The organism is Christiangramia forsetii KT0803, from assembly GCF_000060345.1.
GTDB lineage: Bacteria > Bacteroidota > Bacteroidia > Flavobacteriales > Flavobacteriaceae > Christiangramia > Christiangramia forsetii.
The window spans coordinates 57,672-115,342 of sequence record NC_008571.1 but is presented as its reverse complement, the minus strand read 5'-3'; the positions used below and the strand labels follow the sequence as shown (position 1 = coordinate 115,342).

Sequence of the window (57,671 nt, the reverse complement as noted above, 5' to 3'; positions counted from 1 at the left end):
AGTATACTCAGCTACAAACCTATCTTCATTTTTGAGAAGATCGTAGGCGATATAGTTGGAAGGCCATAATTTGTAATTGCGGTAAATCGCGCGGTCTATTAAGATGGCAACTTCCTTTAGCTGATCATTTATAGATAAATCTTTTTTCCTTATCCCGGCAACATCTTCTTCCGTAATTACTTTACCTGCATTGATCTGAATACGGCCTTTTTGCCCCATAGCCCCCTGCATAATGCTATTGAAATCCTCATTGGCAGACTTCTTATATTCTTCCTGCATCCGTTTTGCAAGCACTTCAGGCATTTTCAGCATATCTGTAGGATCAAATTCGTAGGACATGGCAACCGGAACTATTTTGAGCTTAACAAAATAATCAAGTATATCCAACTCGCCCTTACCCATTCCTACCATCTTAAGCACCCCCTGTTGCGTAAAATCATTTCCATCCTTGGTTCTTCCTTCACGCTGCGCCATCCATACGGAACGTCCTTCTTCAAAAAGCAGATGTTTTATATATTCTGAAAGTTTCAGGGAACTTTTGAGCATTTCCCTGGGACTCTGATTACGCAAAACAAGAAAATTACGATTCAGTTTTGATAAAGCCATTAAGAAAGGCTTCTGAACAAGGTTATCACCAATAGCTGAAGCCGTCATTACCAGGTCATGATCGTGTAAGTTATAATTGATAAGACAGGTATCCAGAATAATATCACGATGGTTAGATACATAAAAATAAGATTCTGAAGTATCTAGTTTATCAAATCCGTCGTCAGTTAAACCTTCACTGGTTTTTTCCAAAACCCTTTCAACACTAAGGTAAATCACCTTGCTTTGAAAATCTGAAATGGAATGACATTCTTTCAATATAGCCCTTATATCCTCAGAGCTAAGCTCCGGAAAGGTAAACTGAAGCATTGCCTTTACCATAGGATGTTTCATAAATTCCTGTAAAGCAGGATTCACTTCTTCATCCTTATAAAATCTTATATCGTCAAAGTTTTGCACCTATTTCTAAAATTATTTCAGCAAATGAACAAAATTTCTGTTTAACAGCTTTAAATTCCAAAAACTTCCTTCGAGTTTTTTGTAGTCACCTCAGCAACTTCTTCAACAGAAATATTGTATAAGTCGGCAAGTTTTTCAACTACCTTCAAAATATAAACCGGATCGTTTCTTTTACCTCTGTAAGGTTTTGGAGCCAGATATGGAGAATCTGTTTCAAGAACGATCTCTTCTAAGGAGATTTGATTCATAAATTTATCTATCCCTCCATTTTTAAAAGTGACTACACCACCAATTCCAAGTTTCATATTGTATGAAAGCGCCTTTAAAGCCTGTTCATGAGTTCCGGTAAAACAATGGAAGATCCCAAATAGCTTGTCATCTTTTTCAGATTCCAGAACTTCAAAAATCTCATCAAAAGCTTCACGACAATGTATTACAATTGGCAAACCCCTGTCTTTCGCAAACTGGATCTGTTTTCTAAAAGCCTGTTTCTGAATTTCCAGGGTAGACTTATCCCAATAAAGGTCTATCCCAATTTCTCCTACCGCATAGAATTTCCGCTTATTAAGTTCTTCTGCCACATGCTTCAACTCCTCTTCAAAATTTTCTTTGACATGTGTTGGATGAAGCCCCATCATTAAAAAAACATTTTCAGGAAATGCCTTTTCAAGATCGTACATACTTTGAGTAGTCTCAGAATCTATCGCCGGAATAAAAAATCTTTCAACATGATTATTTATTGCTTCCTGAATTGCTTCTTTTCGGTCTTCATCAAAAGAGTCACTATATAAATGCGTGTGGGTATCTGTAATTATCATAATTGCAAAAATAACAGAAGATTGCAGAATGATAAAAATAGAAGTCGTTAAATATCAATACGAGTTACCCCGGAAAATTTCCGGTATATTTCAATGTAAATAAAATACCTGTTAGCTTATAGTCGCCGTAATATTGCCTCCACTAATGGCAGTAGCATAAACTTCTAGGTCTCGGGTACCCCCAGCAGAATTCTGAGGTCCGCGAATTGTGTCGCCATCTTCTTCGTATCTCGAAAAATGTAATTGACATTCAATGTACCCTCCATCTTCAACCCAAACCAGTGCTCCACCCTGATGTGGACATAGTGCCTCTGTCGCAACAAAATCTGATGGAGTATTGCCCGCGCCTATCCTAAAAAAAAGTACACCATTACTGGTGATCTGGTCTCCAACATTCGTTAGATTGGAAAGATTAACTGAAACAGTCTCTGCACTATTTCCGCCACCATTCCCAGGAGGAGGTGTTGTGGTTCCTCCACTATCATCTCCAGAACTACAGGCTGTTAGGGCACAGGCTCCGGAACAAGCTAATAAAACTCCTTTTACTAAAAACTCACCTCTTTTCATAATATGATATTTAATTAATTTACTTCTTGGATCCAAGTCTAAAATTCCTTGAAATCATAAACCCAAATCTAACTCCACCGTCAGACCAACTTTTAGTTGTATTCGGAATAAAATTATTTGCGGTTATATATTGTGAATTCTGGAAGTTAAGAGCGAATACATGACCTCCTGTTTCAATTTCCACACCTACGCCAAAAGGATTTGAATAATCTGTCTGGAGATCATCTGGCCTGCTTAAGCCATTTACAAAAGTATAATCTGTAATTATTGATATTCGCTTGAAAATCTTAAATCTTCCCCCAATACCAAGGGCAAAGAGATTATCTGAATCTTCAAAATCCTGTCTTTGTGCTTCCGGCCTTATTAAAAATCCAGGGTTCACCATTACAGAAACACCGGGACTAAATTTCCGGGCTATTATTGCCTGAAAAAAATGCGAAATTCTATCGCCCTCGCTATCAAACTCATTATTAGAAAACGGCTTTCGGGTTATCCAGCTACTTTGCTCAAATAAGGTTACAGAAATCGGCATATTTTCATCCTGCCATAACAATCTGTATTTAATTAAAGCGCTATAGGCTTCGTTGAATTTGCTTCGCCCTATTCCAACAGTTAAAGCATCAGTTACCCCATAATCAAAACCTAGATAAAGATCACTTGCCACATCCAGACCGTATAACGTATTTGAACCTCCAAATTCTCCGCCAATATCACCAAATCTATGTCCAACCCAGAAAGCCAGATCATGTGCCTTTTGTGTTTCATTGGTTTGAAGAAGAACCAATCTTGGGCTCTTAAATGTCGCAATAGTTCTGAATTCTTTAGCTTCTGAAATATTGTCCATTATACTATCTACATCCTGAGCGTACATTCCAGAGCAAATTATTGAAACCGCAACCAGTAAAAATCTTTTCATTCTTTTATAATTTTATATTCCAGGTTAACATTGACCATTATTACTTCGGCTATATTTTCCCATAGCAACTTTGGTATTTTGATTTTATGATCCTTGCAAAGAACATCAAATTCAGACTTCAGCATTATCGTTTCCTTATCCTTAGAAACTCTTAGCATCACCGGAATTTCACGTTCTTTAGATACTCCATGAATGTTCAAAGTTCCCCGAAGCATTAATTTCTGAACCTCTGTATCATTAAAGTCAATCATTTCCACAAAATTTCCTTTAAGACTGGCATCTGGATACTCTTCACTTTCCATATAATTCTCGTTGAAATGTTCCTGCATTAAACCCTTTTCAAATTCAAAACTTCGAACCTTAACTTTAAAAGAGACTGAACCATTCTTAGAGTTTAATACAGAAATACCAGATTTTGAAATAGCTTCTATATCTTCTACAGGTGCCGATGAAAAAAAGCTTATACCTGCATTGGTTGTTTGATAATATGAAGATTGGGCACTAATAGAGAAGGGAACTGAAATTCCAAGTATGAAGAAAAAAACTGACAGTAATGTGACGCGCATAATCATACTTACGAAAAATAAAAGGATATAGTTTTAATCTATACCCTAATAAATTTATGCAATATTATTGTAAGTATGAAATTACTTTCACCTAAGTGAAGCGAAACTTCTTTTTTATTTGGTCTGGCTTATATAATCGGCAAGATACCTCGCATCCCTCTTGATTCCACCCAGGGTCGCCGATCCTCTGGTATGTAGCCAGGGAAGACCTATAAAATAAAGACCTTCAATATTACTTACTCCCCTGTAATGTTTTGGGTAGCCATTTTTTCCTAATTCTAATCCTTCAATCCAGCTGAAATTAGGACGATAACCGGTAGCCCAGATGATATTCTTAAGGTCGGTGATCTTTCTCTTTTCGGTCACTACCAGGTCACCCTCAGCATTTTTAGTGTTTCCAACCGATTCTACATTTGTTCTTTCCAGTATCTCCTTAACAGGTGTTCCAATCACCGGTTGCCTTGATTTCGAAATCTTTTTACCCAACCAGGTATCACGACTAAAACTTAGAAAGCCAGATTTTGTAAACCACCACCACAAAGTTTTTCCCAATATTTCCTGCGGAAGCACTTTTACATCGGTTGTACCCGAAAAATAAACTCCGCGATCATCCTGAGAAACTTCATCAAGAATCTGAAAACCGCTATCTCCGGCTCCCACCACCATCGCCTTACCTTCCTGAAGTTGATTCGGATTTTTATAGAAATTACTGTGAATTTGAAAAATGTCTTTATTTATTTTTTTTGAAAACGGCGGAGTATAAGGAATATGAAATGGCCCGGTAGCAACCACCACATTTCGTGATTTTAATTCCCCTTGCGAAGTCTTCAGAATAAAATGATCATCATGATGCGTAATATTTTCAACCAGCGTATTTAGCTGAACAGAGATCTGAAACTCTTCTATATAATCCTGAAAATAGGCAGCAACTTCGGTCTTACTGGGATAATGTCCTTTTTCCGCCGGAAATTCCATTCCAGGCATATTATTAAATTCCGAAGGAGTAAATAAAGTAAGGGAATCCCATCGGTTAAGCCAGGAAGCACCGATCTCTGACTCTTTATCTACCACCAGGAAATTTTTCCCTTGTTTTTGCAGATAATGTGCCATAGCCAATCCCGCCTGTGCAGCTCCAACCACAATAAAATCCAACATTCCTTTAATTTTTTGCAAAAGTAAGCTTATTTATAGGTTTCTGAAAATAAGCCATTAGAGTTCAGTAGATAGTTTCATATTCAATATTTAATTAGATTTGTAAATGTCAGGTTGAGCGAAGTCGAAACCTAAATATACCTGACCAATAGTTCTCAACTGCATTCAAACTTATAAAAGAGTTATTTTTATGACTTTCGTAATCAGTTTTATATAATTCTAAAATTATATGCACTTAACTACTGATCTCTATAAGCCTTTTCTAGAAAATAATTTCCTTATAACTCCAGAACTGATAAAGGAATAGTATTAAAAAAGCGAAACTAACAATGAATTCCATAAAACTGGAGGCTAACAGTCCGAGAAAAGATCCAAACGCTGCTTTCCCTGCAGCCCTGGAATTACTTTTATTTAAAATTTCCCCAATAAAAGCTCCTATAAAAGGACAAACAAGAATCGCAAATGGAAAAGGAACAAAAATTCCAACCACAAGACCAATTGTGGCACCTATCATTCCTTTCCTGCTTCCCCCAAACTTTTTAGTTCCCAAAGCAGGGATTATAAGATTCAGAATATAGAAAAGTATTGCCACTGCTAGTGTAATCCCTAAGAATAAATAGTTGATACCAATACCGGGGATAAGATAAAAGATCAATAAACCAATCCAGCTAAGAGGTACTCCCGGAAGCACGGGCAGAAAACTCCCCAGCACCCCCAAAATCATAAATAAACCAGCCACTATTAATAAGATTATTTCCATTTTCTTAAATATGCTTATGATCCTTAAAGCTTAGCGTCACCCTGAATTTATTTCAGGGTCTCTCTTATTTAAATAACATATAATTCAGGAGAGATGCTGAAACAAGTTCAGCAGGACGATATAACAATATTCGAATCCAAATTAAAAAATATCACCACGAAGATAAACAACTTAATTTCAATTTTTAACTAAAATATTAGTTTAAACTAAAAACTTAGTTTATATTAGCAGAAACAAATTCATTCATCAATGAAACAATTAACCAAAGCCGAGGAAGAGATCATGCAAATTCTTTGGGATTTAAAGGAAGCGAATGTAGCCAGCATCATTGAGGAGATGTCAGAACCTAAACCGGCATATAACACTGCATCTACTATTGTCAGGATCCTGGAAAATAAAGAATTCGTAGGTCATAGACAGGAAGGCAGGGGTTATATATACTTTCCGCTGGTGCAGAAAGAAACTTACAGCAACCAGAGCATGACCCAGTTGATGGATAATTATTTCAACGGTTCATTTAAAAGTATGGTGTCGTTTTTTATGAAGAAGAACGATATGAGTAGTCAGGACCTGGAAAGTATTTTAAAGGAAATAAATAAAGAAGAGAAAAAATGATACTAGAATATACTATACAGGTAATAGTATTCCAGTTGGTTTTTTTACTGGTATATGATATGTTTTTGAAAAACGAAACCTTTTTCAATTACAATAGAATTTATCTTTTGCTAACCCCGGTCCTGGCATTGGTTTTACCTCTTTTAAGACTAGAATTTCTTGTAGAGGTAGTACCGGCGAATGCCCGGATTAATTTACCGGAGGTTTTTATAGGAACCAGAGAATCTGCGATAGAAATTTTGCCCACCGTGGTAGTTTCAGAAGAAAGTACATTTTCTATCAACTGGTGGCTCGCAACTTATATTTTAGGAGTTTGTGCCAGTTTATTCCTGTTTTTTAAAAAATATTACAGACTCAATAAATTATTCAGTTTAAATAAAATAGCTGAAGAAAGGAATTTTAAGATCATTGAAATCCCAAATTCTAACCTTGCTTATACTTTTTTTAATACCATATTTTTAGGAGATCAGCTCTCTAACGAAGAAAAGGATCAAATTTTATCACATGAAATGGTACATGTAAAACAAAAGCACAGCTTAGATCTTGTATTCTTTGAATTGCTGAAAATTATCTTCTGGTTTAATCCGTTAGTTTATATCTATCAAACCAGGATTGCAGGCGTACACGAATTCATTGCCGATAAAGAAGTTGTAAAAACAACTGCCAAAAAAACCTATTACGAGCAACTGCTAAACACCGCTTTTAGCACTCAAAACATTTCATTTATCAATCAATTTTTTAATCATTCATTAATCAAAAAACGAATATTTATGTTACAGAAAAACAAATCATCCAGACTTTCAAAATTCAAATTTTTAATCATTATACCTTTAATGATGCTCATGCTGACTTATGTTGCTTGTTCCGAAGACAATTCAGCAGATCTAGACTCAGAAATGCCGGAAACAACTACTTCAGAAATCATTGCTAAACTAAAAGTTCATCTGGAAAACAAAGAAAGTCTGTCACAAGAGGAAAAAGAGCAATTTTTGCAATTATTAGAAAAGAGAGAAGAACTATTAGATAAAGAAGCACAAGCAAATGGAAAAATAGTTGAAAGTTTCCCACGAGACGGCCTTGCTAAAGTACCTTTTGCTGTTGTAGACCAGGTTCCTGTGTTCCCCGGTTGTGAAAATTTAGGTTCAAATGAGGTCCAAAAGAAATGTATGAGCGATAAAATCTCACAGTTCGTAAGTAAAAACTTCGATACCTCTTTAGGAAAAAAATTAGGTTTAACCGGGTTGAATCGTGTAATTGTACAATTTAGAATAGATGAAACCGGAGCTATTGCAGATATCAAGGCAAGGGCAGCACATCCTGAACTTGAAGACGAAGCTAAAAAAGTGATCTCAAATATACCTCAGATGCAACCGGGAGAACAAAAAGGCAGAGCCGTTAGTGTAATGTACTCTTTACCTATTGCTTTTAAAGTTGCAGAATAATCTTAAAATTTTAATCATGAAAATACTTTTTAATTATTACACAATTACTTTAATATTCACACTAATTTCCGTCGGGGGATTGAGTCAGGAAACAGATGCTATTCCCTTTGCGGTGGTAGACCAGGTTCCAGCCTATCCCGGGTGCGAACAACTGGATGGTAATGAATTAAAAGATTGCACGGTTCAGAAGATTACCGATCACGTAAATACGAATTTCAACACGTCTTTAGGCAAGGAATTCAATATTGAAGGAGTTAGCCGAATCGTTGTTCAGTTTAAAATTGATAATAGCGGGAATATCACTGATGTACGTTCGCGCTCTCTGGCTGACGTAGCAGAGGTTAGAGAAGTTTTGCAAAATGAAGCAACCCGGGTGGTAAATAGTCTTCCTAAAATGCAACCAGGTCAAAAAGATGGTAATGATGTTGCAATTATGTATTCTTTGCCTATCGCGTTTGCGGTACCTGAAGAGGAAGATAAAAAAGGTTAGAATTCATAAAGATTATCTGTGCAAATTAGATTGACAATACTTTTAATTTTAGGCTGTTCGCTGTCATTTTATTCCCAGGAGGAAGATATAAAGACAGCGGATAGCCTTTATTCTTTTGGAAAGCAGAATGAAGCTATCGAATTACTTCAGAAAACTGAGCCGAAGACTGAAAGGATACATTTAAAATTAGCAAAATTTCAGCAGGAAAATGGGCAAAATGAAGAAGCCCTGAGACATTATCAAAGTGTGCTGAATCAAAATCCGGAACGGGTACTTACTGCTATAGATTATGGCGAACTACTCCTGAAGACCGGAAATCTGGATCTGGCAGATAGCCTTTTTAGTGATCTAAGTGAAAAATATCCTGAAAACGCAGGTTTTCATTATAGATTAGGTTTGGTGAAGGAGAAAAAAAAAGACACTACAGCAATAAAATACTTTTTTAAAACAATAAGTAAAGATTTTACACATCAGGGAGCTTTATATAAGGCAGCAAAGCATCATTTAAAAAATGGTAAACCTTATAACGCTATTTCCTGGTGTAATTCCGGTCTAGAAGTGCGTCCAAATAATGTATCTTTATTGTCCATTTTAGGACAGGCATATTCTGCTTCGTTGCAATTCGAGAAAGCAATTCCTCCCTATGAAAAACTATTAAAACTCGGCGAAAGTTCAGAATTTATCCTGGAAAAACTCGCAAAAGCATATCGTGTAACCTCACAACTTGAAAAAGCTATTAAAACCTATAAAATGTTGTTGGATATTAACGATATGAACATTGCGGTACATTCCAATCTTGGTGCTCTTTACCTTAAAACCAACGAGGTTGAAAAAGCACAACAGCATTTTACCATGGCTTTACTTATAAAAAAACAACCTGTAGACCGGGAATATCTTAATATCGGGCTGACTTTTAAAAGACAGGAAGATTTTAAAAGCGCTTTTAATAATTTTAATGCGGCACTGGAAGAAAATCCTGAAAACGAACGGGCGCTATTAGAGCGTGCTATAGCCGCCGATGCTTATTTTGAAGATCAGGAAGCGGTGCTGAACTTATATGAAGCATATATCGAGAAGTATGGGAAATCTGGCAGAAATGATATGATCTCTGTAGCAAAATATCGTATTAGTGAACTTAAGAGTGAGATACATCAGGCTAAATAGTTCGATTTTACCTGAAAACTATAAATTTGAGAGTTAAGCCTTGGATTGCAACATTTTTGTATATCCGTTTTTCCTTCTATGGTTATTTCGTCACCCTGAATTTATTTCAGGGTCTCTAGTTTCTGTTATAATTACTAACGTACCGAGATTCTCAACCAAGTTCAGAATGACGACATTTATCAGTTTAGGACGCTTTACGGATATGCAATAAATATTTTAATTCTTGCAATTTTTACTAACCTGCTATATTTCACTATTTTTGGAATCCGAAAGCGGATTGCCAATGAAAAAAGTTTTACTTTTTGTAGTTACCCTAATGCTAACTTCCTGCAATTTTGAAACTAAAAAAATCTCTTCTGAAGATGTTTTAGAACAGGAGTCCCGTTCTCTTAACTGGAAAGAAGTAGATGAATATCCCGCTTTCGAAAACTGCCAGAATGAAACGGAACTCGCTGCAGCCAAAAATTGCTTTGAACGAACAGTCGCTACTACTATTTATTCATTTTTATCAAGTCAGCAACCAGTAGTAACTGAAAGTATTAACGACACGATCTTTATTTATCTTGAAATTACCAAGAATGGTAAACCACAGATAGATTCTGTAAAAGTAGATACTATCGTGACCAACCAATTACCCAAAATTGAACAATGGCTAAGGCAAAGTATAGATTCGCTTCCAAAAATTTACCCGGCAAGTAAACGCGGAATTCCCGTTTCTACGGTCTTCAAAATGCCGGTGGTTGTTAAAGCAGAATAAACTGAAGTACAAGGTTAGAACGACGAAGTTGGAAGTACAAGACTGCGTCGGTCGTTTCACTTCCTCGCAGTGACGTTCAAAGTGTGTCATTCCGAGCGCAGTCGAGGAATCTCTGAGTTGAACTACTCCAGTCGCTTTACTCCTTGCTTGTAACGTTTTTGGGATCCATCATTCCAAGGCGAAGCCAAAGAAATCTCATTGTCAATTGTCCATTATCAATTCTCAATTATTTTCGAAACCGTCTCCCCTTCCATTCATAGCCCTTAAAAACTGAAAGCCCTGCCACAAAAACAGTAAAAAAAGGATACACCATACTACACCATAAATAATGGCGCATCAAGTTTTCGCGATTCATAAATTTTGCCGATTTATAGATCAGGATAAAATCGGCATTAAATTTCAGGAGAAATACCAGCATCAAAAATTGATATGGAATCAGTTTTAAAAACGCTAATCCTGTAAAAACAATCAACGATAAATTCATTAAGAACACAACTACTGCCGTGAATTTCGCAAAAACACTGGAATAAGATGAAGTTTTCGCTGCCCACCGAATTCGCTGATTTAAAAGATCTTTTAAACTCTTTTGATAATTGGTAAAAACTGCTGCTTCTTTAGATTTTATATAAGAAACCTTCACTCCTTTTTTTCTTAAATTCTGTAGCAAAAACACATCATCACCACTGGCAATTGACTCGTTTTCATCAAACCCTGCCTCTTTAAAAAATGTTTCTTTCTCATAGCACATATTTGCAGCATTGCACATAAATGCTTTTTCAATTCCGAAGGAACCAACAGTAGAAGCCTGCAGACTCATAAAATCCATCTCTTCAAAATTCTGAAAATAAGGCTTCTTAATTCCTGGTTGCTGAATAAAACCTACCGGCCCGGCTATCATTTTAGGATTTGAAAGTTGAATGCTTTCATCAAAAAACTGTAACCATTTTGATTGAACTACACAATCGGCATCGGTCGTGACGATATAATCAAACCTGGAAATCTCTATAGCGGTTTTTATCGCATCCTTTTTTGGAGAATTCGTTTTTCTACTATTTTCGAGTAATTGGATATTTAATTCCTGAAAATCATTTTGAAATGATTCAGCTAAAATTTTTGAATCATCTCTGGAAGCATCATTTACCAGTATAATTTCAAATTTCCTACTGGGATAATTCAGATTGCTAAGTGATTTGAAAAGTCGCGGTAAATTTTCAGCTTCATTTCTATATGGTATGATGATAGAAAATGTGTTTTCTGAAGCCATTCCTGTTAGACGAAATTCAGGCACTTTATTCCATCCAAAAATGAATGCAACCACTAGTCCCAGATAAGCTGCGGTAATTAATGCAAAAAAGATCAGCAAAAGCATAACTTATAAGTTTGGTGCTGCCAACACAGAATTGTTTAGCTTTGTGAAAGTCCCAAATTAGGTAATTTTTGTGAGCAAATCTTCGGAAAAGTCAGTTTTGAAAAGCGAAAGAATCATTCTTGGTATTGACCCGGGAACCACTATTATGGGTTTCGGACTTATCAAAGTGGAGAACAAAAAAATGAGTTTTATCCAAATGAATGAACTTCAGCTAAGCAAATACAAAGATCATTACGTAAAGCTGAAACTGATCTTTGAAAGAACCATCGAACTTATTGACAATTACCATCCCGATGAGATTGCGATTGAAGCTCCCTTTTTTGGCAAGAACGTTCAATCCATGCTCAAGCTGGGGCGTGCGCAGGGAGTTGCCATGGCCGCCGGACTTTCCAGAGAGGTTCCCATCACGGAATACCTTCCTAAAAAGATTAAAATGGCCATTACAGGAAACGGAAATGCCAGTAAAGAACAAGTGGCGAGAATGCTACAAAGTCAGTTGAACATTGGAAAACTTCCTAAAAACCTGGATGCCACCGATGGACTTGCCGCTGCGGTTTGCCATTTCTATAATTCCGGCAAAACTGAAATTGGTAAAAGTTACACTGGCTGGGACGCATTTGTAAAGCAAAACCCAAAAAAAATTAGATAATGAACCAATTTGAAAATTTGAATATTAGCATTTTCAAATTAATCAATTTTCAAATCTTCAAATAATGTCTGGAATTTATATCCATATTCCTTTTTGCAAACAGGCCTGTCATTATTGTGATTTTCACTTTTCTACCTCCACAAAGAAGAAATCAGAATTGGTTGAAATGCTTTGCAAAGAGCTTGAGCTTAGAAAAGATGAAATAGGCCAAACTATTCAAACCGTCTATTTTGGAGGAGGAACTCCTTCCCTATTAAATTCGGAAGAATTAGACTCGATCTTCAAAACCATCTTTGAATATTATGAAGTTTCTAAAGATGCTGAAATTACACTTGAAGCGAATCCTGATGATCTTTCAGAAGAAGTCATCAAAGTGCTGGACAAATCTCCGGTAAACCGATTGAGTATTGGAGTTCAGTCATTTTTTGGAGCAGATCTCAAATTAATGAACCGCGCACATAATGCCCAGGAAGCTCTGGCATCATTGCAATTAGCGAGGCGGTATTTTGATAATATCAGCATCGATCTTATTTACGGAATTCCCGGTCAGTCTAATGAACAATGGAAAGAAAATCTAAAGATAGCACTTGAACTCGATATTCCGCATATTTCGAGCTATGCCCTTACGGTAGAGCCAAAAACGGCTTTAGAAAAGTTCATCGAAAAAGGAAAAGTAAAACCTGTTAACGATGAACAATACCGTGAGCAATTTGATATTCTGGTGAACGCCCTTACCTCAAACGGATTTGAGCACTATGAGTTTTCCAATTATGGAAAACCGGGCTATCATTCTCAAAATAATATGGCGTATTGGTTGGGTAAATCATATTTAGGAATAGGACCTTCAGCACATTCTTACGATGGCTCTTCCAGAAAGTGGAATATCAGTAATAATGCACTCTATATTAAATCTCTGGAACAGGATAAAATTCCGCAGCAAACAGAAAAACTTTCGGTAACCGATTCTTATAACGAATTTGTAATGACCAGACTCCGAACCAAATTTGGCGTTTGTGCCAGCGATATTCAGGAGAAATTTGGAGAAAAATATAGAGGTCATTTTTTAAAAGAATCCGAAAAATTTCTGAAAGACGGACTTATCAAAAAAACTGAAAACACTTTTCATATTACTTCAGAAGGCAAATTTTTAAGTGACGGGATCGCTGCAGAACTTTTTTATATAGATTGAAATTATTATAAAGAAAGCCTGATTTTAAACTGTTTATAATTATTCCTGTTTATTTTAGAAATTGTAAATTAGAAAGAATTTATTCATTTTAGGAAGTTAGAATTTAAATTCCAAAAATAATAATCGGACTTAGATCGTCTTTTAAATCCTAAGATATGAAAACTACAAAATTGCGTGAAACTGTTATAGAATATATGAATAACGCTGATGATGATTTGCTTGAGATGGTAAAAGAACTTACTGAAAAATATCAAATTAAACAGCAGGGGAAATCTAATTTGAGTGATGAACAATATAAAATTATAAGAGAAAGAAGGGAGAAATTTCAAGAGGGCAAGACCAAAGCAATTAGCAGATCTAAATTAATGCAAAATGCCAAGAATCCACATAAGAAATGAAATACAACCTGGATTTCATTGATGAAGTAAATGAAGATGTTGCTAATGCGTACAAATTTTACGAATCTAAGCGTACAGGATTGGGAGAAGAATTTTTAAAACACTTAGAGACCTATTTTGACCGCATACAATCTGAGCCGTTTCATTTTCCAGAAAAAAGAAAACCTTACCGCGAAGCATTTATAAAACGCTTTCCCTATATAATTGTCTATGAAATAGTTGAAAAAAGTATAATAATTTATGCAATATTCAACACCTGGCAAGATCCTGATAAAAACCTGGCTAAAAACATTTAAGGTTTTGTATTAATTTAATTGAAAAACTCCAAATCAAGGATCTATTTTAAGCAGTTGCAGAACTGTTAAATCTTATTTCCAACTCTATCGAAATTTTTCAATTAACAACATTACATTTGTTAACATTAATCGAATAAAATGTTAGCCAGTATAAGCCACAAAGGCCATTCATATAAAATAGATTTCTCAAAACCTCTGGATATTTCTATCAGCCTGCGTGGTGACAACAAGAATCCCATGGCCTGGTATCTACAACACCCGGAAATAGAGCCAGTGATCGATGGTGATTTTATCGAGAAAGTCAGCAAGGGATCTTCGGTGAATTTCAATAGTATTTGGTTCAATCCGCATGCACATGCTACGCATACCGAATGTGTTGGACATATAAGTTCTGAGTTAAACACCATTCAGCAACACCTGAAAACTTTCTTTTTTAAGGCAGAACTTATTTCTTTGGAACCTCAGCAAAAAGGAGACAATCTCGTTTTTACAAAAAAACAGATTTCAGAAAAACTTAAAAATATAGATACGGAAGCTTTGGTTATCAGGACACTTCCAAACTACATTGGAAAGATCTCTAAAGATCATTCACATACAAACTGGCCTTATATTGAAGAAGATGCGATGATCCTGATCAGGGAACTTGGGATCAAACATTTTCTCACAGATCAGCCTTCAGTAGATAAAGAAAAGGACGACGGAAAATTACTGGCGCATAGAGCGTTTTGGGATTATCCGAAGAACACACGGTTTGATGCGACTATTACTGAATTGATCTATGTTCCCAATAAAATTGAGGATGGGGAGTATTTTTTAAATCTTCAGCCCGCTTCGTTTGAAAATGACGCTGCACCTTGCAAGCCGGTTTTGTATAAAATAATTGACTAATGAAAATAAGCTTAAAACTGGAAGAACTAGCCATGCTGTTATTTGGCATTTGGGCGTTCAGTCTTCAGGACTTCAGCTGGTGGTGGTTCTTCGGACTATTTTTTATTCCCGATATTGGAATGTTAGGTTATTTGATGAATAATAAATGGGGTGCATTTTTCTATAATATCTTTCACCATAAAGGCCTTGCAATTCTCATTGGCTTACTTGGATATTATCTTAAATTGCAGGAACTGGAAGTTGCCGGCATCATTTTATTCGCTCACTCCAGTTTTGACCGCTTACTGGGATACGGACTGAAGTTCGAAAAAGGCTTTAAATTTACCCATCTGGGAGAAATAGGAAAATAATATGGAATTACTCTTTATAGGACTGGCCGTTGGTGCCGTTATTGCTTATTTTATTTTTACCGCTTTCAACAAAGACCGCTCAAAATTGAAAACTAGCGAGCAGTCTGTTGTTTTGATGGATAAGATTAAAAGCGTTTGTAAATTCATCAGTATAGAAGGTGACTTTTCTGAGATCTATCATTACGAGAACATGAAGGAAAAATATTTGAGCCTTGTCCTCGGAAAGAAAAAAGCGATCGTATTAGTTACTGCGAAAGCGCACATTGGTTTTGATCTTAGCAAGATTAGAATGGACAGTGATAACGAGCATAAAAAGATCATTCTTACCAATTTTCCTCAGCCAGAATTATTAACGATTGAAACAGATTTCAAATATTACGATAAACGGGAAGGATGGGCGAATCCTTTTACAACTTCAGATCTTACCGATATTAACCGGGATGCGAAAAAAGCAATTGTAGACAAAATTCCTCAAAGCGGTCTCATGGATCAGGCTCGAAAAGAAGCGCTGGACACCATTGTTTTAATGGAAAAGATCGTGGAAACCATCGGCTGGAAACTGGATTATACGGCTTTGACAATTGAAGATTCAGAGAATGAAAAAATTGAGAATCAATAACAAAAGAGATTCCTCTCCCGATTTCATCGGAATCGGAATGACAAAATAATGTCATTTCGAACGTAGTGAGAAATCTCTTCGGAGCAGAAACCTATGAACATCGACACTTTCAGAGATTATTGTCTTAATAAAAAAGGGGTAACCGAAGGGCTTCCTTTTGGGCCAGATGTTCTTGTGCTTAAAGTAATGGGCAAAATGTTCTCCCTTGTTTCCCTGGACGAGGTTCCGCTACGGGCAAATCTTAAATGTGATCCTGAAAGGGTGATTGAGCTAAGAGAAGAATTTGCAGAACATATTCTTCCGGGTTACCATATGAATAAACAACATTGGAATACATTGATTTTGGACGGCAGGCTGGATTCAAAACTGGTTTTTGAACTGATAGACCATTCTTACGAGCTGGTAGTAAACGGACTTACCATAAAACTGAAAAAAGAACTTGAAGATTTATAATGACAGAAGCTGAAGAATTTTACTCCTCACGAAAAACAAAGTATTCCGAATTAAAAAGCACTATCTCCAAAAAACTGGTTTTGTCCAGTACGTTGAGATTAGCAGCCTTTTTGGCAATTTGTGCATCCATCTATTTTTTCTTCGGAAATATTACAGTTTTGCTACCTCTGGCTATTGCATTTTTGGCTGTTTTCATATTTCTTGTTTCCAGGCATTCAGACCTGAAAAAGAAAAAAGAGAAGTTACTGGCATTGATCGATATCAATGATCAGGAATTAAAAATTATACGAACAAGAGATTTTTCAGATCTGCCAGACGGAAAGAAATTCGATCCTGAAAATCATGAGTTTTCCAGAGATATAGATCTTTTTGGCAAGAAATCCTTTTTTCAGTTTTTGAATAGAACGGCCTTAAAAGAAGGAAAAGCCAGACTAGCTAAAATACTGCTCGCCAATAAAACCCTTGATATTATTAAGAAACAGGAAGCAGTTAAAGAGCTTGCCTCAAAAGCAGATTGGAGACAGAATTATTCCGCGACCGCGACCCTTGTAAAGACCGAAACCGATTCTAAGTTTATTCTCAACTGGATTAGGAACTATAAAAGTTTTGTTCCAAAATACATGAAGTGGCTGCCAATACTATTTTCAGTGCTTTCTATTGCTGTGCTCACCATCTTCTATTTTGATATTATCGGGTTTTCCCAGGTGCTGTTATGGTTCTTCATTGGAGTCCTTATTACCGGAGTTTTTCTGAAGAAAATTAATGAACTTTCAGGAACCGTTAGTAAAGTACAGGAAACTTTTCAGCAATACCACCAGTTACTGGGATTTCTGGAGACAGAAGAGTTCAATTCAGAATTAATGCAGGAAGTGAAGAATTCTATTTCTTCAGAGTCCAAAAAAGCTTCCGATATTTTAAAGGAATTTTCAAAAGCTATCGACGCCCTGGATCAACGAAATAATTTGCTTTTTGGAATTTTCGGAAATGGATTTCTACTATGGGACCTTAGACAAAGTTACCGCCTGGAAAAATGGATCGAGCATCATCACACCGCAGTTGAACGTTGGTTTGAAGCGGTAGAAAGAACCGATGCATATAACAGTTTGGGGAATTTTGCTTTTAATCATCAGCACTATATATTCCCGGAAATTGTATCTGGAGATCAGGGCATCAAAGCTAAAAATCTGGGACATCCCCTACTCGACCCAAATAAACGTGTTGACAATCATTTTGAAATAGATGGGAAACAGTTCTTTATAATTACCGGGGCAAATATGGCCGGAAAAAGTACATTTTTAAGAACGGTGGCCCTACAGATCGTGATGTCAAATATTGGGCTTCCTGTTTGCGCTGAAAGTTGCAGCTATGCTCCTATCAAGCTTATCACGAGTATGCGTACCAGTGACTCGTTAGGTGATGATGAATCTTATTTCTTTTCAGAATTGAAACGACTGAAATTTATTGTTGATAAAATTCAGACAGAGAATTATTTTATTATCCTGGATGAAATCCTGAAAGGTACCAACAGTACAGATAAGGCAATTGGATCCCGAAAATTTGTGCAAAGACTCGTAGGCAGTCATTCCACCGGAATTATCGCCACTCATGATCTTAGTCTCTGTGAAATAAGTGAAGAATTAGAGGAGGTTAAAAATTTCTATTTTGATGCCGAAATCGTAAACGACGAACTTCATTTTGACTATCATTTAAAAGATGGAATTTGCCAGAATATGAATGCTTCTTTTTTATTAAGGAAGATGAAAATTGTGGAGGAGTGAGATTCCTCGACTGCGCTTGGAATGACAAATTAAAACTGAGAGGCACTACAAGAAGTTTACGACTGAAGCAGTCTCACCCTGAGATCGCTTCATTGCATTCACGATGACAACCGATAATCAATGTCACTGCGAGCAAAGCGAAACAATCTCTAATTAAGCCCTTATATTTACACCATGGATTCACTTACCCAAATCGTCTTAGGAGCTGCTGTTGGTGAAGCAGTACTTGGTAAAAAAGTCGGTAATAAAGCGATGCTTTATGGGGCGATTGCCGGTACAATTCCAGATCTCGACACCTTTATTGGTAATTTTTTCGATACGATCACTTCGATTGAAATCCATCGTGGATTTTCACATTCCATCATATTTGCGATCATTTTTGCTCCTCTCTTTGGATGGATTATTTCAAAGATCGAATCAAAATCTGAAGCCAATTGGAAAAACTGGTCGTGGTTGATGTTCTGGGGCTTGTTCACGCACCCATTACTTGATGCGCATACCACCTGGGGAACACAGTTATTCTGGCCTTTTGATCTTCGACTGGCCTACAAAAATATCTTTGTAATAGACCCTTTGTATACCCTTCCTTTTTTGATATTTCTCATTCTGCCAATGCGATTAAAAAGAACCGACCCTAAACGAAAAAAATACAACCGGCTCGGCCTTATAATTAGCAGTATCTATCTTTTGATAATTACTATAGGTTTAAAGATTTACACTTTTCAGAAATTTGAAAATGCTTTGGAGGCTCAGAACATCGAGTATCACAGAATAGACACAAGACCAACTCCGCTGAATACTATATTATGGACGGCAAATATAGAAACGGAAGAAGCTTTTCTTATTGGAAACTATTCAGTTTTTGATACACAACCCATCAGTTTTTATAGCGTTCCGAAAAATTACAAATTGGCCGAAGAAATTGAGGACGATCCAAACCTCCACAGATTGATACAGATAAGCGAGGGCTGGTACACTTTTTCCAAGGAAAATGGAAATCTTTATTTCAACGATCTTAGATTCGGTAAAATGGATATTGAAGATCCTGCCGCCCCATTTATCTTCAGTTATAAGTTATCAGAGGAAAACGGTGAATTAATCGCAACAGAAACTGAAAAGGAACTCACCGATGCAAAAGCCCTTCTTCCAAGACTTTGGTCTCGCATTTTAGGTAATTAATATTATTCGAAAATTCTATTTTTCATTCTGAACTAGTTTTAGAATCTATTAAGAACATAATTTATTAGCACAAATTGAAACCCTGAAATCGAAGATTCAACGAAGTCAAACAAGTTTAGGTTGACGAATATTCAATTTTAATAAAGCGAAGGATTTACAATTATTATATTTAGAAAAAATTCTCTTTATGCGATTGTTTTCGGCTTTTCTATTCATTTTTATACTTTTCTCCACTTCAGTTTTAGCTCAACAAGATTCTATACAGCTTAAAAAGGTCATTCAAAAATTTCAGGATCATCAACCCTACCAGCGCTCAGAGTATCCTCTAGGATTGTATTCTGAAAAGCACTATAAAAAGGAAGCTGAATTCGCCAAAAAACTGCTGAAAGATTTAAATGATCTTGAACCTGAAAAGCTCTCCGCATCTCAAAACATTTCTGCCGATCTTCTAAAGTATGATCTAAAAAATACGGTGAAAACCTATGAATTTAAGGCTTATTTAAATCCGTTACTTTCTGACGCAGGTTTTCATTTAAGTCTGAATTATCATATTCGTGATCTCAATAATTATGCTCAGGTAAAAGCTTATTTGAATAAATTAAATGCAATTCCAACCTATGTAGACCAGCATTTTCTTTTGCTTCGCGAAGGTTTAAAAGAAGGCATCACACAGCCCCTCATAATTTTTGAAGGTTATGAAAACACGTATGACAGTCAGATTACAGAAAATTATAAAGACAGTTATTTCTACCAACCTTTCCGAAATTTACCAGCAACCTTATCTCAAAAACAAAAAGACTCGGTTTTAACTGCTGCAGAAAAGGCGATCACTAAAAATGTAATTCCTGAATTCAGAAGGATTAAAAAGTTTTTTGAAACAGAATATTTTCCGAAGACCAGGAAAGTTTTGGGCGTTTCTGAAACACCCAATGGCAAAGAATACTATGATTATCTTTTAGAATATTATACCACGCTCGATCTAAGTGCAGATGAAGTCCACAATATAGGCCTATCTGAAGTGAAACGCATTAATAAAGAAATGAAAAAAGTAATGGCTGAAACTGGCTTTAAAGGCACATTTTCAGAATTCTTTGATTTTCTAAGAACAGATGAACAGTTCTACGCAAAAACTCCCGGGGAATTGCTCATGTTTGCTAGAGATATTGCTAAAAGAATCGATGCCAAATTACCGGCGTATTTCAACAAATTACCGCGAAAACCTTATGGTGTTGCTGAAGTTCCACCAGCTATCGCCCCAAAATATACCACGGGAAGATATATTGGCGCTTCCAATGACACGCAACCGGGATATTACTGGGTGAATACCTATGATCTCCCCAGCCGACCAAAATATGTGTTACCGTCACTTACGGCGCATGAAGCAGTTCCCGGGCATCATCTACAAATTTCCCTGAACAATGAACTGGGAGAAGAAATCCCTAAATTCAGAAGAAACTTTTACATCTCTGCTTTTGGAGAAGGCTGGGGATTATATGCAGAATTTTTAGCCGAAGAAATGGGCATCTATCGCAATCCCTATGAAATCTTCGGAAAGCTAACCTATGAACAGTGGCGTGCCTGCCGACTGGTAGTAGATACCGGAATTCACGCGAAAGGATGGACCAGGGAACAGGCGGTAGATTTTATGAAGAGAAATACCGCACTTTCTATCCATGAGATCAATACTGAAGTTGACCGATATATTTCCTGGCCGGGACAGGCAGTTTCCTATAAAATCGGGGAATTAAAGATTCGGGAATTACGAAAAAAAGCAGAAAAAGCACTAGGCGCCGATTTCGATATTAGGAAATTTCATGAAGTGATCCTGGAAGAAGGTGTGGTCACGTTGCCAATTCTGGAGGAGAGAGTGATGAAATACATTAATTCAAAAAAATAATTATTTGCAATTTTTGAATTTATAGTCTCATATATACTCCTGGTCTATCGAAAATTTTTCATAAAATTTGAAGTGAATACACCGTAAAATTTTAGGCTGTTTGAGCTTCAGAAAATTTCTTCTAATTAGTTCCATTTAATTGGCGAGTTCCTAAAATTTAGATGTAGAACAATAAATTTTGATAAATTTTAGTAAGCCTAGATTTTTTTGGTTCGTTTTTTCATCGATGGAAAAAATGAACGAGAGAAACGATTAAAACTAAATTGTTTTGCAACTTCCAATTTAAATAGAATTGATAATTAAAATCAATAAAAAAATTCAGAGACGGTCTTAAAAAATATAAAACCGGTAGGACTGGTTGTACTTTCAGTTTAATCTATCTTTGCAGGCAAACTCCCTTTTAATGACTATTGAAGAAAAATTAAGACAGCGCAGTGATGCTACTTGTGAATTATGCGGAAATAAAAACGATCTAAATGTTTTTGAAGTTCCGAATTCTCCTGAAGAAGGACATGAAAGTAGTATCCTAATTTGTGAGACCTGTAAAGAGCAGATAGAAGATCCAGAAAAGGTTCAACCAAATCACTGGCGTTGTTTAAATGACAGTATGTGGAGCACAATTCCGGCAGTTCAGGTCATGGCCTGGAGAATGCTGAACAGATTAAAAGCTGAAGGCTGGCCGCAAGACCTTCTGGATATGATGTATATGGAAGATGATGTAAAAGTATGGGCCAAAGCGGGTGTGCAGGAAGAGAAATCTGAAAATATTGTTGTGCATAAAGACAGTAATGGTGCAATTATAGAAGCTGGAGATACCGTGGTCCTAACCAAAGATCTTAATGTAAAAGGTTCCAGTTTAACAGCAAAACGTGGAACTGCCGTTAGAAGAGTTTCCCTGGTTCATGATAACGCGGAACAAATTGAAGGAAAAGTAGAAGGGCAACAGATTGTGATACTTACTAAATTTGTAAAGAAAGTATAGTTCTTAATTTATAATTGAAAATGGACAATTGATAAATCTCTGAATAGGCTTTGAAACAAGTTTAGAATGAAATAATCTTTCAATTGTCATTTCGAAGAAGTGAAACGACTGAGAAATCTAGTTTCAAAAGAGATTTCTCCCGCTGGTCGAAATGACATAAGGTAATTCAAGAATATTAACTATGGAATCACAACCAAACAACCCATTACACGGAATAAAACTGGCTACTATCGTAGAAGAACTGCAAAAGCATTACGGTTGGGATGGACTCGCCGACCGAATCAATATTAATTGTTTTAAAAGCAATCCTACCATAAAATCCAGTCTTAAATTTTTAAGGAAAACTCCATGGGCTCGGGAAAAAGTGGAAAGACTTTATTTGAAGACCGATTTTAAATAGCATACCGATTCGTTATACTTGCGATAACTTTAACAAGTCACTGCGAGGGAGTAAAATGACCGACGCAATCTATTAACTAACATTATGAGATTCCTACGGCTTCACCTCAGAATGAACTGTGCTTAAAAACAAACTTTTGGCTGATGATTTTCATCAAATACTGTTTTGTTTTTAGCAATCGCGAAAGCTTGTTTTAAGAGCTTATTGGCGATAGCTATTTTAATTACCCTTTCCGGTTTTCCTTTCTTTCTCAATCGCTCATACATTTCCGCACAGCCCTTATTGTACCTTTTAGCTGTCCAGCTACACATATATAGTAATTTCCTTATCTGGGACTTTCCCATTTTACATATATGTCCTTTTCCCTTGATGCTGGTGCCCGATTGGTATATTCTGGGACTAAATCCTACATAAGCAATCAGTTGTTTATAATGTTCGAATTTGTCAAAATCAGCGGTAATGGCAATCAACATAATAGCCGTTTTATCTCCTATCCCAGGAATGGAAGTAAGTGATCTTAGGGTTTGTTTATATTCTTCTTTACCCAGGACAAGCATTTGTCCTTCCAATTTTCCCTTCTCTTTTTCCAATTTTTTCAGGATACTTTTAAAACTTTTCCCCAGCTCTTTGCAGACAGAACCACTGTCTTCAAAAGCTCCTAACTGGTTCTTTGTTTGTTACAACTGCTTGTTCAATAATTCAATAGAACTATGAAGCTGCTTCATATCTTTGATATGCCTGGGTTCAGGTTTCCATTCTTTCATATCTTCCTCCATCTTCAAGGCATAGTTGCGGATAACCTCTGCATCTTTTTTGTCTGTTTTGGCACGGTTGAAGTTCATTTGGCTAAAACGTTTAACCTTTAAAGGGTTTACCACAAATACTTGGATATTTTTATTGAACAAAAAAGTAGCCAGGTTCAGATAATAAGGGCCAGAGGCTTCCATTACCACTCCGATGCTATTATCAATGTGTTTCAGCAACTTTTTAAAACCATTTTGATTGTTGTCGAATACTTCCTGCCCATTTTCAGAAAAGGAAACATCAAAGGTTTGTTTACTAATGTCGATTCCAATAAATTTGTTCATACTGTAACTTTTAATGAAGTGCTATTATTTTATCAATCCTAAATGCAGGCTCTTGGCCTAATGAACTGTTCAAAATTTAAGCACTGGGAGAAAGGGGCAAGCATTCAGAACGGTCTTTAAGACAAATGACAAATAATTGCCTTGCTCTTTCTCCCTTTATTATTAACCTACAAAATAATGGATTAACAATAAAATAAGTCCTATCTACAAACATAGGATGACATTTTCAAGTCATTTCGAAGAAGTAAAACGACTGAGAAATCTCATAACGGAAATTTAGCTACTAAGAGATTTATCCCCTTGGTCGAAATGACAACCAACATTACCTACAGTCTGGAAATAGAAAAGCGCGGCAATTGCCACGCTTTTTTTATGTTCAGAAGAAGAAAGTTTACATTTCTGCTTCTGCAGTCTCTTCTTTCTTAGCTTTTTTCTTTTCAGTTAAAAAGCTATAATTTTTAGAGTACATCATCATTTGCTCTTCAAAAGATGCAGGTTGAGTTACTTTAATGGCAGTAATCTCTTCCTTTTCATCCATTTCAGCAACCAATACCGGATTAATGAATCCGCTATATGGAGCCGATTTGAATTTCGCATTTCTATCCAACACCTCTTTATGAATCTTCTGGTCTACTTTTACACCGTAGTTCTCTACCAGATTTTTAGCAGCTTCGTAATCTCCTTCAGATTTGATACGCTGAGTTTCTTTAAGCAATTCACCAAAAAGCTCACGTAATTTCTGGTAATCCTTAATATCATAATAAGTCTTACCTTCTTTTTCCACTTTTTCGATCACTCCTTCGTCTTTACCTTTTTCAAAAACCCAGGCACTTACCCATTGGCGGTTTCTCATGTGAGCTTCTTCTACATCTTCTCCAGGCTCCAGTCTCACCAATTGAGTCATTAATCCGTTACGGATATAATCGTTGTAAGCAGCTTTCCCCAGTTCTTCAGAATTATCTGTAAGACCAAGTTCTTCCAGTTTTGGATCCATCAAATAATAAAGCCCTACAAGATCTGCACGACCTTCTTCCATGGTTGAAGCATAACTCTTCAAAGTTTCCTTTGTAGTCCCTACTCCTTTATTCAATTGCCCGGAAGCATGACCTACTACCTCATGAAGTGCTGTATGTAATTTATCTGCCTGATTTCCGTATTTTTCTGAAAGGGCAATTTCCTCTTCATCATGAGCAAATTCCTTTAATTTATTAGTTCCTCCGGCATTTTCATAAGCATTGATAATATTTCCTAAAGAAACCGATTTACTTCCATGTTGTTTTCTAATCCAGCTGGAATTTGGAAGATTTACTCCAATTGGAGTACTTGGTGCAGCATCTCCAGATTCCCCGGCAACGATCACTGTTTTGTAAGTAACTCCTACTACAGAATCTTTTTTATGCTCGTCCATGATTGGAGAATTATCCTCGAACCACTGAACGTTCTGTTCTACTTTGCTCATTTTCGCCGACATATCAAAATCTTTGATCTGAACAATGCTTTCATAAGATCCGGTGTAACCTTTTGGATCGTTATATACCTCAATAAACGAGTTGATATAATCTATATTCCCTTCGGTAGCTTCTACCCAGGCAACATTATACTCGTCCCAGGTTTGAAGATCCCCAGTATTGTAATAATCGATCAAAAGACCTAAAGCATTCGCCTGCTTTTCATTTTCAGCAACGCCTTTAGCTTTTTCCAGCCACTTTATGATTTCATCTATCGCGTCTCCGTAAAGTCCGCCGCTCTTATAAACCTTTTCTACCAATTTTCCATTTTCCTTCACCAACTTGGTATTGATTCCATATGCCAATGGCTTTTCCGGATTTGGAGATTTTTTATTTGCATAGAAGGCATCCACCTCGTCGGCAGTTACATCAGCTCCATACATATTAATTGCAGAACCTTTTAAAAGTCCATCAGCTTCATTAAGATTTACTTTTTTAGCATCCTTTTCGCTGAAGATCACTTCGTAAGCCTCTCCGGTAAGATCGGTATTGGTTTCTTTCAATAAAGTATCGAAATATTCTTTGCTGAATTCCGGCTTCAATTTAGCATTTGAATAATGATGGTGGATACCGTTACTAAACCATACTCTTTTTAAATAGGTTTCAAAAGTATCCCAATCATCACCAGATTTTTCTCCTTCGTAATTAGCGTAGATATTCTCTAATGCCCCACGAATTTTCAGGTTATGACGATAGTTCTGATCCCAGATAATATCACGTCCTGAAAGCCCCGCCTGGGTTAGGTAATAAACCAGTTTTTGTTCTTTCAAGCTTAAATTCTCCCACCCCGGGATTTGATAACGCAGGATCTTAAGGTCTGCAAATTCATCTGCCTGAAAATCGAAATCTTCTGAAGTCTTTTCTGTCTGAGCTTTATCTGCTGTATCCTTTTTATCCTCGTTACAGGACACAAAAGTTAGCGCTGTAGCTAATAGACACGTACTTACTATTTTGTTCATGTTGTTAAAAAATTTGAGGTGCAAAGATATAAAAACGAGGAATCAAAATTGAATATTCTGATTCCTCGTTTTGCTACATATATTTTAGCATCTTATGATAACGTTCCGTCTCTATAGTTTCGGAAAGCCAATTGGGAAGTCACTGCGAGGGAGTGTAACGACCGAAACAGTCTCAATAATACTAGATATTGCTCAGATCTATGAGATTCCTTCACTTCGTTCGGAATGACAGAAAAAATAGATGTCATTTCGATGAAGCAAAGCGACTGAGAAATCTGATTTTAGAAGTTAATCTTGCTTAGAGATTTCTCCCGTTGGTCGAAATGACAATCAACAAAAGACGTTTGTTAATTTAAGTTCATCACTATGTACCTGCGAGGGAAGTGTAACTGCCAAAGCAGTCTCAATCATACTAGATATTGCTCAGATCTATGCGATTCCTTCACTTTGTTCGGAATGACAGTTAAAATTACTTACTCATTTCCGTAAAGTGCTTGTAAAACCACGGAATGGTTTCAATGCCTTTTAGATAATTCCACACCCCAAAGTGCTCATTTGGAGAATGGATCGCATCAGTATCCAAACCAAAGCCCATTAAAATGATCTTACTATCCAGTTCTTTTTCAAAAAGGGAAACAATGGGAATACTTCCCCCGCTTCTCTGCGGAATTGGTGTTTTTCCAAAGGTTTCCTCATACGCCTTACTCGCCGCCTGGTAACCAATTGTATCTATTGGAGTTACATAAGGATAACCGCCATGATGTGGTTTCACCTCTACTCTTACAGAATCTGGCGCCAGACTTTCAAAATGCTTTTTGAATAACTCGGTGATCTCTTTATGATCCTGGTTAGGCACTAAACGCATAGAAATTTTTGCATAGGCTTTTGAAGGAAGTACCGTCTTAGCTCCTTCTCCAATATAACCTCCCCACATTCCGTTCACATCAAGGGTTGGTCTTATGGAGCCTCTTTCCAGGGTCGAATAACCTTTTTCACCATGAACGTCTTTGATATCCAGTTTTTCTTTATACTCTTCCAGGCTGAAAGGAGCTTCCGCCATTTTAGCTCTTTCTTCGTCGCTTAAATTCTCCACATTATCATAAAACCCGGGAATAGTAATATGATTATTCTCGTCTGTTAACTGAGCGATCATGTCACTTAAAATATTCAGCGGATTTGCCACTGCTCCACCATAAAGTCCTGAATGCAGATCACGGTTGGCACCGGTCACTTCAACTTCCACATAAGAAAGTCCGCGAAGTCCTGTGGTAATAGAAGGAGTATCTTTTGAAATCATTCCGGTGTCTGAAATAAGGATCACATCATTCTGAAGTTTTTCCTTATTTTCTTTAATCCACCATTCCAAATGTTCACTACCTACTTCTTCTTCCCCTTCGATCATGAATTTCACGTTACATGGAAGTTCATCATTCTGAGTCATATATTCCATGGCTTTTACATGCATATACATCTGACCCTTATCATCACAGGAACCTCTGGCGAAAATGGCTCCTTCCGGATGGATCTTTGTTTCTTTGATCACGGGTTCAAACGGTGGTGAATCCCAGAGATCTAATGGATCTGGCGGCTGAACGTCATAATGTCCATAAACCAGCACTGTTGGCAGATTCTTATCAATGATCTTTTCAGCATACACTACAGGGTGACCGGGAGTTTCTGAAACTTCAGCCAGGTCGCAACCCGCCTCCAGCAATCTTTTCTTTACTGCTTCTGCCGCCTTAAGCATATCAGATTTATTTGCAGGATTGGCTGAAATTGAAGGGATCTTTAAAAGATCTATCAATTCCTCCACAAACCTGTCTTTATTATTTTCTAAATATTCTTTTATTGAATCCATGAATTTAATTTCAAGTTTGCGTAAAGTTACTAAGATATGATTGGAAACTAAACTTCATAACTCGCGTCTTTTCATAAGTCTGCCCTAAATTTTCTCAATTTTTCTAAAAAAATTATGATTCAGGGATATTCTGATAATCAATAGCTTGAAAACATCCAATTTCAGACGTTCATCATTTCAAATAATTTTTTCAATATTTTCTTGCATCAGTATTTGAAATTTAAAAACTATAATTATATTTGCACCCGCTTAAGTAATTAAGCAGGGAATCACAACGAGTCCTAAGTGTTGTGAAACTTTAAATGCGGGCGTGGTGGAATTGGTAGACACGCTAGACTTAGGATCTAGTGCAGCAATGTGTGGAGGTTCGAGTCCTCTCGCCCGCACCAATAAAAAAGCCGACTTTAACGAGTCGGCTTTTTTATTGCAGGTATAATTTAGGTACTAAAAGATATTTCCCTTCCTATAATCAATCTGAAACCGTTTATCATGAAACATGCGCCGCTTAAACTGTTAATGATACCGTCTATCATTATTCCATTTTAATCGCTTTTAATAGTTCATATTTTTGCTTCGGCTAAATAAATTTTGTAGATATTTCTAATCTCTCACTTATGCTATGTTTTTTTGTTTCAATGGCTTACAGCCGATTGCCAAAAAAAACTTTAATTTTTAAATATCATCGATTATAACCACTGTTTTATCGATGAAAACTCATATTTTAACTTAGTTTTAAGATCTTTAGTCACTACAATACGTATATATTAACAACCCAAATCTTTTATTCATGAAAAAGAAACTCCAAGGTCGATAAGGGGATATGTCTATATCTAATAAATTCTCAATCTCTGTTTATACAATTTTCTAAATTTCTAATATGAAGAAATTTTTACCCCTCGGAATATTTTTTATTCTTCTTATAATATCCAATACGCACCTTTCTGCACAAACAAAAGGACTTATATATAAAAAAGCTGCCGGAAGTGGTCAGGCTGTTTTAGATCCTAATGTAGATGGTTATTCTTCTGAAACCAATCAGGGATTTTTTCAAAATGATGAAACTGAGAGTGAAATTCCTTACACTCCGCTCCCTTCTGTAGGAGCTTCAGAACCAGATAGTGACTTAGGACCGGGCCCGGATTGTAAATTTACAGACCTGGTAAAATCTGAAGACAACAATACCATATACACTTACATGGATGGCGAAAATCTTATGTTTCGCTTTCGTTTGGGTGGTACCGCTGAAAATTCTAAAGGATATTCTATTCTCATTGATACCGATCAAAAATTTGGCGCCTCAGATCCCAATAGTATTCCCGGAAATCCTGGTTTTGAAATTGAAGTTGTTTTACGAACTAATTTTGGAGTTGGTCTTTATGATGTAGATGGAACCGTTTCTCCTGGAGAAATTGGAGATGCTGTTACAGATAGGCCTTATGATAATTTTGCTCAAAAAAGTATTGCGCTTTCTGAAATTTGCGGAGATGATGATTACTTCTATGATTTCTACATCCCGTTCGCTGATATTACTGCAGCTTTCCCTTCTATAACAGTAGATACTCCGCTACGAATGGTAGGAAACACGGTGATCAATCCGAAAGCTGCAACAGGGAATAACGGAATTTCCGATTTAGGAGGAATTGACGATACTACGGGAATAACCGATGGTTTATGGGAAGAGCTAATCAATGTTTTTCCTCCAACCAGTGTTACCGAAATTGGATCGGGAGCTACATTACCTCCCAGAGCCGCCTGTCCTTCAATTACAGGACCTATAGCTGTAGGTGCCACATCAATTACCGGAACATCTTCTGAGGTGGATGGTACAACTATCGAAGTTTTTCGTGACGAGGTTTCACAAGGAACTACCTCAGTAAGTTCAGGAAGCTGGACATTATCGGGATTAATCCCGGCGGAAGGGAACGAAGTTTTTTCTGCAACAGCAAAAGTTTCTGAAGCGGTCGCTTCATCTACAGGGACTTCAGAAAAATCAGAATCATATTCAGACTGTAACGAAACAACTGTAGGGGCTACCTGTTCTTCACCTCCATTTGGATTTGGAACTGCTAACGGCGGAAAAACATTCACAGGATCTTCCCCAGCTACGGGAGATTATGATCTGAAGATTTACAATGCCGATGGAAGTCGTTTAAATGGTCTTGATGAAAATCCAAAGGGATACCCACCAGGTGACTGGAGCTGGGTATTTACCGCTAAAGGAAGTAAAATCCCTGCTGGTGTTTATTACTTCACAATAACGGAACCCGGAAAATGTGAATCTTCAAAAGCAGAATTTTGTTATGATACCACTTCAACTTCTTCAGCTCCGGTAATATCTAACACTCCAATACTTGAATCTGATACATCTATAACCGGAACAGCAACTAACGGAGCCATCGTTACTTTAATTATCAATGGGGAAGAACAGAAAGTTTTTAACGCAACTGATGGTAACTGGAACTTTGACGTGTCTGGATTGTCCCAGGGAGATGAAATTCTAATACGATCTGTAGAATCTGGAAGCTGCAAGGCCGAAACTTCCGCGACTGTGAGTTCACAATCTGCTACTCCTATAGTTACTGGTGAATACTGTCTTTCTGGAGGAATGACCGTAAATACTGTAAATGGCGTATCATCAGAGGATGCAGGTTCAGAAATAAAAATTTATTCCAGCTTAACCGAAGGTGGAATGGCAAACCTGGAAGGAACAACAACCGTAAAGTCTAATGGTTCCTGGACAGCCACAGGTTTAAATATACTAATTGGAAGATATATTTCTGCAACAGCTCAGACTTCAGGAGAAATTGTAAGTGAATTTTCAAATGAAGTTCTTGTAAGAAGCAAAACTCCTTCCCCAAATCTGAGTATTACTTCTGATCCTATTGTGGAAGGAGACGCGACCATCACCGGTGAAGCCCTTGCCAGTACGAGTGTTGAATTAACTATTCAACTATATATGGATGGGGTAGCTATTGAAGGTGCTACGGCAACAGTTAATCAGGTAGTTGGTGTAGCCTCTGTCCAGGAATGGACCATTACTGGTTTAGACACGCCTTTCAATAAATTATATGCTGGAGGAGAAGCAACAGTCACTGTAACCAGCCCTACGGTAGACTTTTGCGAGAGTGATCCTTCTAATGGAGTAACTGTTCAGTGTAAACAACCGGCCTCACAAGTATTTGGTGCGACAACGAGCACAACCGTATGCCAGAATGAAACCATTACCTTTCAGGTAAATGACACTGAAGAAAATATAGTTTACGAACTGATAGATCAAACCAATACCGGGATTGGACCGGCCCTACTTGGAACAGGGTCTTCAATTTCACTTACAACTTTTGGTTTAAAAACTTCAGTTACAGATGTCAGAATCCGCGCACAAAAAATCGGGATAGTTTGCGATAGAATTATAATCCCTTCAATACCGGTAACTGTAAACCCTTTGCCTGCTATCACACTTGGAACCAATCCTATTATAAGTGATAGTGAAACTTCGGCATTTATTAGCTACACCAATGCTATTAACAATCCTGTAAATTATGTATTAGATTTTGATTCGACAGCCAATTCAGCAGGCTTTGTGGATATTTCAACAGCTATAAGTCTCCCTACATCACCGATTGAGATTTCGGTACCAGGTTCTGCAACAGAGGGTATCTATAATGGGATTATAAGAGTATTAAATCCCACAACTGGCTGTTTTTCTGAAAATATTGCTTTTACTATCACTATAGATGCTTCGGCCCCTCCTGCAGTTAATTTTATCATTGATGCAATTAATGATATTGTAATTAGTGAAAATACATCATATACAGGCCCTACGCCGGTTCTTTCTGGAGATACGCCGGTTGGAAAGGTGACCTACACCCTTGGAGGTGAAGATGCTGGTAGTTCTAGCATTAATGCCGACAGCGGGATAGTAAGCATGGTTGCCCGGGATTTTGAAAATCCTGAAGACGATGATACTAATAACACTTATGAACTAATAGTAATAGCAACAGATACCGAAGGCAATTCAGATAGTGAAGCCTGGGCAGTTCAAATAAGTAATGAGAACGAAAACCCCCTAATTACGACTAATGCAGGTGCTCCCACCCATGAGGTAGACTATGCTGAAAATAGCACCGGTAATGTGATCGATTGGGATGCTACCGATGTCGATGGAGAAACTGAAAATGGTGGCGGACTTACCTACTCGCTAAGTGGAAGTGATGCAGCTTTATTTAATTTAGATACAGATACGGGAGAACTCACTTTTAAGGTTGCTCCTGATTTTGAAGGAAGTGGTGATAACGAATATGAAGCGATCGTCACGGTAACTGATGGAACCCTGACCGATACTCAGACCCTCACGGTGAATGTGACCGATGTCACCGAGACTGCCGACTTTACCATTAACACCATCAATAATGCCACGGTCGATGAAAACAGCAAATACACCAGTGTAACCCCTGGTTTGACAGGAGATGCTCCTATTGGAAGTGTAACCTATACCATTAGTGGAGCCGATGCTTCCCTGTTTGAAGTCAATGCCAATACTGGTGTAGTGACCTTGACCGAAAAAGATTTTGAGAACCCCGCCGATGCCAATACCGATAATGTATATGAAGTGACCCTGACTGCTACCGATGACGATGGAAATACTGATTCCGAAGCATGGACGGTTGCTGTGCAGAATATTGCAGAAACGGTAAGCTTTAGCATTGATCCCATCGAGGATGATAATGTAGTTGAGAATAGCGCCTACACCAGTGAGACCCCATCCATTACCGGAGGGCCTATTGGAACGGTGACCTACACTTTGAGTGGAGATGATGCTGCTGACTTTACCATCAATTCCAGTAATGGGGTGGTGAGTATGATCGCCCGCGATTTTGAAAACCCGGTAGATGTTAATACCGATAATAGTTATGAAGTAACTATCACCGCTACCGATTCCGATGGAAATACTGACTCTGAATCATGGAGCGTGAGTGTGACCGACGTTATTGAGACGGCTGATTTTACTATCAATTCCATCAACAATGCCACCATCGATGAAAACAACAAATACACCAGTGTAACCCCTGGTTTGGCAGGTGATGCTCCTATTGGAAGTGTAACCTATACCATTAGTGGAGCCGATGCGGCCCTATTCGAGGTCAATGAAGATACCGGTGTGGTGACCATGACCGAAAAAGATTTTGAAAACCCGGCCGATGCCAATACCGATAATGTATATGAAGTGACCCTGACTGCTACCGATGACGACGGGAATACTGATTCCGAGTCCTGGAGCGTAAGTGTGCAGAATATTGCAGAAGCAGTAAGCTTTAGCATTGATCCTATTGCCGATGCCAGTGTCGCTGAAAACACGGCCTATACCAGTGAGACCCCATCCATTACCGGTGGGCCTATTGGAACGGTGACCTACATTTTAAGTGGGGATGATGCGGCTGACTTTACCATCAATGCCAGTACCGGGGTGGTGAGCATGGTCGCCCGTGACTTTGAAAACCCCGTGGATACCGATTCTGATAATAGTTATGAAGTAACTATCACCGCTGCCGATAGTGATGGGAATACTGACTCTGAATCATGGAGTGTAACGGTTACAGATCAGACCGAAGCAGCTGATTTTACAATCAATACCATCAACAATGCTACGGTCGATGAAAACAGTAAATACACCAGTGTAACCCCTGGTTTGGCAGGAGATGCTCCTATTGGCAGTGTGACCTATACCATCAGCGGAGCCGATGCTTCCCTGTTCGAAGTCAATGCCAATACCGGAGTAGTGACCATGACCGAAAAGGATTTTGAAAACCCGGCCGATGCCAATACCGATAATGTATATGAAGTGACCCTGACTGCTACCGATGACGATGGAAATACTGATTCCGAAGCATGGACGGTTGCTGTGCAGAATGTGAGCGAAGCGGTAAGCTTTAGCATTGATCCCATCGAGGATGATAATGTAGCTGAAAATACTGCTTATACCAGTGAGACCCCATCCATTACTGGAGGACCTATTGGAACGGTGACCTACAGTCTCAGTGGAGATGATGCTGCTGAATTTACCATCAATTCCAGTAATGGGGTGGTGAGTATGATCGCCCGCGATTTTGAAAACCCGGTAGATACCGATTCCGATAATAGTTATGAAGTAACTATCACCGCTACCGATTCCGATGGAAATACTGATTCTGAAGCATGGAGCGTGAGTGTGACCGATGTCACCGAGACTGCCGACTTTACCATTAACACCATCAATAATGCAACCATCGATGAAAACAGCAAATACACCAGTGTAACCCCTGGTTTGGCAGGTGATGCTCCTATTGGCAGTGTGACCTATACCATCAGCGGAGCCGATGCTGCTCTGTTTGAAGTAGATGCTGATACCGGCGTGGTGACCATGACCGAAAAAGATTTTGAAAACCCGGCCGATGCCAATACCGATAATGTATATGAAGTGACCCTGACTGCTACCGATGACGACGGGAATACTGATTCCGAGTCCTGGAGCGTAAGTGTGCAGAATATTGCAGAAGCTGCTTCTTTTACCATCGATGCAATTGCAGACGATACAGTAGTAGAAAACACGGCGTATACCAGTGAGACCCCATCCATTACCGGTGGGCCTATTGGAAGTGTAACCTATAGCCTTAGTGGGGATGATGCGGCTGACTTTACCATCAATGCCAGTACCGGGGTGGTGAGCATGGTCGCCCGTGACTTTGAGGCTCCCGTAGATACCAATACCGATAACATCTATGAAGTAAGCATCACTGCTACTGATAGTGATGGGAATACCGATTCTGAATCATGGAGTGTAAGTGTAACTGATCAGACTGAGACAGCTGACTTTACTATCGATGCTATTGATGATGCCACAGTAAATGAGAACAGTGCCTATACCGGACCTACTCCAACACTGGCAGGAGACACTCCTATTGGAAGTGTGACCTATACCATCACCGGAGCCGATGCTGCTTTGTTTGAAGTGGATGAAAACACCGGCGTGGTGACCATGACCGAAAAAGATTTTGAGAACCCGGCAGATGCCAATACCGATAATGTATATGAAGTGACCCTGACCGCTACCGATGCTGATGGAAATACCGATTCCGAAGCATGGACGGTGAGTGTTCAAAATATTGCAGAAACGGTAAGCTTTAGTATCGATCCTATTGCAGATGCCAGTGTAGCTGAGAACAATACCTATACCAGCGAGACCCCATCCATTACCGGAGGGCCTATTGGAACGGTGACCTACAGTCTCAGTGGAGATGATGCTGCTGACTTTACCATCAATTCCAGTAAGGGGGTGGTGAGTATGATCGCCCGCGATTTTGAAAACCCCGTAGATACTGATACCGATAATAGTTATGAAGTAACCATTACTGCAACCGATTCCGATGGGAATACTGACTCTGAATCATGGAGTGTGAATGTGACCGATGTTAATGAGACAGCGGATTTTACCATTAACACCATCAATAATGCGACCATCGATGAGAACAGTAAATACACCAGTGTAACCCCTGGTTTAGCAGGTGATGCTCCTATTGGCAGTGTGACCTATACCATCAGTGGAGCCGATGCTTCCCTGTTTGAAGTCAATGCCAATACCGGTGTAGTGACCATGACCGAAAAAGATTTTGAGAACCCCGCCGATGCCAATACCGATAATGTATATGAAGTGACCCTGACCGCTACCGATGCCGACGGAAATACTGATTCCGAAGCATGGACGGTTGCTGTGCAGAATGTGAGCGAAGCGGTAAGCTTTAGCATTGATCCCATCGAGAATGATAATGTAGCTGAAAATACTGCTTATACCAGCGAGACCCCAAGCATTACCGGAGGACCTATTGGAACGGTGACCTACAGTCTCAGTGGAGATGATGCTGCTGACTTTACCATCAATTCCAGTAATGGGGTGGTGAGTATGATCGCCCGCGATTTTGAAAACCCGGTAGATGTTAATACCGATAATAGTTATGAAGTAACTATCACCGCTACCGATTCCGATGGAAATACTGACTCTGAATCATGGAGCGTGAGTGTGACCGATATCACCGAGACTGCTGATTTCACCATTAACACCATCAATAATGCGACCATCGATGAAAACAGCAAATACACCAGTGTAACCCCTGGTTTGGCAGGCGATGCTCCTATTGGCAGTGTGACCTATACCATTAGCGGAGCCGATGCGGCCCTATTCGAGGTCAATGCCAATACCGGGGTAGTGACCATGACCGAAAAAGATTTTGAGAACCCCGCCGATGCCAATACCGATAATGTATATGAAGTGACCCTGACCGCTACCGATGCTGATGGAAATACTGATTCCGAAGCATGGACGGTTGCTGTGCAGAATGTGAGCGAAGCGGTAAGCTTTAGTATCGATCCTATTGCAGATGCCAGTGTAGCTGAAAATACTGCTTATACCAGTGAGACCCCAAGCATTACCGGAGGACCTATTGGAACGGTGACCTACAGTCTCAGTGGAGATGATGCTGCTGACTTTACCATCAATTCCAGTAATGGGGTAGTGAGTATGATCGCCCGCGATTTTGAAAACCCCGTAGATACCGATTCCGATAATAATTATGAGCTAACCATCACCGCTACCGATTCCGATGGAAATACTGATTCTGAATCATGGAGCGTGAGGGTGACCGATGTCACCGAGACTGCCGACTTTACCATTAACACCATCAATAATGCGACCATCGATGAGAATAGTAAATACACCAGTGTAACCCCAAGCCTGGCAGGAGATGCCCCTATTGGCAGTGTGACCTATACCATTAGTGGAGCCGATGCTGCCCTGTTTGAGGTTAATGCAGACACCGGTGTGGTGACCCTGACCGAAAAAGATTTTGAGAACCCAGCTGATGCCAATACCGATAATAGTTATGAAGTGACCTTGACTGCTACCGATGCGGATGGAAATACTGATTCTGAATCCTGGACGGTGAGTGTAGAAAACGTTAACGAACTGACTACGATAAACGATGATACTCCTACAACAAATGAGGATACTGTGGTGGATATCGATGTGGTCGCCAATGATACCGATGTGGATGATAAATCCGCGGTAACCAGTGTGACTCAGCCAGCCAATGGTGCAGTAAGTATCAATGATAATGGCACGGTGAAATATATACCAGATGCAGATTTCAATGGGGAGGACACGTTCTCTTATACCAATTCAGAAGGCAATACCGGTACAGTGACCGTTACAGTAAATTCTATAGATGATGAAGCAATTTATACCATAGCCGATCCTAAACCGATCAATCAATATGAAAACGACGATGTACTGGCAACAGTTGCTGATGCGGATGGTGAAATTGTAAATGCTGAACTGACCGATGGTAATCTTCCGGCTGGAGTGATTCTGAATGAAAATGGAAGCCTTTCAGTTGAAAATGCTGATCTTCTGGAAGCAGGTGATTATAGTTTCGAGATCACCACTACCGACGAAAATGGCGGAATTACCAGTCAGACCATTGTGCTTAGTTTCGGAGAAGATTCTGATGCCGAAGCAATTTATACGATTGCCGATGCCAAGCCGATCAATGAATATGAAAACGACGGAGTACTGGCAACAGTTGCTGATGCTGATGGTGAAATTGTAAATGCAGAACTGACCGATGGCAATCTTCCTCCAGGTGTTATTTTAAACGCTGATGGAAGTCTTTCAGTTCAAAATGCTGAGCTATTGGAAGCGGGTGATTATAGTTTTGAGATCACTACCACCGATGAAAATGGCGGAATTACCAGTCAGACCATTGTGCTTAGTTTCGGAGAAGATTCTGATTCCGAAGCGATCTATACCATCACCGATGCTAAACCGATCAATCAATATGAAAACGACGATGTACTGGCAACAGTTGCTGATGCGGATGGTGAAATTGTAAATGCGGAACTGACCGATGGCAATCTTCCGGTTGGAACATCTTTAAATGCTGATGGAAGTATTGAAGTGAGTAATGCTGATCTTCTGGAAGCCGGTGATTATAGTTTTGAGATCACCACTACCGACGAAAATGGCGGAATTACCAGTCAGACCATTGTGCTTAGTTTCGGAGAAGATTCTGATACCCAAGCGATCTATACCATAGCTGATGCCAGGCCGATCAATGAATATAATAATGAGGATATACTGGCAACAGTTGCTGATGCGGATGGTGAAATTGTAAATGCTGAATTGACCGACGGTAATCTTCCTCCAGGAGTTATTTTGAACGCTGATGGAAGTCTTACAGTTGAAAATATTGATCTATTGAAAGCCGGTGATTATAGTTTTGAGATCACTACCACCGACGAAAATGGTGGAATTACCAGTCAGACGATCGTATTGAGTTTTGGAGCAGATTCTGATGCCGAAGCAATTTATACGATTGCCGATGCGCGTCCGATCAATGAATATAATAATGAGGATATACTGGCAACAGTTGCTGATGCGGATGGTGCTATTGTAAATGCTGAACTGACCGATGGTAATCTTCCGGCTGGAGTGATTCTGAATGAAAATGGAAGCCTTTCAGTTGAAAATGCTGATCTTCTGGAAGCCGGTGATTATAGTTTCGAGATCACCACTACCGACGAAAATGGTGGGATTACAAGTCAGACGATAATCTTAAGTTTTGGAGCGGATTCTGATTCCGAAGCGATCTATACTATAGCCGATGCCAAGCCGATCAATCAATATGAAAACGACAATGTACTGGCAACAGTTGCTGATGCGGATGGTGAAATTGTAAATGCTGAACTGACCGATGGCAATCTTCCTCCAGGTGTTATTTTAAACGCTGATGGAAGTCTTTCAGTTCAAAATGCTGAGCTATTGGAAGCAGGTGATTATAGTTTTGTTATCACTACCACCGATGAGAATGGCGGAATTACCGGTCAGACCATCGTATTGAGTTTTGGAGAAGATTCTGATGCCGAAGCGATCTATACCATAGCCGATGCGCTTCCGATCAATGAATACGATAACAATGATGTACTGGCGACAGTTGCTGATGCGGATGGTGAAAGCGTAAATGCTGAACTGACCGATGGAAATCTTCCTCCAGGTGTTATTTTGAACGCTGATGGAAGTCTTTCAGTTGAAAATGCTGATCTTCTGGAAGCCGGTGATTATAGTTTTGAGATCACCACTACCGATGCCAATGGCGGAATTACCAGTCAGACGATCGTATTGAGTTTTGGAGAAGATTCTGATGCCGAAGCGATCTATACCATAGCCGATGCGCTTCCGATCAATGAATACGATAACAATGATGTACTGGCGACAGTTGCTGATGCGGATGGTGAAATTGTAAATGCAGAACTGACAGATGGCAATCTTCCTCCAGGAATTATTTTAAATGCTGATGGAAGTCTTTCAGTTGAAAATGCTAATTTATTGGAAGCGGGTGATTACAGTTTTGAGATCACCACCACCGATGAAAATGGCGGAATTACCAGTCAGACCATTGTGCTTAATTTCGGAGAAGATTCAGATGCCGAAGCGATCTATACGATTGCCGATCCTAAACCGATCAATGAATACGATAACAACGATGTGCTGGCAACAGTTGCTGATGCTGATGGTGAAATTGTAAATGCTGAAATGACCGATGGTAACCTTCCGGCAGGAGTCACCTTAAATGAAGATGGAAGTCTTTCAGTTGAAAATGCTGATCTTCTGGAAGCGGGTGATTATAGTGTTGAAATCACTACCACCGACGAAAATGGCGGAATTACCAGTCAGACCATTGTGCTTAGTTTCGGAGAAGATTCTGATACCCAAGCGATCTATACCATAGCTGATGCCAGGCCGATCAATGAATATAATAATGAGGATATACTGGCAACAGTTGCTGATGCGGATGGTGAAATTGTAAATGCTGAATTGACCGACGGTAATCTTCCTCCAGGAGTTATTTTGAACGCTGATGGAAGTCTTACAGTTGAAAATATTGATCTATTGAAAGCCGGTGATTATAGTTTTGAGATCACTACCACCGACGAAAATGGTGGAATTACCAGTCAGACGATCGTATTGAGTTTTGGAGCAGATTCTGATGCCGAAGCAATTTATACGATTGCCGATGCGCGTCCGATCAATGAATATAATAATGAGGATATACTGGCAACAGTTGCTGATGCGGATGGTGCTATTGTAAATGCTGAACTGACCGATGGTAATCTTCCGGCTGGAGTGATTCTGAATGAAAATGGAAGCCTTTCAGTTGAAAATGCTGATCTTCTGGAAGCCGGTGATTATAGTTTCGAGATCACCACTACCGACGAAAATGGTGGGATTACAAGTCAGACGATAATCTTAAGTTTTGGAGCGGATTCTGATTCCGAAGCGATCTATACTATAGCCGATGCCAAGCCGATCAATCAATATGAAAACGACAATGTACTGGCAACAGTTGCTGATGCGGATGGTGAAATTGTAAATGCTGAACTGACCGATGGCAATCTTCCTCCAGGTGTTATTTTAAACGCTGATGGAAGTCTTTCAGTTCAAAATGCTGAGCTATTGGAAGCAGGTGATTATAGTTTTGTTATCACTACCACCGATGAGAATGGCGGAATTACCGGTCAGACCATCGTATTGAGTTTTGGAGAAGATTCTGATGCCGAAGCGATCTATACCATAGCCGATGCGCTTCCGATCAATGAATACGATAACAATGATGTACTGGCGACAGTTGCTGATGCGGATGGTGAAAGCGTAAATGCTGAACTGACCGATGGAAATCTTCCTCCAGGTGTTATTTTGAACGCTGATGGAAGTCTTTCAGTTGAAAATGCTGATCTTCTGGAAGCCGGTGATTATAGTTTTGAGATCACCACTACCGATGCCAATGGCGGAATTACCAGTCAGACGATCGTATTGAGTTTTGGAGAAGATTCTGATGCCGAAGCGATCTATACCATAGCCGATGCGCTTCCGATCAATGAATACGATAACAATGATGTACTGGCGACAGTTGCTGATGCGGATGGTGAAATTGTAAATGCTGAACTGACCGATGGAAATCTTCCGGTTGGAACATCTTTAAATGCTGATGGAAGTCTTTCCGTTAAAAATGCTAATCTTCTGGAAGCTGACGATTATAGTTTCGAGATCACCACAACCGATGAAAATGGCGGAATTACCAGTCAGACCATTGTGCTTAGTTTCGGACAAGATTCTGATGCCGAAGCAATTTATACCATAGCCGATCCTAAACCGATCAATAAATATGAAAACGACGATGTACTGGCAACAGTTGCTGATGCCGATGGTGAAATTGTAAATGCGGAACTGACCGGCGGAAATCTTCCGGCTGGAACAATCTTAAATGCTGATGGAAACATTGAAGTAAGCAATGCTGATCTTTTAGAAGCGGGTGATTATAGTGTTGAGATCACTACGACCGACGAAAATGGTGGAATTACCAGTCAGACGATCGTGCTTAGTTTCGGAGAAGATTCAGATTCCGAAGCAATCTATACCGTAGTCGATGCTAAGCCGATCAATCAATATGAAAACGACGATGTACTGGCAACAGTTGCTGATGCTGATGGTGAAATTGTAAATGCTGAACTGACCGATGGTAACCTTCCGGCAGGAGTCACCTTAAATGAAGATGGAAGTCTTACAGTTGAAAATGCTGAGCTATTGGAAGCGGGTGATTATAGTTTTGAGATCACTACCACCGATGAAAATGGCGGAATTACAAGTCAGACGATCGTATTGAGTTTTGGAGCAGATTCTGATCTTGATAATGACGGATTATTTAATGAAGAGGAAATTGCTCTGGGAACAGATCCTGGAAATCCAGATTCTGACAATGATGGCTTAACCGATGGAGAAGAAGTTCTGGGTATTGATGATGATTCCACAGATATAATACCAGAAGGAGTCAGCGATCCGCTTAATATTTGCGATCCGCTCCAAACTTCTGCTACCTGCGATCTCGATAACGACGGATTAACGAACGAAGAAGAGGCTTCAGCGGGAACCGATCCTGAGGATGCAGATACAGATAATGACGGTTTAAATGATGGTGAAGAAGTAAATGGAGTAGATGATCCCTCAACAGAAACAATTGCAACGGGAGTGAGTGATCCATTGAATATTTGTGATCCAAATCCGATTTCAACAGACTGTCTTGAAGATGGACCGGGAGTCGTTCAAAAGTTATCTCCTAATGGAGATGGAATTAATGACTTCTTTACCATTGAAGGTCTGGAATTATATGAAGAGAATACCCTGGAAATTTTCAATAGATGGGGTGTACTTATCTATAAAGCCAAAGAATATGGCGAAAATGGAAATCTTTTTGGTGGAATTTCAGAAGGAAGGTTAACTGTAAGAAAAGGTGAAGAATTACCTGCAGGAACTTATTTCTATGTATTGAGATATAAAGACGGAGAATGGAAATCTAAATCGGGTTACTTATACCTCACACGTTAAAAAACTGACATGAAAAAATATACATTTTTATTACTAATTTTCATAAGCCTGGGTGGTTATGCCCAACAGGATGCACAGTATACCCAGTATATGTATAATACATCACTGTTTAACCCAGCCTATGTTGGATCGGAGGATTTTCTGAAAATATCGGGCGTATACAGGTCGCAATGGGTAGGCTTGGATGGCGCCCCCGAAACCCTTTCTTTCAGTATTAATGACCGCATCGGAAAAAATGTTGGACTAGGAGGATCTGTTATTTCAGATAAAATTGGACCTAGCAGCGAAACTATCATTAATGCCGATTTTTCTTATACACTAGATTTTGAAAATACTGCTCTTGCTTTTGGTTTGAAAGCCAGCGCAAATTTACTGAATGTTGACTTTACCAGACTTACCGGGCCCGATGATCCCGATTTTAATCAGAATATTGATAATAGATTCACTCCAAACATAGGCGCGGGAGTCTATTATTACAGCAATAAATTCTATGTAGGTTTTTCGGTACCACAGCTGTTAGAGACAGAGCATTATAAAAACAATGAGAATTCTGATACTTTTCTGGCTAAGGAACGTTTTCATACCTATTTTATGGGTGGCTATGTTTTTGATCTGAATCCGGAACTCAAATTAAAACCTGCCTATTTACTAAAGGTAACAGATGGTGCACCTTTGCAGGTAGATATTTCAGCGAATTTATTATTTTCTGAAAAGTTCACATTGGGAGCTTCCTATCGTTTGAATTCGGCAGTAAGTGCACTGGCAGGCTTTCAAATTTTCGACTCGGTTTTTATAGGATATTCCTATGATGCCGATACCACAAGATTAAGAACCTACAATGATGGATCTCATGAGATCGTACTAAGGTTTGACATTAGAGATGCACTGAACTACACAAATTCACCAAGGTTCTTTTAAGCAAGTTAAATAATAAAATTTTAGTTCTTTATTTGCAGAACTAAAAAAACCTTTTATCTTTGCGGCAGATTTCATCATAATGAGTAACGTAAAATTATCAGAAAAACAAAAGGAACTGGTGGAGGCCTACGGAGTGATTCAGGAAAATATGGGTCTTAGCCCCGCCGCTGCCAGAGTAAATGCACTTTTAACGGTTTCTAACAAAACCGAACTTAGCTTCGATGAGATTCGTGATACCCTGGGTTTGAGTAAAAGTGCTGTGAGCAATGCTATAAACGGTCTTCTTTCCCTGGAACATATAGGCTATAAAACGAAGATGGGAGAGCGCAAGCGTTTCTTTTTTTCAAAACTTGGTCAATGGAAAACGAAATTTCGGAAAGATATCGCAGGTCTAGAAAATTATAATAAGGTCGTAAGAGAAATCCTGGAGGTACGTTCCGAAGAAAATCCTGAGTTTAATAATCGTATGAAAGAACTTACTGAGTTTATGGATTATTTCATGAAAGAGAGTATCAGAATAATTGATAACTGGGAAAAAGAATAACTTTTTTTTAATCAAATTGGTTCTTTTTATTCTGAACTAACTATTAATATTTTAACTAGGAGAAATGAAATTAAACTTAAAATGGATTTATACACTTTCCATGTTATTCGCCACTTACATGGTTGCGGCACAAGAATCCATCACTTTCAATACTATTGAGGAGACTATCAATTTTGCTATTGAAAATAATAATAACCTTGAGGCTGCACGGATAGATCAGGAAATTATTCAGGCTCAAATTGCTGAAGTAAAAGGGCAAGCTTTACCCCAAATAAATGGAAGTGCCGGCTTTACCGATAATTTTTCTCTACAGGAGCAACGACTACCTGCCGAAATTTTTGGTGGCGAGCCGGGGACTACCATTGGTGTAGCTTTTGGAAATAGATATCAATATACTGGCGGCATAAATGCCCAGCAACAATTGCTTAATTTCAAATTATTCAACTCTATTAAAAGCACCTCTGCCCTGGCAGAACTACGAGATTTGCAAACGCTGGTAACTACACAAGATCTCATTGTAAATGTCATCCAAACCTATATCCAGATTCAGGTTTTTCAAAAAGAAGTAGAACTGTTAAAACAAAACTTCGACCGCACAGATAATCTTATAGAATTATCTGAAGCAAAATACGAGGAAGGAATTATTAGAAAATTAGATCTCAACCAACTTCTAGTAAATCGCTCTAATCTAAAAACACAGATAGAAGATGCTATATTCGGAAAAAACCAGCAACTGAGACTTTTCAAGGTTTTACTTAATATACCAATGAGTAAAGAAGTTGTTCTGGAAGAAAAATTGGAAGACAGGGAACCTTACCCTTTAGGAACTGAATTATTCTTAGATGCCAATCTGGAATATCAACAATTAGATAAATCTATTGAACTTTCAATCATTGATCAGAAATTAATAAAGGCCGAATATCTACCGACGCTAAACGCCAGTTTTGGATATAATTATTTGGGCCAGGCCAATGAATTTCTGGATTTTGATCCGGCACTTTATCAGGGACAATGGAGCGGTACCTGGGGAATTTCAGCCAGTATTCCAATTTTTGACGGCTTCCAGCGACGCAATCGTTTAAAGCAAAAAGAACTGGCTACAGAACAATTGGAACTTGACCGCGAAACATTACAATTAAATATAGAAAAAGAATATGGCGATGCCCGCGAACAATTATTATTGAGTAATTCACAAATTGAGAGTCAGCAGCGAAATATGGAACTGGCCCAAGAGAATTATGACGGTATTAAAACTTCTTATAATGAAGGCGTGGCGAACTTAACTGAATTGCTGGATTCAGAATTTGCTTTGAGACAAGCACAATCCAACTACTTAAATGCCCTTCTACAGTCGAAGGTAGCCGAAGTTACTTTATTAAAATCCAGTGGAAAGCTTTCGCAATTAATTTCCAATCCAGAACAAACTAACTAAAACCTTTTTCCATAAAAAGTTATATAATGAAAACAAAAAATATCATAATCATCGTAGTTATCGCCTTAGTAGGGATTATTGGTTATACGCTTTTCAGTAATAAAAAAGAAATGAATGAAACGGCATCTGCAGTTCCAGAAGAATTTGCGATCCCGGTTCAAACAGCCACAGTAGGAGGAAAAACTATTTCCAACGGTTTAACTGCAACTGGGGAATTTAAAGGATGGGAAGAAGTAGTATTGGTCGCAGAATCACAGGGAAGTATAGAATACCTGCGTTTTGAAGAGGGAGATAAAATTAAAAAAGGCCAGACCATTGCTAAAATTGATGCCGTCTCTCTAAGTTCTCAATTAGCCAGTGCAAATTCGGCTTACTCAAAAGCGCAGAAAGATGTAGAACGTTACGAACGTCTTCTAAAAGTAGGAGCAGTATCCCAAAGCGCTTTGGAAGATATTCGTATTCAAAAAGAAAATGCCCGCGCCAATATCGCTCAAATCAATCAACAACTGAGTTTTACCGAAGTGAAATCACCTATAGACGGGGTTGTAAACAGCCTGATGGTTGAAGAAACCAGCTTTGTAATGCCCGGTAATGAAATTGCTGAAATTGTACAGGTAGATAGACTTAAAATAAAAGTGAATATTGCCGAAGACAACCTTTCAAAAATTAAAGAAGGTCAGGAAGTATCTATTAAAACGGATGTGTATCCATTGGAAACTTTTAAAGGAAAAGTGACTACTATAAGTGTAAAGGCAGATGCTTCCCGAAAATTTCAAATTATTATTGAAGTAGAGAATACTAAAGACAACCAGTTACGTGCAGGACTTTTTGCTGAAGTTAATTTTGACGCCTTAAAGACCAACGAGCAAAATGCAATGGTGATCCCAAGAGGATCTATTGTGGGAAGTCTTCAAAATCCGCAAGTGTATGTTGTTAAAGATAGCACGGTAACACTTCAGAAAATTAAAACTGGAAACGTCATTGATGGCGATGTGATCGTTCTTGAAGGATTGCAAAATGGGCAACAAATCGTAACCAAAGGCATCATTAACCTAACCGAAGGAACCAAAGTAAAAATCACCAACAACAAGTAAGATGACTATAACAGAACTATCCGTAAAAAGGCCTACCCTCGCTGTAGTTATCTTTACTATTGTTGCACTTTTAGGTATTGTTAGCTACGTAGGTCTCGGCTATGAACTACTGCCTAAAATCACCTCGCCACAAATATCGATTAGCACCATTTATCCCGGTGCATCGCCCAGCGAAGTGGAAAATTCAGTCACCACAAATATCGAAGATGCGGTAAGTGCGCTGGAAGGGGTAAAAAGCATTACCTCAACTTCTCAGGAGGGAATCTCTATTGTGAATGTGGAACTCACCTATAATGCCGATGTTGACCAGGCTTTGCAGGATGCACAAAGAAAAGTAAATAATATTGTGGGGCAGCTGCCAGATCAGGTAGATCAACCTAGTGTAGATCAATTTTCATTTGATGATCTGCCCATTATGCGTTTGGGTGTTTCTTCCCAAATGGATGCGAATGAATTTAATGACCTGGTTGAAAATGATATCAAAGAAAAGTTATCACGTATTGAAGGTGTAGCCCGGGTACAGGTGATTGGTGGAAACGAGCGTGAAATACGTGTAAATGTAGATCGTGATAAACTGAAGGGATATGGATTAAGTATTCTACAGGTAACCCAGGCCATTAGTGCAGCGAACCTTGATTTCCCAACAGGGAACATAAAAGACGATAAGCAGCAGGTAACCGTTAGACTTTCCGGTAAATTTAAAGATGTTGAAGACATTAAGGGGCTAGAGATCACTACCGGAGACGGATCCAGTGTGCGAATAGAAGATATTGCTGAAGTCTATGATACTACCAAAGAAGTAGCAACTATTTCCCGTATTGACGGTATTAGCTCTATTGGGTTGACCATTTCTAAACAAAGTGATGGAAACACCGTGCAGGTTGCAGAAGATATAAAAGCTGAAATCGCCATCATCGAAGCCGATTATACAGACAAAAATCTGCAAATCGCCGTAGCCCAGGACAGCTCAGTTTTTACGCTGGAAGCTGCCGATGCGGTGATATTTGACCTTTTGCTTGCAGTTGGATTAGTAGCCATTATCATGCTTTTCTTTTTAAGAAGCTGGAAAGATTCTATTATCGTAATGGTTTCAATTCCGGTTTCTATTGTAGCCACATTTATTGCGATGGGCCAATTGGGTTATACCCTTAACTTAATGACGCTATTAGGACTATCCCTGGTGGTGGGTATTCTGGTGGATGATAGTATTGTAGTCTTAGAACAGATTCACGCCGAAATGGAAAAAGGCAAATCCCGTATGGAAGCTGCCATGGAGAGCTGGAAGAAAATTGGACTTTCTGTAATGTCAATTACATTAGTATTAATTGCAGTATTTCTACCCATCACCTTCGTAACCGGATTAATTGCAGATTTACTGAAACAGTTTGCGGTGGTGGTAGCTTTTGCAACAGGTATATCCCTGGTGGTTTCTTTTACCCTAACCCCTTTATTATCATCTCGTTTTTCTGAAGTTATTACTCTTAGAAAAGAAAAATTATTACACAGGCCATTGATCGCTTTTGAAAATTTTCTGCAAGGAGTAAATAATTTTTATAAGAAAGCACTGCAATGGACGCTTACAAGAAAGCGTGTAACGGCCTTCTCTTTATTAGGCTTAGTGGTTGCTTCCCTCCTATTGCTTGTTTTTGGTTTTATAGGAAGTGAATTTGTTAAGAATGGTGATAATGGTGAATTTATCGTGGAGTTAGAACTTCCAAAGGAAAGCACCATAGAAGAGACTAACCTTGCAGCTTTGGCGGTAGAAGATATTCTACTACAAGATAACGTAGTTTCCTCTGTATTTTCCACCGTGGGAACTGGAACCGGAGGTGGAGGAAACTCCTCTAACCTGGCACAGATAAATGCCAAGATGATAAGTCCAGATGAACGTACTATTACTTCGGAACAATTTGCAAGAGATATAAAAATAAAACTAACCAAGAATATTCCCGGTGTAAAATTTAAAACTGCTGCCGTAGGAATGGTGGGTGGTAGTACTGCCGGACCCATACAAGTGGTACTCACCGGAAATGATATAGATATCTTAATGGAAACTGCCGACGAGGTAAAAAGAACCATAGAAAGCGTGAACAGTACGCGCGAGGTAGAACTTTCAGTAGAAGGTGGAAATCCAGAGGTCGCCATAGAAGTAAATCGCGACCAGATGGCTGCGTTGGACCTTACTATGAATACTGTAGGGAACACCATGCAGAATGCTTTTGCAGGAAATACCCAATACAAATTCCGTGATGGTGAAAATGAATATGATATCAATATAAAACTCGATCAGTTTGATCGCCAGAATATAGAAGATATTAGAAAAGTCACATTTTTAAACAGTAGCGGGCAACTAATAGAACTTCAGCAATTCGCAGATATTGAGCAATCTACAGGTCCTTCAAGATTAGAGCGTGATAATAAGCGTAGTAGTGTAAGCATAGGGGCACAAGTAGTAGGGCGACCGGTAGGAACAGTCTCTACCGAAGTTCAAACAACCATAGAAGAAATGGAAATGCCGGAAGGTGTAGAGTTTGAAATGGGTGGTGACCTGGAAAGCCAGACCGAGGCATTTGCCAGTTTAGGATTGGCCTTATTAATGTCTATCGTGCTTGTTTATTTGATCATGGTAGCATTATACGAAAGTTATGCCTATCCGCTAGTAGTAATGTTTTCAGTTCCAACGGCGATGATTGGTGCATTTTTAATCCTTGCCTTATTTCAGGAAAGCTTAGGTGTATTTACATTTTTAGGTTTGATCATGCTGGTAGGACTGGTAATTAAGAATGCAATATTAATTGTAGATGCTGCAAATCAGTTCAAAACTGAAGGAATGGAAAGCGTTGAAGCCATAGTAAATGCAGGTCTTTCGAGGTTACGCCCGATTTTAATGACCACACTCGCGATGGTAATCGCTATGATTCCTATCGCCTTCGCCTCTGGCGCAGGAGCAGAATGGAAAAACGGTCTTGCTATGGTATTGATTGGTGGTTTAACAAGTTCCCTGATTTTCACAGTAATTATCGTTCCTGTAATGTATGTGGTAATTGATATCTGGAAAGGTGAAATTAAACGAAAAACGGCTAAAGATCGAGCCAGGGAAATTTCACAATTAGAAATTCATACCACCCATTAAATGCTGCGATGAGGCATAAAGAAAATTTAAATTCAGAAGAGAAAAGGAAATTTAAAATCTTCTGTACAGTTAGTATATAAATAACTTGTTCCAGGCCTTTCAGGTTTTTTGGTTGAACATTGATAGTTTTTCCTGAAAGGTTTGAGAACATTTAAAATTAATTGATATGCTTTATTATGATCCAAGTAAAGATCAAACCCTGGAAGTACGGATTGCAGAAACCTATTCTGTATTAGATCTTGAAAGACTTTTACTCTTTATTGATGCGCTAACTTCAAAATCACACTTACAAGTGGTTTTTAAAATTCATCCTTCTCTCAAGAATCAATTTTTAACATGTCTGGATAGTTCTGTTTCTACTCCATCTTATCAATTCAATATTAATTAAGAAATTTTATTATGACTGAATTCTGGAATACTTATCGAGCAGCAATTATTTATGCATTTGTTGTCATAGGCATCGTTTTGATTCTTTTACTTATTACCAGATTATTAAATGGGTGGCTTGTAAAAAAAGCAAAAGTAAAATATCCCAATGAAGAGCCTACCACTATTAATCTTATAAAACGGGTACTTAACACCCTATGGATTATATTAGGGGTTGCTGCGTTAAGCTTTATTTTTATTTCTGAAGATAAATATGATGTGGCTACCAAAAATTTTGAACTTATCCTTTACCTGGGATTTGTACTGGTTTTTACCATTATTGGGGCAAGCATCGTTGAAACCTTGTTCTCACGGGCAATTAAAAGAACTACTGCCTCTGGTGGTGATCCCACCAGCTATAAGTTTTTACGTTACTTAAGTGTATTTGCGGTCTATTTCTTCGGAATTATCCTTGCCGCACTGGCTTTTCCCGCATTAAGAGGAATTGCACAAACTGCTATTGGAGGAGCTGGCATTCTGGCGGTAGTCATTGGAGTGGCCTCCCAGGAAGCCTTAGCCAATCTAGTAGGCGGCGTTTTTATTATTTCATTTAAGCCTTTTCGGGTAGGTGATGTAATTAAAATTACCGACACCCTCGTAGGCACCGTAACCGATATCACCCTTCGGCATACCATCATAAGGAACTATCAGAATAAAATGATTGTAATCCCAAACGCGATCATCAACAAAGAAAAAGTGACCAATTATGATCTGGAAGAGAAAAAGATCTGCCAGTGGATTGAAATTGGAATTTCTTACGACAGCGATATAGACCTGGCCAAAAAGATCATGAAAGAAGACTGTGAGGCTCATCCCAATCTTTTTGATAATCGTTCAAATCAGGATCTCCGAAACGGAGTACCGCTAGTGATCGTTCGGGTTACCAATCTCGGTGATTCTTCGGTAACCATCAGAGCCTGGGCCTGGGCCTGGGACTATGCCGCGGCTTTTGTGATGAAATGCGAATTATATGAAAGTATCAAAAAACGTTTTGATGCGGAAGGAATAGAAATTCCGTTCCCACACCGCACCCTCGTTTTTAAGAAAGATCAATTAAAACAATTTACCGATGCTGATAATAGATAATGACCCGATTGTATATGCATCTCTCATAACCCTGGGGCTTGTATTGATTTTATTCCTTATTTATCTAGGGATAAAATTACAGGCCTATTTTGAATCTAATAAACGCCTATAAACTCTATTGTATGTTAGCATTTCTATTAGCACTCATTTTTCTAATATTCGACTTTTTTAATTTTTAATATATATCCGTAAAGGAACCTAAATTGATAAAGAACGCCATTCTGAATTCGTTTCAGAATCTCAGAACACTGGTAATCCAAACAGTTACTTGAGACCCTGTCCCGATAGCTATCGGGACAGGGTGATGAAACAACTATAGGACAAAAAACGGATACGCAGATTTTTAAAGACCAAGTTCTCAATTAATTTTTCAACCCTCAATCAAAAAAATGACTAAATCAAAGTACTTATTTTTAATGTGTATCCTGCCTCTTTCACAGATACTATTTTCACAGGAACAAGATTCCGGACCTATACAGGAAGCTTCCAAACAGATAAAAGCCGAATTTCCCAGAACCCGACTTTTCAATTTTGAATACGGACAAAGCTTTTCCAGGGATTTTGATTCTGAATTATTTGATGAAGATTTTCAGGAGGGAGAAATTAAAAATCAGAAAACTTTTGATGCATCTATAAACCTTCCGTTCTATTATACCAAAAAATTGGTGCTTACCGCTTCAGCTAATTATACTTTTAATGAGTTTGAGTTTCAGGATTTAGAAAATACTTCAGAAGCGATCATTTTTGAACAACCTGGAATTGTTGGTTTTCATAATTTTTCGGGTGCGGTTAGCGGAACTTACTTTTCGCAGCTATTCGGCAAACCCGTAATCTATAATGCCAGTGTAATAGTTGATGGAAATGACCAGGGATTTGAACGTCTTAAAGGGCTCGTAGGTGCTTCTTTAATCATGAAAAGAACTGAGAGAACCACCATCACCCTTGGGGCTATTGCTTTTATAGATCCCACTACCCAAATTCCGTTTTTTCCAACCTTTACTTATAAGCATAACTTTAAAAATTCTCCATGGGAATTTGATTTTATTTTACCTCAACGTCTTTTGTTTAGAAGATATATTAATTCTAACAGCAGGCTTTCCCTGGGGAGTACTTTTGGCGGAAATGGCTTTTACGTGAATGTAGATGCTCCCAATTACGCGGAAGTTTTTGAATACAGCCAGTTACAAATCAACTCAGGGCTTATCTATGAATATAAAATTTCAGATCTTATCATAGCTACTGCAAAAGGCGGACTTACTAATTTTATAAGCAATCGCTTAACTGAAAAAGGGGAGCCAACCGGGGATTATATTTATCAAAATGATCAAAATGCTACGGGATATTTTAATATCGGTTTTTCCTTAGATCCGTTTGCCAGTAAGAAAAATAAAAAATAGCCCTTTAGTTTTTATGGGTTATTAACAATAATTACTTTTAAAATGCACTCGAAAAAACGTTCAATTTTAAAGAAAAAGAGGATCATAATCCCTCTTATTATCTTGTTATTACTCATTGGCGCGCGGCTTTATCTTCCTATCTGGGCAAAAGGCTACATCAATAAGGTATTGGCAGATATCCCGGGCTATTATGGCCAGGTAGATGATATAGATATTTCCCTTTATCGTGGTGCCTACACAATTAACGGCATGTACCTAAATAAGGTAGACGCAGAAACCCAAATTCCTTTCCTGAATTTTCCGGAAACCGATATTTCAGTAGAATGGAACGCTCTTTTTAATGGAGCTATTGTTGCTGAAATTACTATGAATAGTCCGGAGGTCATCTATGTGTTGGAAGACCAGAAAACTACATCAAACGAGGAAGCTGCCAGTGTAGATGACTGGACGAATGCTTTAAAGGATATTGTGCCATTGGAAATAAACCATTTCGAAGTTTACAATGGAAAAATAGCGCTGGTAGGCCTTATGGCAGAACCCAATATAGATCTTCAAATCAATGAGCTTAATCTTTCCGCAAAGAATTTACGAAATGTTATTGAAAGGCAACGTGTACTGCCCTCCCCTATCAACGCAACCGGCGTTTCTTTTGGGGGCGGGAACGTGAAGTTAGATGGGAATATGAATCTATTCCAGGAAATACCTGATATGGATATTTCGCTTTCTTTAGAAAAATCTGAAGCAAAAGCGCTAAACGATCTTACAAGTTATTATGCCGGGCTGGACTTTGAATCCGGAACATTTGAATTGTTCAGTGAAATCGCTATTGCCGATGGTTATCTTAAAGGTTATTTAAAACCTATGCTAACCAATACCACTATGATTGGAAAAGAGGATGGATTTTTAGAAACCCTTTGGGAAGGTTTTACCAGTTTCTTCAAATTCATTTTGAAGAATAAAGGAACCGATACTATTGCTACTGAAGTTCCTATTGAAGGAGATCTTAATAATCCTCAGGCCGGGGTATGGCCAACCATTGGCGGTATTTTCAAAAATGGCTGGTTTAAAGCTTTTAAAGGAGAAACCGATGAAAGCATCGAATATAAAGATGCTTTTCAGGATGCGAAGGAAAGCAGAAAAGGTCTTACAAAAGAGCAAAAAGAAAATTTGTCTTCAGAAGAGAAAAAAAGGCTTAGAAAAGAATTAAGGGAAGAAAGGAAAAAAGACACCACCGACGGGTTTTTTAAGCGTCTTTTCGGCGGGGATGACGACACAAAATAAACTGGAATACCGAAGTAATATTTGCGGGGAAAATCATTCCCATTATTATTAATTAAAAATTTAATAGCTATGCTCAATCTCAAAAAGATAAAGAATTACGACATCTACAGTTTTGAAATTTCAGGAGGTATTTCTGAATCAGAAATGCATGACTTTATTGAATTATTGGAAACAAAAGCTAATACTAAAAAAATAAAAATTTTAGGTATCTATAAAGATTTTCCCGGATTTGAAAATTTCAAAGCTTTCAACGAAACCCTGAAGTTAAAAGCAAAGGCATTTAACGCCATTGAAAAATATGCGATCTTAACAGATAAATCCTGGCTTGAAGCCTTGCTTCCTATAGGAAATGCGTTTACGCCCAACTTGCCTATTAAAAGCTTTAAACTTAATGAAAGAGCGGAAGCCATAGAGTGGCTGGATGATGATCTAAATAATACGGTGACAGCCAGAGAGCATCTCACTAATATGGAGATCGAGAAAATTTCAGGCACGCATATTTACAGATTTGTAATAGATGAACGTACGGACGAAGCTGGTGTTGAGGCTTTATATGAAATTTTTGAGAATGAAGAAAAAGAAGAAATTAAACTATTGGCCATTCTTAAAAATTTTAAAGCTTATAAAGACATCAATGTATTACTTTCTGGTATAAAAGCAGATTTTTCCGCCTTAAATAAGGTTACAAAATATGCTATTTTAACCGATGAGAAATGGGTTGCCAATATTGCGGAACTGGAAGGTAAAATCTTTAAAAAGATTGCTGTGAAAGCTTTTCCGTTAGACCAGGAACATCGTGCCATGGACTGGCTAAAATATTGATTAGTTGTAATACCAAAAGCGCGTTGATCTCCTGGAAAGAATGCGTTTTTATTAATTGAAAATTCAAATTTCGCATGAATAAGATATTCTCCTCATTTGTTTTAATTGGCCTCACTTTTTTATCTTCAAATTCTTTTGCCCAGGGTATTACGAAAAAAAGTGTAGACTCCATCATTAAGGAGGCTTCTGCGTTTTCGATACATAAAGACAATTATTTTATTTCGGGAATACCTTTAAATCAAGAAATTAACAAGACTACTGCAGATGCTAAATATCAGATAAGCTTTAAGCAGCTTATGACCCGAAATTCGTTACCCGGGGACACCTATCTTTTTCTAACGTATACCCAAAAGGCATTCTGGAATATTTACGAAAATTCGAGTCCGTTTCAAGAGCTTAATTTCAATCCGGCTGTTGGTTTAGGCAAACCTATATATAACCAGGAGAAACATCTCTCGGGAATTGCTTCACTTATGTTAGCTCATGAATCTAATGGGCGTGACAGTATTTTTTCCCGAAGCTGGAATAGTGTAAGGCTAAAATATTCTACGTTGTTAAGTCCCAGAACTACATTCACAGTAGAAACATGGATCCCTTTTTTATATAAAGATGGCAACCCAGATCTTTTTGATTACCTGGGCCCAGCAGAAATTAATGTAGAACAGGTTTTTATTCCGAAGAAACTTACTGCAGAGCTAATGCTAAGAAAAGGTTTGGAATGGAACTGGCAGGGAGCTTATAGAGCAAGGATTTTTTACCGACCTTTTAAAATGTCTAATCAATATTTTATGCTGGAATGGTTCAATGGATATGCAGAGAGTCTTATAAATTACAGGGAACATGTGAACATGCTCCGGATTGGATATGTCATCAAAACAAAAGAACTGGATATCTTGAAAAAGCAATAGTCTTGTTCCAGGTTCCATAATCGCTGAAATCTATATTTCTAATAAAACCAGTTTGTTTATTCAGCTCATTCTTAATTTAAAAAATCCCGGATTCAGAATCGCTAAAATCTGATAAGATCAGGTGCGTGGTAGGCTCACCATACAGTAAAAGACGATCTATAAACTGCTGAAGATGGGACTGGTCTTTCAATACCACTTTCATAAAAATATTATGAGGCCCGGTAATTCTAAATAACTCCCTGATCTCAGGAAAATCCTTTACCTGTTTATTAAATTCCTTTAGTTTCCCGCTGAACATTTTGAGCATGATCATTACTTCCAGTCCGTAACCAAGCTTACTAAAATTTAATTGCACTTTATAGGCTTTGATCACACTGGTTTCTTCCAGCCTTTGTACCCTTTCCCTCACCGATGAAGGAGAAAGCCCGATATTCTTTCCAATTTCAACAAAAGAAGCCCGGGAATTCAACTGAAGTCTGCTTATAATTTTGAGGTCAATTGCATCTGCCATAAATAAATTTTTAAAAGAACTAAAATTACATTTTTATTCGGTATAACCTCTTAAATTCCATGGAATCGATTTTATAAAATTACAACAGGCAGGTACTTTTGTAGAATGGATATGATGCTTTTATTATTGATTTTCGGAATATTCGTCGGATTTTTTATTCAGACTATTATTGGTTTCGCCGGAGCCCTGATTGCCCTACCCTTTTTGCTTATGGTAATGCCTTTACCCAGCGCCATCGCCTACCTTTCCATTTTCTACTTTATTTCAACACCCTACTACGTTTATAAAGAAAGAAATAACATAGATAAGCTGCTGTTAAAGAAACTAGCCATTTCCTCACTGGTGGGAGTGGTGGCTGGAATTATTTTACTCATCTACGCTAAACCCATCTTATTAAAAAAAGCTTTAGGAGTATTTATTATCCTTTTTGTATTAAATAGTTTAAGACCCAAAAAAGAGCTACAATTAGGTCCCAAAATGAAATATACCTTTGGTTTTTTAGGTGGTTTCTTTTCAGGAGTTTTTTCTACCGGAGGACCGCTGTATGTGATGATCGTTAAAAACGCTACTCCAGATGTACGCACTTTTAGAGCTACCATGTTCGGGGTACTGGGCTTAGTGACCTTAGTTCGAATTCCGGCACTGGCAATTGGAGGAATATTAACCCTGAACCAGCTTTACAATTCACTCTTTGTACTCCCTTTTTTCATCCTGGCTATTTTCCTCGGAAAAAAAGTTTATATGAAATTGAATGAGAATATTTTAAAGAAGGTAATCCTGGGACTGCTATGTATATCTGGAATTCTTTTAATTTTTTAAAACCTGATAATTTCTAGCAATTCTGCCCTCCTGGAGTTAATTGAGACTGGCAGAATCATCAAATTGAAACATATTATATGTAATTTTAACCCGGAACCAGGTTCAAATAAAGATGTTTCAAAAAATAACGGCACACATACAAAGGGATATCCAGCTAAATTCAAGCGAGCTGGAAGAATTTCACAGTCTGCTAGTGGAGAAAAAAGTTTCAGCTAAAGAATTTCTTATAGAACCGGGAAAAGAGGTTTTGTATGAGTATTATGTGGTAAAAGGCTGCCTAAAAGCTTATTATCTGGACAAAAAAGGAAATAAGCATATTCTCCAGTTTGCGGTGGAAGACTGGTGGATTAGTGATTTTGAAGCCTTTTTTAAGGATGAGCCTGCTTCACTGCATATTGAAGCGATTGAAGATTCCTATCTGCTGGGTATTAAAAAAGAAATTCTGGAACCACTTTATGAGCGTATTCCTAAGTTTGAAAGATTTTTCAGAATTAAAACTACCAACGCCTTTGTAGCATTGAGAAGCCGGATCTTGTCCAGCTTACAATTGGATGCCCGGGAACGTTATCTGGATTTCTGTGCTACCTATCCTTCTATAGAAAAACGTGTCCCCAATTACCATATTGCCAATTATCTGGGCATCACTCCGGAAAGCCTTAGCCGGATAAGAAAATCTCTTTAATGCTTAACAAGCTTTAACGATTCGGGTTAACCTAGATCAATT

Annotated in this window: 45 protein-coding genes and 1 tRNA gene (1 of these 46 only partly in view); 33 read left to right on the top strand and 13 right to left on the bottom strand. The window is 38.4% G+C overall.

Annotated features, from left to right (window positions below):
* From GFO_RS00420 to GFO_RS00390, 7 genes are all read right to left on the bottom strand, one after another.
* Positions 1 to 1,005, bottom strand: partial view of a 1-acyl-sn-glycerol-3-phosphate acyltransferase gene (locus GFO_RS00420; protein ID WP_011708013.1) — the 5' portion only. Its footprint begins 132 nt before the window's first position; 1,005 of the gene's 1,137 nt are visible here — the first part of the coding sequence; the start codon lies at positions 1,003 to 1,005; its stop codon lies off the left edge, out of view.
* A gap of 50 nt (positions 1,006 to 1,055) precedes the next feature.
* Complete coding sequence (locus tag GFO_RS00415) at positions 1,056 to 1,823, bottom strand: TatD family hydrolase (RefSeq protein ID WP_011708012.1); 768 nt, start codon at positions 1,821 to 1,823, stop codon at positions 1,056 to 1,058.
* 111 nt (positions 1,824 to 1,934) lie between these two features.
* A complete protein-coding gene (locus GFO_RS00410) occupies positions 1,935 to 2,390 on the bottom strand; it encodes a QcrA and Rieske domain-containing protein (RefSeq protein ID WP_011708011.1) in 456 nt (151 codons plus the stop codon).
* A gap of 19 nt (positions 2,391 to 2,409) precedes the next feature.
* The gene (locus GFO_RS00405) at positions 2,410 to 3,306 is read right to left on the bottom strand and encodes a DUF5777 family beta-barrel protein (RefSeq protein ID WP_011708010.1); all 897 of its coding nucleotides are present in this window, start codon (positions 3,304 to 3,306) and stop codon (positions 2,410 to 2,412) included.
* Positions 3,303 to 3,872 (bottom strand): YceI family protein, encoded by a 570-nt coding sequence (locus tag GFO_RS00400; RefSeq protein ID WP_158308612.1) that lies wholly within the window; start codon positions 3,870 to 3,872, stop codon positions 3,303 to 3,305. Before GFO_RS00400 ends, GFO_RS00405 begins: the two co-directional genes overlap by 4 nt.
* Before the next feature lie 114 nt (positions 3,873 to 3,986).
* Complete coding sequence (locus GFO_RS00395) at positions 3,987 to 5,027, bottom strand: flavin-containing monooxygenase (RefSeq protein ID WP_011708008.1); 1,041 nt, start codon at positions 5,025 to 5,027, stop codon at positions 3,987 to 3,989.
* Between the two features lie 259 nt (positions 5,028 to 5,286).
* Entirely contained in the window at positions 5,287 to 5,784 is a 498-nt protein-coding gene (locus GFO_RS00390; protein ID WP_011708007.1) for a DUF456 domain-containing protein, read from the bottom strand.
* 249 nt (positions 5,785 to 6,033) lie between these two features.
* Between GFO_RS00390 and GFO_RS00385 the strand changes: the two genes are divergently transcribed.
* From GFO_RS00385 to GFO_RS00365, 5 genes are all read left to right on the top strand, one after another.
* Complete coding sequence (locus GFO_RS00385; RefSeq protein WP_011708006.1) at positions 6,034 to 6,399, top strand: BlaI/MecI/CopY family transcriptional regulator; 366 nt, start codon at positions 6,034 to 6,036, stop codon at positions 6,397 to 6,399.
* Complete coding sequence (locus GFO_RS00380; RefSeq protein WP_011708005.1) at positions 6,396 to 7,841, top strand: M56 family metallopeptidase; 1,446 nt, start codon at positions 6,396 to 6,398, stop codon at positions 7,839 to 7,841. The genes GFO_RS00385 and GFO_RS00380 overlap by 4 nt, the downstream gene beginning before the upstream one ends.
* Before the next feature lie 16 nt (positions 7,842 to 7,857).
* A complete protein-coding gene (locus GFO_RS00375; protein WP_011708004.1) occupies positions 7,858 to 8,331 on the top strand; it encodes an energy transducer TonB in 474 nt (157 codons plus the stop codon).
* A gap of 30 nt (positions 8,332 to 8,361) precedes the next feature.
* A complete protein-coding gene (locus GFO_RS00370; protein ID WP_049792056.1) occupies positions 8,362 to 9,495 on the top strand; it encodes a tetratricopeptide repeat protein in 1,134 nt (377 codons plus the stop codon).
* A 283-nt stretch (positions 9,496 to 9,778) separates the two neighbouring features.
* On the top strand, positions 9,779 to 10,252 hold the full coding sequence (locus tag GFO_RS00365; protein ID WP_041249957.1) for a hypothetical protein: 474 nt from the start codon (positions 9,779 to 9,781) through the stop codon (positions 10,250 to 10,252).
* A gap of 226 nt (positions 10,253 to 10,478) precedes the next feature.
* On the opposite strand, the gene GFO_RS00360 is transcribed toward GFO_RS00365, so the two are convergent.
* Positions 10,479 to 11,621, bottom strand: coding sequence for a glycosyltransferase family 2 protein (locus GFO_RS00360; RefSeq protein ID WP_011708001.1), 1,143 nt, complete (start codon positions 11,619 to 11,621; stop codon positions 10,479 to 10,481).
* A gap of 97 nt (positions 11,622 to 11,718) precedes the next feature.
* On the opposite strand from GFO_RS00360, the gene ruvC reads away from it, so the two are divergent.
* From ruvC to GFO_RS00295, 13 genes are all read left to right on the top strand, one after another.
* The gene (ruvC, locus tag GFO_RS00355) at positions 11,719 to 12,270 is read left to right on the top strand and encodes a crossover junction endodeoxyribonuclease RuvC (protein ID WP_041249956.1); all 552 of its coding nucleotides are present in this window, start codon (positions 11,719 to 11,721) and stop codon (positions 12,268 to 12,270) included.
* 64 nt (positions 12,271 to 12,334) lie between these two features.
* Positions 12,335 to 13,459: a radical SAM family heme chaperone HemW gene (gene hemW, locus GFO_RS00350; protein ID WP_011707999.1), complete on the top strand. Its 1,125-nt coding sequence runs from the start codon at positions 12,335 to 12,337 to the stop codon at positions 13,457 to 13,459.
* 155 nt (positions 13,460 to 13,614) lie between these two features.
* The gene (locus GFO_RS00345) at positions 13,615 to 13,857 is read left to right on the top strand and encodes a hypothetical protein (protein WP_011707998.1); all 243 of its coding nucleotides are present in this window, start codon (positions 13,615 to 13,617) and stop codon (positions 13,855 to 13,857) included.
* Complete coding sequence (locus GFO_RS00340) at positions 13,854 to 14,153, top strand: type II toxin-antitoxin system RelE/ParE family toxin (protein WP_011707997.1); 300 nt, start codon at positions 13,854 to 13,856, stop codon at positions 14,151 to 14,153. The genes GFO_RS00345 and GFO_RS00340 overlap by 4 nt, the downstream gene beginning before the upstream one ends.
* Positions 14,154 to 14,291: 138 nt before the next feature.
* Positions 14,292 to 15,041: a cyclase family protein gene (locus tag GFO_RS00335; RefSeq protein WP_011707996.1), complete on the top strand. Its 750-nt coding sequence runs from the start codon at positions 14,292 to 14,294 to the stop codon at positions 15,039 to 15,041.
* On the top strand, positions 15,041 to 15,391 hold the full coding sequence (locus GFO_RS00330; protein ID WP_011707995.1) for a DUF4260 domain-containing protein: 351 nt from the start codon (positions 15,041 to 15,043) through the stop codon (positions 15,389 to 15,391). The genes GFO_RS00335 and GFO_RS00330 overlap by 1 nt, the downstream gene beginning before the upstream one ends.
* A gap of 1 nt (position 15,392) precedes the next feature.
* The gene (locus GFO_RS00325) at positions 15,393 to 16,010 is read left to right on the top strand and encodes a DUF4230 domain-containing protein (protein WP_011707994.1); all 618 of its coding nucleotides are present in this window, start codon (positions 15,393 to 15,395) and stop codon (positions 16,008 to 16,010) included.
* A gap of 93 nt (positions 16,011 to 16,103) precedes the next feature.
* Complete coding sequence (locus GFO_RS00320) at positions 16,104 to 16,463, top strand: MmcQ/YjbR family DNA-binding protein (RefSeq protein WP_011707993.1); 360 nt, start codon at positions 16,104 to 16,106, stop codon at positions 16,461 to 16,463.
* Positions 16,463 to 18,241 (top strand): MutS-related protein, encoded by a 1,779-nt coding sequence (locus GFO_RS00315; protein WP_011707992.1) that lies wholly within the window; start codon positions 16,463 to 16,465, stop codon positions 18,239 to 18,241. Before GFO_RS00320 ends, GFO_RS00315 begins: the two co-directional genes overlap by 1 nt.
* 174 nt (positions 18,242 to 18,415) lie before the next feature.
* On the top strand, positions 18,416 to 19,420 hold the full coding sequence (locus tag GFO_RS00310; RefSeq protein WP_011707991.1) for a metal-dependent hydrolase: 1,005 nt from the start codon (positions 18,416 to 18,418) through the stop codon (positions 19,418 to 19,420).
* Between the two features lie 187 nt (positions 19,421 to 19,607).
* Entirely contained in the window at positions 19,608 to 21,317 is a 1,710-nt protein-coding gene (locus GFO_RS00305) for a DUF885 domain-containing protein (RefSeq protein ID WP_011707990.1), read from the top strand.
* 403 nt (positions 21,318 to 21,720) lie between these two features.
* The gene (locus GFO_RS00300; RefSeq protein WP_011707989.1) at positions 21,721 to 22,299 is read left to right on the top strand and encodes a PhnA domain-containing protein; all 579 of its coding nucleotides are present in this window, start codon (positions 21,721 to 21,723) and stop codon (positions 22,297 to 22,299) included.
* 181 nt (positions 22,300 to 22,480) lie between these two features.
* Entirely contained in the window at positions 22,481 to 22,699 is a 219-nt protein-coding gene (locus tag GFO_RS00295; protein WP_011707988.1) for a VF530 family protein, read from the top strand.
* A 122-nt stretch (positions 22,700 to 22,821) separates the two neighbouring features.
* On the opposite strand, the gene GFO_RS17190 is transcribed toward GFO_RS00295, so the two are convergent.
* The 4 genes from GFO_RS17190 to GFO_RS00280 form a co-directional block, all read right to left on the bottom strand.
* Entirely contained in the window at positions 22,822 to 23,289 is a 468-nt protein-coding gene (locus tag GFO_RS17190) for an IS110 family transposase (protein ID WP_011707987.1), read from the bottom strand.
* An 87-nt stretch (positions 23,290 to 23,376) separates the two neighbouring features.
* Positions 23,377 to 23,787, bottom strand: a complete 411-nt coding sequence (locus tag GFO_RS17185; RefSeq protein ID WP_011707986.1) for an IS110 family transposase — start codon at positions 23,785 to 23,787, stop codon at positions 23,377 to 23,379.
* 391 nt (positions 23,788 to 24,178) lie between these two features.
* Positions 24,179 to 26,254 carry a dipeptidyl-peptidase 3 family protein gene (locus tag GFO_RS00285; protein ID WP_011707985.1) on the bottom strand — a complete coding sequence of 692 codons (2,076 nt, stop codon included), beginning with the start codon at positions 26,252 to 26,254 and terminating at the stop codon, positions 24,179 to 24,181.
* 469 nt (positions 26,255 to 26,723) lie between these two features.
* A complete protein-coding gene (locus GFO_RS00280) occupies positions 26,724 to 28,112 on the bottom strand; it encodes a dipeptidase (RefSeq protein WP_011707984.1) in 1,389 nt (462 codons plus the stop codon).
* Between the two features lie 304 nt (positions 28,113 to 28,416).
* Here GFO_RS00280 and GFO_RS00275 point away from each other — a divergent pair.
* The 13 genes from GFO_RS00275 to GFO_RS00210 all read left to right on the top strand — a co-directional run bounded on the left by GFO_RS00275 (position 28,417) and on the right by GFO_RS00210 (position 55,617).
* Positions 28,417 to 28,501, top strand: a tRNA-Leu gene (locus GFO_RS00275).
* Between the two features lie 488 nt (positions 28,502 to 28,989).
* Positions 28,990 to 42,576 carry an Ig-like domain-containing protein gene (locus GFO_RS00270; protein ID WP_011707983.1) on the top strand — a complete coding sequence of 4,529 codons (13,587 nt, stop codon included), beginning with the start codon at positions 28,990 to 28,992 and terminating at the stop codon, positions 42,574 to 42,576.
* 9 nt (positions 42,577 to 42,585) lie between these two features.
* Positions 42,586 to 43,494 carry a PorP/SprF family type IX secretion system membrane protein gene (locus GFO_RS17625; protein ID WP_011707982.1) on the top strand — a complete coding sequence of 303 codons (909 nt, stop codon included), beginning with the start codon at positions 42,586 to 42,588 and terminating at the stop codon, positions 43,492 to 43,494.
* A 79-nt stretch (positions 43,495 to 43,573) separates the two neighbouring features.
* Complete coding sequence (locus GFO_RS00260) at positions 43,574 to 44,038, top strand: GbsR/MarR family transcriptional regulator (protein ID WP_011707981.1); 465 nt, start codon at positions 43,574 to 43,576, stop codon at positions 44,036 to 44,038.
* 64 nt (positions 44,039 to 44,102) lie between these two features.
* Entirely contained in the window at positions 44,103 to 45,470 is a 1,368-nt protein-coding gene (locus GFO_RS00255) for a TolC family protein (RefSeq protein ID WP_011707980.1), read from the top strand.
* Between the two features lie 26 nt (positions 45,471 to 45,496).
* Positions 45,497 to 46,564, top strand: coding sequence for an efflux RND transporter periplasmic adaptor subunit (locus GFO_RS00250; protein WP_011707979.1), 1,068 nt, complete (start codon positions 45,497 to 45,499; stop codon positions 46,562 to 46,564).
* A 1-nt stretch (position 46,565) separates the two neighbouring features.
* Positions 46,566 to 49,697, top strand: coding sequence for an efflux RND transporter permease subunit (locus GFO_RS00245; protein ID WP_011707978.1), 3,132 nt, complete (start codon positions 46,566 to 46,568; stop codon positions 49,695 to 49,697).
* Positions 49,698 to 49,863: 166 nt separating this feature from the next.
* Entirely contained in the window at positions 49,864 to 50,085 is a 222-nt protein-coding gene (locus GFO_RS00235; RefSeq protein ID WP_011707977.1) for a hypothetical protein, read from the top strand.
* An 11-nt stretch (positions 50,086 to 50,096) separates the two neighbouring features.
* Positions 50,097 to 51,209: a mechanosensitive ion channel family protein gene (locus tag GFO_RS00230; protein WP_011707976.1), complete on the top strand. Its 1,113-nt coding sequence runs from the start codon at positions 50,097 to 50,099 to the stop codon at positions 51,207 to 51,209.
* A 389-nt stretch (positions 51,210 to 51,598) separates the two neighbouring features.
* Positions 51,599 to 52,606, top strand: coding sequence for a hypothetical protein (locus GFO_RS00225; RefSeq protein ID WP_011707975.1), 1,008 nt, complete (start codon positions 51,599 to 51,601; stop codon positions 52,604 to 52,606).
* Positions 52,607 to 52,648: 42 nt separating this feature from the next.
* The gene (locus GFO_RS00220) at positions 52,649 to 53,887 is read left to right on the top strand and encodes a DUF748 domain-containing protein (protein WP_011707974.1); all 1,239 of its coding nucleotides are present in this window, start codon (positions 52,649 to 52,651) and stop codon (positions 53,885 to 53,887) included.
* A gap of 69 nt (positions 53,888 to 53,956) precedes the next feature.
* Positions 53,957 to 54,709 (top strand): SpoIIAA family protein, encoded by a 753-nt coding sequence (locus GFO_RS00215; protein ID WP_011707973.1) that lies wholly within the window; start codon positions 53,957 to 53,959, stop codon positions 54,707 to 54,709.
* A 74-nt stretch (positions 54,710 to 54,783) separates the two neighbouring features.
* A complete protein-coding gene (locus GFO_RS00210) occupies positions 54,784 to 55,617 on the top strand; it encodes a phospholipase A (protein ID WP_011707972.1) in 834 nt (277 codons plus the stop codon).
* A 76-nt stretch (positions 55,618 to 55,693) separates the two neighbouring features.
* On the opposite strand, the gene GFO_RS00205 is transcribed toward GFO_RS00210, so the two are convergent.
* Positions 55,694 to 56,128, bottom strand: a complete 435-nt coding sequence (locus tag GFO_RS00205) for an Lrp/AsnC family transcriptional regulator (RefSeq protein ID WP_011707971.1) — start codon at positions 56,126 to 56,128, stop codon at positions 55,694 to 55,696.
* A 111-nt stretch (positions 56,129 to 56,239) separates the two neighbouring features.
* On the opposite strand from GFO_RS00205, the gene GFO_RS00200 reads away from it, so the two are divergent.
* Positions 56,240 to 56,947: a sulfite exporter TauE/SafE family protein gene (locus tag GFO_RS00200; protein ID WP_308420141.1), complete on the top strand. Its 708-nt coding sequence runs from the start codon at positions 56,240 to 56,242 to the stop codon at positions 56,945 to 56,947.
* A 112-nt stretch (positions 56,948 to 57,059) separates the two neighbouring features.
* Positions 57,060 to 57,629, top strand: coding sequence for a Crp/Fnr family transcriptional regulator (locus GFO_RS00195; RefSeq protein ID WP_011707969.1), 570 nt, complete (start codon positions 57,060 to 57,062; stop codon positions 57,627 to 57,629).
* Positions 57,630 to 57,671: the final 42 nt, after the last annotated feature.

What these genes read in the sequence shown, in the direction of transcription:
- GFO_RS00285 (WP_011707985.1), bottom strand. Translation starts at nt 26,254, where the DNA reads ATGAACAAAATAGTAAGTACGTGTCTATTAGCTACAGCGCTAACTTTT.
- GFO_RS00305 (WP_011707990.1), top strand. Translation starts at nt 19,608, where the DNA reads ATGCGATTGTTTTCGGCTTTTCTATTCATTTTTATACTTTTCTCCACT.
- GFO_RS00405 (WP_011708010.1), bottom strand. Translation starts at nt 3,306, where the DNA reads ATGAAAAGATTTTTACTGGTTGCGGTTTCAATAATTTGCTCTGGAATG.
- GFO_RS00260 (WP_011707981.1), top strand. Translation starts at nt 43,574, where the DNA reads ATGAGTAACGTAAAATTATCAGAAAAACAAAAGGAACTGGTGGAGGCC.
- GFO_RS00195 (WP_011707969.1), top strand. Translation starts at nt 57,060, where the DNA reads ATGTTTCAAAAAATAACGGCACACATACAAAGGGATATCCAGCTAAAT.
- GFO_RS00205 (WP_011707971.1), bottom strand. Translation starts at nt 56,128, where the DNA reads ATGGCAGATGCAATTGACCTCAAAATTATAAGCAGACTTCAGTTGAAT.
- GFO_RS17185 (WP_011707986.1), bottom strand. Translation starts at nt 23,787, where the DNA reads ATGAACAAATTTATTGGAATCGACATTAGTAAACAAACCTTTGATGTT.
- GFO_RS00245 (WP_011707978.1), top strand. Translation starts at nt 46,566, where the DNA reads ATGACTATAACAGAACTATCCGTAAAAAGGCCTACCCTCGCTGTAGTT.
- GFO_RS00295 (WP_011707988.1), top strand. Translation starts at nt 22,481, where the DNA reads ATGGAATCACAACCAAACAACCCATTACACGGAATAAAACTGGCTACT.
- GFO_RS00345 (WP_011707998.1), top strand. Translation starts at nt 13,615, where the DNA reads ATGAAAACTACAAAATTGCGTGAAACTGTTATAGAATATATGAATAAC.
- GFO_RS00410 (WP_011708011.1), bottom strand. Translation starts at nt 2,390, where the DNA reads ATGAAAAGAGGTGAGTTTTTAGTAAAAGGAGTTTTATTAGCTTGTTCC.
- GFO_RS00225 (WP_011707975.1), top strand. Translation starts at nt 51,599, where the DNA reads ATGACTAAATCAAAGTACTTATTTTTAATGTGTATCCTGCCTCTTTCA.
- GFO_RS00200 (WP_308420141.1), top strand. Translation starts at nt 56,240, where the DNA reads ATGATGCTTTTATTATTGATTTTCGGAATATTCGTCGGATTTTTTATT.
- GFO_RS00300 (WP_011707989.1), top strand. Translation starts at nt 21,721, where the DNA reads ATGACTATTGAAGAAAAATTAAGACAGCGCAGTGATGCTACTTGTGAA.
- GFO_RS00365 (WP_041249957.1), top strand. Translation starts at nt 9,779, where the DNA reads ATGAAAAAAGTTTTACTTTTTGTAGTTACCCTAATGCTAACTTCCTGC.
- GFO_RS00330 (WP_011707995.1), top strand. Translation starts at nt 15,041, where the DNA reads ATGAAAATAAGCTTAAAACTGGAAGAACTAGCCATGCTGTTATTTGGC.
- GFO_RS00375 (WP_011708004.1), top strand. Translation starts at nt 7,858, where the DNA reads ATGAAAATACTTTTTAATTATTACACAATTACTTTAATATTCACACTA.
- hemW (WP_011707999.1), top strand. Translation starts at nt 12,335, where the DNA reads ATGTCTGGAATTTATATCCATATTCCTTTTTGCAAACAGGCCTGTCAT.
- GFO_RS00220 (WP_011707974.1), top strand. Translation starts at nt 52,649, where the DNA reads ATGCACTCGAAAAAACGTTCAATTTTAAAGAAAAAGAGGATCATAATC.
- GFO_RS00415 (WP_011708012.1), bottom strand. Translation starts at nt 1,823, where the DNA reads ATGATAATTACAGATACCCACACGCATTTATATAGTGACTCTTTTGAT.
- GFO_RS00395 (WP_011708008.1), bottom strand. Translation starts at nt 5,027, where the DNA reads ATGTTGGATTTTATTGTGGTTGGAGCTGCACAGGCGGGATTGGCTATG.
- GFO_RS00270 (WP_011707983.1), top strand. Translation starts at nt 28,990, where the DNA reads ATGAAGAAATTTTTACCCCTCGGAATATTTTTTATTCTTCTTATAATA.
- GFO_RS00325 (WP_011707994.1), top strand. Translation starts at nt 15,393, where the DNA reads ATGGAATTACTCTTTATAGGACTGGCCGTTGGTGCCGTTATTGCTTAT.
- GFO_RS00210 (WP_011707972.1), top strand. Translation starts at nt 54,784, where the DNA reads ATGAATAAGATATTCTCCTCATTTGTTTTAATTGGCCTCACTTTTTTA.
- GFO_RS00380 (WP_011708005.1), top strand. Translation starts at nt 6,396, where the DNA reads ATGATACTAGAATATACTATACAGGTAATAGTATTCCAGTTGGTTTTT.
- GFO_RS00280 (WP_011707984.1), bottom strand. Translation starts at nt 28,112, where the DNA reads ATGGATTCAATAAAAGAATATTTAGAAAATAATAAAGACAGGTTTGTG.
- GFO_RS00400 (WP_158308612.1), bottom strand. Translation starts at nt 3,872, where the DNA reads ATGCGCGTCACATTACTGTCAGTTTTTTTCTTCATACTTGGAATTTCA.
- GFO_RS00230 (WP_011707976.1), top strand. Translation starts at nt 50,097, where the DNA reads ATGACTGAATTCTGGAATACTTATCGAGCAGCAATTATTTATGCATTT.
- GFO_RS00250 (WP_011707979.1), top strand. Translation starts at nt 45,497, where the DNA reads ATGAAAACAAAAAATATCATAATCATCGTAGTTATCGCCTTAGTAGGG.
- GFO_RS17625 (WP_011707982.1), top strand. Translation starts at nt 42,586, where the DNA reads ATGAAAAAATATACATTTTTATTACTAATTTTCATAAGCCTGGGTGGT.
- GFO_RS00335 (WP_011707996.1), top strand. Translation starts at nt 14,292, where the DNA reads ATGTTAGCCAGTATAAGCCACAAAGGCCATTCATATAAAATAGATTTC.
- GFO_RS00310 (WP_011707991.1), top strand. Translation starts at nt 18,416, where the DNA reads ATGGATTCACTTACCCAAATCGTCTTAGGAGCTGCTGTTGGTGAAGCA.
- GFO_RS00390 (WP_011708007.1), bottom strand. Translation starts at nt 5,784, where the DNA reads ATGGAAATAATCTTATTAATAGTGGCTGGTTTATTTATGATTTTGGGG.
- GFO_RS00315 (WP_011707992.1), top strand. Translation starts at nt 16,463, where the DNA reads ATGACAGAAGCTGAAGAATTTTACTCCTCACGAAAAACAAAGTATTCC.
- GFO_RS00360 (WP_011708001.1), bottom strand. Translation starts at nt 11,621, where the DNA reads ATGCTTTTGCTGATCTTTTTTGCATTAATTACCGCAGCTTATCTGGGA.
- GFO_RS00385 (WP_011708006.1), top strand. Translation starts at nt 6,034, where the DNA reads ATGAAACAATTAACCAAAGCCGAGGAAGAGATCATGCAAATTCTTTGG.
- GFO_RS00320 (WP_011707993.1), top strand. Translation starts at nt 16,104, where the DNA reads ATGAACATCGACACTTTCAGAGATTATTGTCTTAATAAAAAAGGGGTA.
- GFO_RS00255 (WP_011707980.1), top strand. Translation starts at nt 44,103, where the DNA reads ATGAAATTAAACTTAAAATGGATTTATACACTTTCCATGTTATTCGCC.
- GFO_RS00235 (WP_011707977.1), top strand. Translation starts at nt 49,864, where the DNA reads ATGCTTTATTATGATCCAAGTAAAGATCAAACCCTGGAAGTACGGATT.
- GFO_RS00340 (WP_011707997.1), top strand. Translation starts at nt 13,854, where the DNA reads ATGAAATACAACCTGGATTTCATTGATGAAGTAAATGAAGATGTTGCT.
- GFO_RS00215 (WP_011707973.1), top strand. Translation starts at nt 53,957, where the DNA reads ATGCTCAATCTCAAAAAGATAAAGAATTACGACATCTACAGTTTTGAA.